The 50625-nt window shown below is 67.4% G+C and carries 56 protein-coding genes and 2 pseudogenes; 6 read left to right on the top strand and 52 right to left on the bottom strand.

Going from position 1 to position 50625, the window contains the following annotated elements:
* The first annotated feature begins 104 nt into the window (after nt 1-104).
* A complete protein-coding gene (locus HDC93_RS35770; protein ID WP_185014998.1) occupies nt 105-1037 on the top strand; it encodes a DUF389 domain-containing protein in 933 nt (310 codons plus the stop codon).
* 209 nt (nt 1038-1246) lie between these two features.
* On the opposite strand, the gene glmM is transcribed toward HDC93_RS35770, so the two are convergent.
* The 4 genes from glmM to HDC93_RS35790 form a co-directional block, all read right to left on the bottom strand.
* Nucleotides 1247-2605, bottom strand: coding sequence for a phosphoglucosamine mutase (glmM, locus tag HDC93_RS35775; protein ID WP_185014982.1), 1359 nt, complete (start codon nt 2603-2605; stop codon nt 1247-1249).
* Between the two features lie 166 nt (nt 2606-2771).
* On the bottom strand, nt 2772-3284 hold the full coding sequence (rpsI, locus tag HDC93_RS35780; protein ID WP_030854572.1) for a 30S ribosomal protein S9: 513 nt from the start codon (nt 3282-3284) through the stop codon (nt 2772-2774).
* 42 nt (nt 3285-3326) lie between these two features.
* Nucleotides 3327-3770, bottom strand: a complete 444-nt coding sequence (rplM, locus tag HDC93_RS35785; RefSeq protein ID WP_010036634.1) for a 50S ribosomal protein L13 — start codon at nt 3768-3770, stop codon at nt 3327-3329.
* Nucleotides 3771-3987: 217 nt separating this feature from the next.
* Nucleotides 3988-4299: a hypothetical protein gene (locus HDC93_RS35790; protein WP_185014983.1), complete on the bottom strand. Its 312-nt coding sequence runs from the start codon at nt 4297-4299 to the stop codon at nt 3988-3990.
* A gap of 74 nt (nt 4300-4373) precedes the next feature.
* Between HDC93_RS35790 and HDC93_RS35795 the strand changes: the two genes are divergently transcribed.
* Complete coding sequence (locus tag HDC93_RS35795) at nt 4374-5243, top strand: hypothetical protein (RefSeq protein ID WP_185014984.1); 870 nt, start codon at nt 4374-4376, stop codon at nt 5241-5243.
* Nucleotides 5244-5250: 7 nt separating this feature from the next.
* Here the strand turns inward: HDC93_RS35795 and truA are convergent, their stop codons facing one another.
* From truA to HDC93_RS39075, 36 genes are all read right to left on the bottom strand, one after another.
* Nucleotides 5251-6105: a tRNA pseudouridine(38-40) synthase TruA gene (truA, locus tag HDC93_RS35800; RefSeq protein WP_185014985.1), complete on the bottom strand. Its 855-nt coding sequence runs from the start codon at nt 6103-6105 to the stop codon at nt 5251-5253.
* Between the two features lie 145 nt (nt 6106-6250).
* Entirely contained in the window at nt 6251-6736 is a 486-nt protein-coding gene (gene rplQ / locus HDC93_RS35805; RefSeq protein WP_185014986.1) for a 50S ribosomal protein L17, read from the bottom strand.
* Nucleotides 6737-6936: 200 nt separating this feature from the next.
* Nucleotides 6937-7959, bottom strand: a complete 1023-nt coding sequence (locus HDC93_RS35810; RefSeq protein ID WP_003966937.1) for a DNA-directed RNA polymerase subunit alpha — start codon at nt 7957-7959, stop codon at nt 6937-6939.
* A gap of 165 nt (nt 7960-8124) precedes the next feature.
* Entirely contained in the window at nt 8125-8529 is a 405-nt protein-coding gene (gene rpsK, locus HDC93_RS35815; protein ID WP_003956432.1) for a 30S ribosomal protein S11, read from the bottom strand.
* A 64-nt stretch (nt 8530-8593) separates the two neighbouring features.
* The gene (gene rpsM, locus HDC93_RS35820; protein WP_003974244.1) at nt 8594-8974 is read right to left on the bottom strand and encodes a 30S ribosomal protein S13; all 381 of its coding nucleotides are present in this window, start codon (nt 8972-8974) and stop codon (nt 8594-8596) included.
* Nucleotides 8975-9161: 187 nt separating this feature from the next.
* Nucleotides 9162-9275 (bottom strand): 50S ribosomal protein L36, encoded by a 114-nt coding sequence (gene rpmJ, locus HDC93_RS35825; protein ID WP_003974245.1) that lies wholly within the window; start codon nt 9273-9275, stop codon nt 9162-9164.
* Nucleotides 9276-9331: 56 nt separating this feature from the next.
* Nucleotides 9332-9553, bottom strand: a complete 222-nt coding sequence (infA, locus tag HDC93_RS35830) for a translation initiation factor IF-1 (RefSeq protein WP_003948620.1) — start codon at nt 9551-9553, stop codon at nt 9332-9334.
* A gap of 258 nt (nt 9554-9811) precedes the next feature.
* A complete protein-coding gene (gene map, locus HDC93_RS35835; protein WP_031105228.1) occupies nt 9812-10648 on the bottom strand; it encodes a type I methionyl aminopeptidase in 837 nt (278 codons plus the stop codon).
* 132 nt (nt 10649-10780) lie between these two features.
* Entirely contained in the window at nt 10781-11443 is a 663-nt protein-coding gene (locus HDC93_RS35840) for an adenylate kinase (protein WP_185014987.1), read from the bottom strand.
* Nucleotides 11443-12756, bottom strand: coding sequence for a preprotein translocase subunit SecY (secY, locus tag HDC93_RS35845; RefSeq protein WP_185014988.1), 1314 nt, complete (start codon nt 12754-12756; stop codon nt 11443-11445). The genes HDC93_RS35840 and secY overlap by 1 nt, the downstream gene beginning before the upstream one ends.
* Before the next feature lie 235 nt (nt 12757-12991).
* Nucleotides 12992-13447, bottom strand: coding sequence for a 50S ribosomal protein L15 (gene rplO, locus HDC93_RS35850; RefSeq protein ID WP_030839644.1), 456 nt, complete (start codon nt 13445-13447; stop codon nt 12992-12994).
* Nucleotides 13448-13449: 2 nt separating this feature from the next.
* Nucleotides 13450-13632: a 50S ribosomal protein L30 gene (gene rpmD, locus HDC93_RS35855; protein WP_003974250.1), complete on the bottom strand. Its 183-nt coding sequence runs from the start codon at nt 13630-13632 to the stop codon at nt 13450-13452.
* Nucleotides 13633-13634: 2 nt separating this feature from the next.
* Nucleotides 13635-14240 carry a 30S ribosomal protein S5 gene (gene rpsE, locus HDC93_RS35860; protein ID WP_009190144.1) on the bottom strand — a complete coding sequence of 202 codons (606 nt, stop codon included), beginning with the start codon at nt 14238-14240 and terminating at the stop codon, nt 13635-13637.
* Nucleotides 14241-14281: 41 nt separating this feature from the next.
* Entirely contained in the window at nt 14282-14665 is a 384-nt protein-coding gene (gene rplR, locus HDC93_RS35865) for a 50S ribosomal protein L18 (RefSeq protein WP_007494754.1), read from the bottom strand.
* 3 nt (nt 14666-14668) lie between these two features.
* Entirely contained in the window at nt 14669-15208 is a 540-nt protein-coding gene (rplF, locus tag HDC93_RS35870) for a 50S ribosomal protein L6 (protein WP_030839651.1), read from the bottom strand.
* A 24-nt stretch (nt 15209-15232) separates the two neighbouring features.
* Nucleotides 15233-15631, bottom strand: coding sequence for a 30S ribosomal protein S8 (gene rpsH, locus HDC93_RS35875; protein ID WP_030839654.1), 399 nt, complete (start codon nt 15629-15631; stop codon nt 15233-15235).
* Between the two features lie 213 nt (nt 15632-15844).
* Nucleotides 15845-16030 carry a type Z 30S ribosomal protein S14 gene (locus HDC93_RS35880; RefSeq protein ID WP_003948630.1) on the bottom strand — a complete coding sequence of 62 codons (186 nt, stop codon included), beginning with the start codon at nt 16028-16030 and terminating at the stop codon, nt 15845-15847.
* A gap of 5 nt (nt 16031-16035) precedes the next feature.
* Nucleotides 16036-16593: a 50S ribosomal protein L5 gene (rplE, locus tag HDC93_RS35885; protein ID WP_030839657.1), complete on the bottom strand. Its 558-nt coding sequence runs from the start codon at nt 16591-16593 to the stop codon at nt 16036-16038.
* A complete protein-coding gene (rplX, locus tag HDC93_RS35890; RefSeq protein ID WP_003992365.1) occupies nt 16593-16916 on the bottom strand; it encodes a 50S ribosomal protein L24 in 324 nt (107 codons plus the stop codon). The genes rplE and rplX overlap by 1 nt, the downstream gene beginning before the upstream one ends.
* A 2-nt stretch (nt 16917-16918) precedes the next feature.
* Complete coding sequence (gene rplN / locus HDC93_RS35895; RefSeq protein WP_003992364.1) at nt 16919-17287, bottom strand: 50S ribosomal protein L14; 369 nt, start codon at nt 17285-17287, stop codon at nt 16919-16921.
* A gap of 102 nt (nt 17288-17389) precedes the next feature.
* Complete coding sequence (rpsQ, locus tag HDC93_RS35900) at nt 17390-17677, bottom strand: 30S ribosomal protein S17 (RefSeq protein ID WP_030839660.1); 288 nt, start codon at nt 17675-17677, stop codon at nt 17390-17392.
* The gene (gene rpmC / locus HDC93_RS35905; protein WP_003974259.1) at nt 17677-17901 is read right to left on the bottom strand and encodes a 50S ribosomal protein L29; all 225 of its coding nucleotides are present in this window, start codon (nt 17899-17901) and stop codon (nt 17677-17679) included. The genes rpsQ and rpmC overlap by 1 nt, the downstream gene beginning before the upstream one ends.
* Complete coding sequence (gene rplP / locus HDC93_RS35910) at nt 17901-18320, bottom strand: 50S ribosomal protein L16 (protein WP_003992362.1); 420 nt, start codon at nt 18318-18320, stop codon at nt 17901-17903. Before rplP ends, rpmC begins: the two co-directional genes overlap by 1 nt.
* Before the next feature lie 5 nt (nt 18321-18325).
* Nucleotides 18326-19153 (bottom strand): 30S ribosomal protein S3, encoded by an 828-nt coding sequence (gene rpsC, locus HDC93_RS35915; protein WP_030839666.1) that lies wholly within the window; start codon nt 19151-19153, stop codon nt 18326-18328.
* A complete protein-coding gene (gene rplV, locus HDC93_RS35920) occupies nt 19153-19500 on the bottom strand; it encodes a 50S ribosomal protein L22 (RefSeq protein WP_030839668.1) in 348 nt (115 codons plus the stop codon). The genes rpsC and rplV overlap by 1 nt, the downstream gene beginning before the upstream one ends.
* Before the next feature lie 42 nt (nt 19501-19542).
* Nucleotides 19543-19824 carry a 30S ribosomal protein S19 gene (gene rpsS, locus HDC93_RS35925; protein ID WP_003992359.1) on the bottom strand — a complete coding sequence of 94 codons (282 nt, stop codon included), beginning with the start codon at nt 19822-19824 and terminating at the stop codon, nt 19543-19545.
* A gap of 12 nt (nt 19825-19836) precedes the next feature.
* Nucleotides 19837-20673, bottom strand: a complete 837-nt coding sequence (gene rplB / locus HDC93_RS35930) for a 50S ribosomal protein L2 (protein ID WP_030839671.1) — start codon at nt 20671-20673, stop codon at nt 19837-19839.
* A 40-nt stretch (nt 20674-20713) separates the two neighbouring features.
* A complete protein-coding gene (gene rplW / locus HDC93_RS35935) occupies nt 20714-21133 on the bottom strand; it encodes a 50S ribosomal protein L23 (RefSeq protein ID WP_031105224.1) in 420 nt (139 codons plus the stop codon).
* On the bottom strand, nt 21133-21789 hold the full coding sequence (gene rplD / locus HDC93_RS35940) for a 50S ribosomal protein L4 (RefSeq protein ID WP_184849007.1): 657 nt from the start codon (nt 21787-21789) through the stop codon (nt 21133-21135). The genes rplW and rplD overlap by 1 nt, the downstream gene beginning before the upstream one ends.
* A 7-nt stretch (nt 21790-21796) precedes the next feature.
* Nucleotides 21797-22441 (bottom strand): 50S ribosomal protein L3, encoded by a 645-nt coding sequence (gene rplC, locus HDC93_RS35945; protein ID WP_030839681.1) that lies wholly within the window; start codon nt 22439-22441, stop codon nt 21797-21799.
* Between the two features lie 17 nt (nt 22442-22458).
* Nucleotides 22459-22767: a 30S ribosomal protein S10 gene (gene rpsJ, locus HDC93_RS35950; RefSeq protein ID WP_003948644.1), complete on the bottom strand. Its 309-nt coding sequence runs from the start codon at nt 22765-22767 to the stop codon at nt 22459-22461.
* Between the two features lie 617 nt (nt 22768-23384).
* Nucleotides 23385-23930, bottom strand: a complete 546-nt coding sequence (locus HDC93_RS35955; RefSeq protein WP_185014989.1) for a hypothetical protein — start codon at nt 23928-23930, stop codon at nt 23385-23387.
* 5 nt (nt 23931-23935) lie between these two features.
* Entirely contained in the window at nt 23936-28399 is a 4464-nt protein-coding gene (locus HDC93_RS35960) for a DUF6531 domain-containing protein (RefSeq protein ID WP_260419967.1), read from the bottom strand.
* A 157-nt stretch (nt 28400-28556) separates the two neighbouring features.
* Nucleotides 28557-28880: a hypothetical protein gene (locus HDC93_RS35965; RefSeq protein ID WP_260419968.1), complete on the bottom strand. Its 324-nt coding sequence runs from the start codon at nt 28878-28880 to the stop codon at nt 28557-28559.
* Nucleotides 28881-29030: 150 nt separating this feature from the next.
* Nucleotides 29031-29678: a hypothetical protein gene (locus HDC93_RS35970; protein ID WP_185014991.1), complete on the bottom strand. Its 648-nt coding sequence runs from the start codon at nt 29676-29678 to the stop codon at nt 29031-29033.
* A 131-nt stretch (nt 29679-29809) separates the two neighbouring features.
* Nucleotides 29810-30400 carry a hypothetical protein gene (locus HDC93_RS39075; protein ID WP_260419969.1) on the bottom strand — a complete coding sequence of 197 codons (591 nt, stop codon included), beginning with the start codon at nt 30398-30400 and terminating at the stop codon, nt 29810-29812.
* A 139-nt stretch (nt 30401-30539) separates the two neighbouring features.
* Here HDC93_RS39075 and HDC93_RS35980 point away from each other — a divergent pair, with 139 nt between their 5' ends.
* Nucleotides 30540-31934, top strand: coding sequence for a S41 family peptidase (locus tag HDC93_RS35980; RefSeq protein ID WP_185014992.1), 1395 nt, complete (start codon nt 30540-30542; stop codon nt 31932-31934).
* Here the strand turns inward: HDC93_RS35980 and HDC93_RS35985 are convergent.
* A complete protein-coding gene (locus HDC93_RS35985; protein WP_185014993.1) occupies nt 31931-32134 on the bottom strand; it encodes a DUF397 domain-containing protein in 204 nt (67 codons plus the stop codon). The two genes, HDC93_RS35980 and HDC93_RS35985, sit on opposite strands and share 4 nt — an antisense overlap.
* Nucleotides 32131-33006 carry a helix-turn-helix transcriptional regulator gene (locus tag HDC93_RS35990; protein ID WP_185014994.1) on the bottom strand — a complete coding sequence of 292 codons (876 nt, stop codon included), beginning with the start codon at nt 33004-33006 and terminating at the stop codon, nt 32131-32133. Before HDC93_RS35990 ends, HDC93_RS35985 begins: the two co-directional genes overlap by 4 nt.
* Before the next feature lie 155 nt (nt 33007-33161).
* On the opposite strand from HDC93_RS35990, the gene HDC93_RS35995 reads away from it, so the two are divergent.
* From HDC93_RS35995 to HDC93_RS36005, 3 genes and pseudogenes are all read left to right on the top strand, one after another.
* Nucleotides 33162-33614 carry an ATP-binding protein gene (locus tag HDC93_RS35995; RefSeq protein ID WP_185014995.1) on the top strand — a complete coding sequence of 151 codons (453 nt, stop codon included), beginning with the start codon at nt 33162-33164 and terminating at the stop codon, nt 33612-33614.
* Between the two features lie 202 nt (nt 33615-33816).
* A complete protein-coding gene (locus HDC93_RS36000; protein WP_185015000.1) occupies nt 33817-34683 on the top strand; it encodes a helix-turn-helix domain-containing protein in 867 nt (288 codons plus the stop codon).
* A gap of 86 nt (nt 34684-34769) precedes the next feature.
* Nucleotides 34770-35115 (top strand): annotated as a pseudogene (locus tag HDC93_RS36005) (hypothetical protein).
* 379 nt (nt 35116-35494) lie between these two features.
* Here the strand turns inward: HDC93_RS36005 and tuf are convergent.
* From tuf to HDC93_RS36055, 10 genes and pseudogenes are all read right to left on the bottom strand, one after another.
* Nucleotides 35495-36688 (bottom strand): elongation factor Tu, encoded by a 1194-nt coding sequence (gene tuf / locus HDC93_RS36010; RefSeq protein ID WP_030839706.1) that lies wholly within the window; start codon nt 36686-36688, stop codon nt 35495-35497.
* A 156-nt stretch (nt 36689-36844) separates the two neighbouring features.
* Nucleotides 36845-38971, bottom strand: a complete 2127-nt coding sequence (gene fusA / locus HDC93_RS36015) for an elongation factor G (protein ID WP_030839709.1) — start codon at nt 38969-38971, stop codon at nt 36845-36847.
* A 39-nt stretch (nt 38972-39010) separates the two neighbouring features.
* Nucleotides 39011-39481 carry a 30S ribosomal protein S7 gene (gene rpsG, locus HDC93_RS36020; RefSeq protein WP_003992340.1) on the bottom strand — a complete coding sequence of 157 codons (471 nt, stop codon included), beginning with the start codon at nt 39479-39481 and terminating at the stop codon, nt 39011-39013.
* Between the two features lie 2 nt (nt 39482-39483).
* Nucleotides 39484-39855, bottom strand: coding sequence for a 30S ribosomal protein S12 (gene rpsL / locus HDC93_RS36025; RefSeq protein ID WP_003948652.1), 372 nt, complete (start codon nt 39853-39855; stop codon nt 39484-39486).
* A gap of 319 nt (nt 39856-40174) precedes the next feature.
* On the bottom strand, nt 40175-40729 hold the full coding sequence (locus tag HDC93_RS36030; RefSeq protein ID WP_185014996.1) for a DUF1707 and DUF4190 domain-containing protein: 555 nt from the start codon (nt 40727-40729) through the stop codon (nt 40175-40177).
* Nucleotides 40730-40968: 239 nt separating this feature from the next.
* Nucleotides 40969-44892: a DNA-directed RNA polymerase subunit beta' gene (locus HDC93_RS36035; protein ID WP_185014997.1), complete on the bottom strand. Its 3924-nt coding sequence runs from the start codon at nt 44890-44892 to the stop codon at nt 40969-40971.
* A 94-nt stretch (nt 44893-44986) separates the two neighbouring features.
* Nucleotides 44987-48472, bottom strand: a complete 3486-nt coding sequence (rpoB, locus tag HDC93_RS36040) for a DNA-directed RNA polymerase subunit beta (RefSeq protein ID WP_030839719.1) — start codon at nt 48470-48472, stop codon at nt 44987-44989.
* A 571-nt stretch (nt 48473-49043) separates the two neighbouring features.
* Nucleotides 49044-49427, bottom strand: coding sequence for a 50S ribosomal protein L7/L12 (rplL, locus tag HDC93_RS36045; protein WP_031141278.1), 384 nt, complete (start codon nt 49425-49427; stop codon nt 49044-49046).
* A gap of 114 nt (nt 49428-49541) precedes the next feature.
* Nucleotides 49542-50072: a 50S ribosomal protein L10 gene (rplJ, locus tag HDC93_RS36050; protein WP_030839726.1), complete on the bottom strand. Its 531-nt coding sequence runs from the start codon at nt 50070-50072 to the stop codon at nt 49542-49544.
* A 310-nt stretch (nt 50073-50382) separates the two neighbouring features.
* A pseudogene (locus tag HDC93_RS36055) lies at nt 50383-50499 on the bottom strand (DUF1396 domain-containing protein); the annotation flags it as partial.
* Between the last annotated feature and the right edge of the window lie 126 nt (nt 50500-50625).

The raw sequence follows: 50625 nt of genomic DNA on the forward strand, positions 1-50625 counted from the left end.
AGACGCCACCAGGCAACAGCCCGACGCAGCCACTACCAACGACGGTCCACCGACGAACCCGCTGGATAGATCACGAAACCGCACTGGAGTATTAGATGGGCGCCATGCTCCATCTGCGTCTCCTCACACCGTCCGACCGGACCGACGAAGTGGTCCTGCTGATCGAGAAGACGGTCGGCACGACCCACCTCGTCGTGCTCCCGGGCGCCGCCCGCGACCCCGCCGGGGACGTGGTGATGTGCGACGTGGCGCGGGAGGCGGGCGACGAACTCCTCGCCGGTCTGCGGGAGCTGGGCATCGACACCACCGGCTCCATCGCCGTCGAGTCCATCGACCTGTCCCTGTCGGAGCGGGCGGACAAGGCCGAGGCGGACGCGCCCGGCGAAGGTTCCGACGCGGTCCTGTGGGAGCACCTGTCCGACGCGACGCACGAGGAATCCACCCTCTCCGTCACGTACCTGGCCTTCATCACGCTCGCCACGATGATCGCGGCCTGCGGCGTGGTCCTGGACAACTCGATTCTGATCGTCGGAGCCATGGCGGTGGGCCCGGAGTTCGGCCCCCTCGCGGGAATCAGCACCGCCGTGGTCCGCGGCCAGCCGCGCCTCGCCGCACGCTCGCTCATCGCCCTGCTGGTGGGCTTCGCGGCGGCGATGGCGGTAACGGTCGCCTTCAGTCTCTTCATGGACGCCAGCGGCCTCTTCACCGAGGCCCAGCTGGAAGCCGACCGCCCCAACACCGGCTTCATCTACGCCCCCGACCGGCTCTCCTTCGTCGTGGCTGTCCTGGCCGGCATCGCCGGCACCCTCTCCCTGACCTCGGCCAAGTCGGGCGCCCTGGTGGGCGTGGCCATCTCGGTGACCACGATCCCGGCAGCGGCGAACGCGGCCGTGGCCCTGAGCTACGGCGACACGAAGCAGACCTGGGGCTCCACGGAGCAACTCCTGCTGAACCTGCTGGGCATCATCCTCGCGGGCACCCTGACGCTGGCGGCCCAGAAGTGGCTCTGGTCCAGGCAGCCCAAGAACACGCCCTAGACCCGATGAAGATCTTGCTCCGGCCGCCAGGATCGCCCCGGATTGCCGGGCAATGTCAATCGCCACGAACCGGTGAAAGCCGGGCACAATTCCAAGATCTTCAGGACACTCCTGGGGACAGCACCCTCAGGGGCGCGGGGAACTGCGCGACAAGCCATGACGGACGGTCAGCCCGCAGACCACCGCAGCCCCCACCCCCTGCCCGTTCATCAACCCAGCGCGGACTTCACCGCATCAGCCAGCCGCCCCGCGACAGACCGAGCCTGCTCGATATCGGCCGCCTCGACCATCACCCGGACCAACGGCTCGGTCCCGGAGGGCCGCAGCAGCACCCGCCCGGTCTCCCCGAGCTCCCGCTCCGCGTCCGAGACCGCCGCCGACAGCTCTGCGGACGTCCCCACCCGCGTCCTGTCGACATCCGGCACATTGATCAGTACCTGCGGCAGCCGCTCCATGACCCCGGCGAGATCCGCGAGCGTACGCCCGCTCTGCGCCACCCGCGCCGCCAGCAGCAGCCCGGTCAGCGTCCCGTCGCCGGTCGTCGCGTGGTCGAGGATGATGACGTGCCCGGACTGCTCGCCTCCGAGGGCGAACCCGTGCTGCTTCATCTCCTCGAGCACGTACCGGTCACCGACGGCGGTCTGCACCAGTCGGATGCCCTCCCGCTCCATGGCGAGCTTGAACCCGAGGTTGGACATCACCGTGGCCACGACCGTGTCGGCCCGCAGCACGGACCGCTCCCGCATCGCCAGCGCGAGCACGGCGAGGATCTGGTCCCCGTCCACCTCCGCGCCCGTGTGGTCGACGGCGAGGCACCGGTCGGCGTCACCGTCGTGCGCGATGCCGAGATCGGCGCCGTGCTCGACGACGGCGGCCTTGATCTTGTCCAGGTGCGTCGAACCGCACCCGTCGTTGATGTTGAGCCCGTCCGGCTCGGCCCCGATCGTGACGACCTCGGCACCGGCCCGCTGGAACGCCTCCGGCGACACCCGGGCGGCGGCGCCGTGCGCTTCGTCGAGGACGACCTTCAGCCCGTCGAGCCGGTTGGGCAGGACACCCAGCAGATGCGCGACGTACCGGTCGGAGCCCTCTTCGTAGTCGCGTACGCGGCCCACCCCGGACCCGGTCGGCCGGTCCCACGGGGCGCCGGTGCGGTGCTCCTCGTAGAGGGACTCGATCCGGTCCTCCAGTTCGTCGGCGAGCTTGTGCCCACCGCGGGCGAAGAACTTGATGCCGTTGTCGGGCATGGCGTTGTGGCTCGCGGAGAGCATCACACCGAGGTCGGCGCCGAGCTCCCCGGTCAGGAACGCCACGGCGGGCGTCGGCAGCACGCCGACCCGCAGGACGTCCACGCCGGCGCTGGCGAGGCCCGCGACCACGGCGGCTTCCAGGAACTCCCCGGACGCACGGGGGTCACGCCCGACCACGGCCCTCGGCCGGTGTCCTTCGAACGTGCCCGCCTCGGCCAGTACGTGTGCCGCGGCCACGGAGAGGCCCAGGGCCATCTCCGCCGTCAGATCCGCGTTGGCGACACCGCGCACGCCGTCCGTGCCGAAGAGTCGTCCCACAGTGGTGTCCTCCGAATTGCTGAAGAGAATGCGGCTCACATCCCCGAGTACACCCCCTGAGACTGTCCGGGGGCTGTAGGGGTTGTGTAAACGAAACCGCCCCGGCAGCACAACCGTGCCGCCGGGGCGATCGTTGCGAAGCCAGTCGCCAGGACGGGCGTCGCGTTTAGCGCTTGCTGTACTGCGGAGCCTTGCGGGCCTTCTTCAGACCGGCCTTCTTGCGCTCGACCGCACGGTCGTCGCGCTTGAGGAAGCCGGCCTTCTTCAGCGGGCCGCGGTTGTTGTCGACGTCCGCCTCGTTCAGCGCACGGGCGACACCGAGACGGAGCGCACCGGCCTGACCGGAGACACCGCCGCCGGAGATGCGGGCGACGACGTCGTAGCGGTCGTCGAGCTCGAGCACCTTGAAGGGCTCGTTGACTTCCTGCTGGTGCACCTTGTTCGGGAAGTAGTCCTCGAGGGTGCGACCGTTGATCTTCCACTTGCCGGTGCCCGGGACGATCCGGACGCGGGCGATGGCGTTCTTACGACGGCCCAGGCCGGCGGCCGGCTGGGGCTCACCGAAGCGGGAGGCCATGGACTCCGAGGTGTACTCACCCTCGACGGGGACCTCGGACTCGGTGGTGTAGCTGTCGATGTCAAGCTCTTCGAGCGGCTGCTCGGCAGTGGTCTCGGCCACGATTCTCCTCAGAATTCTGTTCAGTCTTGGGGGTGGCCGGACTTACTGCGCGACCTGGGTGATCTCGTACGGCTGCGGCTGCTGCGCGCCGTGCGGGTGCTGGTCACCCTTGTAGACCTTCAGCTTCGAGAGCATCTGACGGCCCAGCGTGTTCTTGGGGAGCATGCCCTTGACGGCCTTCTCGATGGCCTTCTCGGGGTTCTTGTCGAGGAGCTCGTCGTAACGGACGGAGCGCAGACCACCCGGGTAGCCGGAGTGGCGGTACGCCATCTTCTGGGTCCGCTTGTTGCCGGACAGGTGCACCTTGTCCGCGTTGATGATGATGACGAAGTCACCAGCGTCCACGTGGGGGGCGTAGATCGGCTTGTGCTTGCCCCGGAGGAGCGTCGCGGCAGTGGTGGCGAGACGACCCAGGACAACGTCCTGGGCGTCGATGACGTGCCACTGGCGCGTCACATCGCCGGGCTTGGGGCTGTACGTACGCACGGTTCGTAGCCTTCGCTTCGAGTGAATGGTCCATAACTGGTCACCGAAACGATCACGACAGCCTGGACCGCACTGCGGCGACGCATACCGCGTACGTGGGGTCGCTGGTCATCGGCCCGGTGGACCGGTGTAAGGGCCCGTCCCGTGAGAATGAGCAAGCCAATACACAACGAACAAGCAGAATACCGGGGTACACCACAAGGGTCAAAACGCGGTATCACCGCAGCCGCCCGGTCACCGAGGCGTACAGGACGGCACAGAGCGTGACGATCCTGCGCAGCGTCCGGCGCCGCACCGGCCGCGCGAACGGAAACACCGACGAGAGTGCCACGTCGACGGCGACCGCGGCGCACCAGCGCAGCACGGATCCGCCACCGCGCGGCCGACGGCACGCCCCCAGCGCCCCCACCACGACGGACGGCCACACCCCGGCCGTGAGGACCGGCCACGACAGCAGGAACCCCAGCAACAGCACGGCCGGCAGCAGTCGCCCCAACCACCCGGAGATGTCGCCTTTGCCCGTGCGCATGGGAGGAACGCTAGGGGCTCCAGGGCCGATTCGGGCGGACCAGCACACCCCTTGCCCCGTCTAAGATGCGGCCCATGAGCTATGGGCAGCAGGGGGGACCTCAGTCCCAGTGGGATCCCTGGAAACCGCAGTCGCAGCAGCCCTGGAGCAGCGGGGGCGCCCAGTCGCCGGACTGGGCGGCGCTCGCTGAAGCCTCCGAGGCCCGCAACAAGCGCCGCCGGGTGCTGATGATCGGCGGTGGCGCGCTGGCCACGGTCGCGATCGGCACCGCCGTCGCCGTGGCCGTCGTCTCGGCGGGCGGCGACAGCAAGGGGAACCCGACCTCCCTGCCGTCGGCCGACATCCCGAGCCAGACCGCCTCGGCCCCGTCGTTCGCCCCGACCAGCGCCCCTCCCCCGCTGGACCCGAAGGACTTCATCGCCAGCGCGAAGAAGGACAAGGCCCCGCTCAGCCCGGCCACCCTCTTCCCGGGCACCCAGCTCACCATGGGCGAGACGGTCTACCAGAAGGGCCCCACGGCGGACACGAGGAACTGCGCCTCGGCGGCCGGCGGCACCCTCCCCAAGATCCTCACCGGGAACGACTGCACCCGCCTGATACGCGTGACCTACCTCAAGGACCAGATGGCGGTGACGGTCGGCGTGGCCGTCTTCGACACCGAGGCCCAGGCCGCCAAGGCCAAGGGGCAGAGCACCAAGAAGAGTTTCATCAAGTCGCTCTCCGGCGGCGGCGTGAAGCCGTTCTGCGAGTCCGGCTTCTGCCGCACGACCAGCAACTCCTACGGCCGCTACGCCTACTTCACCAACGCCGGCTTCACCGACGGCAAGGACGTGACGCCCAAGGACACCGCGGTCTACAAGACCGGGGACGACCTGGGCCAGTTCACGTTCAACCAGATCCGCCGCCGCGGCGAAGCCCAGGCCTCGGCCGCGGCCGACGAGTGACCGGACGTCAGCAGCAGCCGGCCGACGGCAACGACCGCTTGTTCCGCGCCTCCTTGCTGCGCGCGGCGAGCAGTTCGTCGGCCGGGTAGCCGACCTCCTCCAGCGTCAGCCCGTGCGGCCGTACGACGTGCACGGCCGAGTCCCGCACACCGGCCGCCAGCACCTTCCCGGGCCAGTCGGCGGGCCGGTGCCCGTCCCCGACGAACAGCAGCGCCCCGATGAGCGAGCGCACCATGTTGTGGCAGAAGGCGTCGGCCCGCACGGTGGCGGTGATGATCCCGTCGTCGCCCCGCACCAGGCTGAGCTCCTGGAGCGTGCGGATGGTGGTCGCGCCCTCCCGCTTCTTGCAGTAGGCGGCGAAGTCGTGCTCGCCCAGCAGCCCCCGGGCGGCCTCGTTCATGGCGTCGACGTCGAGGGGCCAGTCGTGCCACAGCACATGACCGCGCAGCAGCGGGTCCACGCCCCCGGGGTTGTCGGTCACCCGGTACGCGTAGCGCCTCCACACCGCCGAGAAGCGGGCGTTGAATCCGCTGGGAGCCTCCCTGAGGGCCCAGACCCGCACGTCCCGGGGCAGCCGTCCGGCGAGCCGCTTGAGCAGCTTCTGGTGGTGCTCGGCCCACACCTCACGCGGCAGATCCACGTGCGCGACCTGCCCGCGCGCGTGCACGCCGGCATCGGTACGCCCCGCGACGGTCAGCTCGTACGTCTCCCGCGACCGCGTCACGGTCCGCAGGGCGTCCTCGATCTCCCCCTGCACCGTCCGCCGCCCCCCGGCCTGCTTGGCCCACCCGGAGAACTTGCTCCCGTCGTACGACAGATCGAGCCGGACCCGGACGTGCCCGGCCTCTGCTTCGTCACTCACCCCAGGATCCTCTCACCACACGAAGGCGGGCCCGCCCCTCCTAGAGGGAACGGACCCGCCAACAACGCCCTTCAGGGGCGCGGGGAACTGCTCGAACAGCCACGACGCATCGCAAGCCGCCTGCGGACAGTCCCCCGGCAGACGCTTACGCGTCCTTGGACTCCTCGGCGTTCTCGGCCTTGGTCGTGTCGACCTGAGCCTCGGCAGCCTCGTTGTCCTTCGCGGCGCGCTTGGTCGCGGCCTCGGCCTCGCCCGTGGCCTCCTGCGCGACCGTCAGCGCCTCGACCAGCTCGATGACAGCCATGGGCGCGTTGTCGCCACGGCGGTTACCGATCTTGGTGATGCGGGTGTAGCCACCCGGACGGTTCTCGTAGCGCGGGCCGATCTCGGTGAAGAGCGTGTGCACGATGCTCTTGTCCGTGATGACCTGGAGCACCTGACGGCGGTTGTGAAGGTCGCCCTTCTTCGCCTTGGTGACCAGACGCTCGGCGTACGGACGCAGCTTGCGCGCCTTCGCCTCGGTGGTGGTGATGCGGCCGTGCTCGAAGAGCGCCTTCGCGAGGTTCGCGAGGAGCAGCTTCTCGTGCGCGGCGCTGCCGCCCATACGGGCACCCTTGGTGGGCTTCGGCATGGTGTTTCTCCTAGGTGTCTGCCCCGGCCGTATCAGGTACCGGGGTCAGTATCCGAGCGAGCGGGTTTGCCCGTCGGAGATCCGGGCCCCCCGCAGGGGGCCTGGAAGGGGCGCGGGGCGGTGTCGATCGCGACTCCGTCGCGTGGGCGCGACCAGCCACAACCGGCCCGCAGACGCAGTACGGCCTCCCCGCGGAGGACTCAGTACTGCTCGGTCTCCACGAAACCGGCGTCCGCGTCGTCGTCCGCACCGAAGGCGTCGGCGGCAGCGGTCGGGTCGAACCCGGGAGGCGAGTCCTTGAGCGCGAGGCCCATACCCGCCAGCTTCGCCTTGACCTCGTCGATCGACTTCGCACCGAAGTTGCGGATGTCGAGCAGGTCGGCCTCGGAACGCGCCACGAGCTCACCCACGGAGTGGATGCCCTCACGCTTGAGGCAGTTGTAGGAGCGGACCGTGAGCTCCAGCTCCTCGATCGGCAGCGCCAGATCGGCGGCCAGGGCGGCGTCCGTGGGGGACGGGCCCATGTCGATGCCCTCGGCGTCGATGTTCAGCTCGCGGGCGAGACCGAACAGCTCGACCAGGGTCTTACCGGCGGACGCCATGGCGTCACGCGGGCGCATGGCCTGCTTGGTCTCGACGTCGACGATCAGCTTGTCGAAGTCGGTCCGCTGCTCGACACGCGTGGCCTCGACCTTGTAGGTGACCTTGAGAACCGGCGAGTAGATCGAGTCGACCGGGATGCGCCCGATCTCCTGACCGACCTGCTTGTTCTGCACGGCGGAGACGTAACCGCGGCCACGCTCGACCGTGAGCTCCATCTCCAGCTTGCCCTTGCCGTTGAGCGTGGCGAGGACGAGGTCGGGGTTGTGCACCTCGACACCGGCCGGGGGCGCGATGTCGGCGGCGGTGACCAGACCCGGGCCCTGCTTGCGCAGGTACATCACGACCGGCTCGTCGTGCTCCGAGGAGACGACCAGCTGCTTGATGTTGAGGATCAGGTCGGTGACGTCCTCCTTGACGCCCGGCACGGTGGTGAACTCGTGCAGCACGCCGTCGATGCGGATGGACGTGACCGCCGCACCCGGGATCGAGGACAGGAGGGTCCGGCGCAGGGAGTTGCCGAGGGTGTAACCGAAGCCCGGCTCCAGCGGCTCGATCACGAACCGGGAGCGGAATTCGTCGACGACCTCTTCGGTCAACGAGGGACGCTGAGCGATCAGCATGTGGTGAGTCCTTCAGTCAGGGGCACCCACTATTTGATGCCCTTGCCATCGGGCGGCAGCCCGATCTGTGTTGCAGTTACAAGGGTACGGGCGATATGGCCCCGAAGAGCCATACCGCCCGAAAACCCTCAGACCGACAAGCGGCCGTACACCCGCCCCGAAGGGTCAGACGCGGCGGCGCTTCGGCGGACGGCAGCCGTTGTGCGGGGTCGGCGTGACGTCCTGGATCGAACCGACCTCGAGGCCGGTGGCCTGGAGGGAGCGGATCGCGGTCTCACGGCCGGAGCCGGGACCCTTGACGAACACGTCCACCTTGCGCATGCCGTGCTCCTGCGCGCGACGGGCGGCCGACTCGGCGGCCATCTGCGCGGCGAAGGGGGTCGACTTGCGCGAGCCCTTGAAGCCGACGTGGCCGGCGGAGGCCCAGGAGATCACGTTGCCCGAGGGGTCCGTGATCGAGACGATCGTGTTGTTGAACGTGCTCTTGATGTGCGCGTGGCCGTGAGCGACGTTCTTCTTTTCCTTGCGGCGCACCTTCTTGGCAGCGCCCTGACGACCCTTGGGGGGCATCTATAACTCCTACGGGAGGTGGTCGGTCCTACAGCGAAGACCGCTGATAAGCGTCCGCTGAGGACTACTTCTTGCCCGGCTTCTTCTTACCGGCGATGGCGCGACGCGGGCCCTTGCGGGTACGAGCGTTCGTGCTGGTGCGCTGACCGCGGACGGGCAGGCCGCGACGGTGACGCAGACCCTGGTAGGTACCGATCTCGACCTTGCGGCGGATGTCGGCCTGAACCTCGCGACGGAGGTCACCCTCGGTCTTGATGTTGTTGTCGACGTACTCGCGGATCGCGACGAGCTGCTCCTCGGAGAGGTCGCGAACGCGGGTGTTCGGGTCGACGCCGGTGGCGGCCAGCGTCTGCTGCGAGAGGGTCCGGCCGATGCCGAACACGTAGGTGAGGGCGATCTCCACGCGCTTTTCGCGCGGGATGTCAACACCGGAAACGCGTGCCATTCAATGGCTCCAGTTACTTGACGGAGGTCTTCCACAGAACCGAATCCCAGTCGCCGTACCAGGTACGAACTGGGTCCCCGGCCTCCGACCGGGGGTGTCAGACCCGGGGGTCTGGGTCCTGCGTATGAACATATTCAGCTTGCGTCGCGCGAATCCCTGCGAGGAATGCAGAGGGATCGGTCGTGCGTCAGCCCTGGCGCTGCTTGTGGCGCGGGTTGTCGCAGATGACCATGACCCGGCCGTGACGGCGGATCACCCTGCACTTGTCGCAGATCTTCTTGACGCTCGGCTTGACCTTCATGGGTGAGGTTCTCCGGGTCAGTGCCACCACCCCGGAAACCGGGGCGCAGGCAAGATCTACTTGTAGCGGTAGACGATCCGGCCACGCGTCAGGTCGTACGGAGACAGCTCCACCACGACCCGGTCGTCAGGGAGGATGCGGATGTAGTGCATACGCATCTTGCCGCTGATGTGTGCCAGGACCTGGTGGCCGTTCTGGAGCTCGACCTTGAACATGGCGTTCGGAAGAGACTCGACGACAGTGCCCTCGATCTCGATGGCACCTTGCTTCTTGGCCACGCTTCGCCCTTCGAATCGACTACCTTGATCGACTCTGTGCGGGGCGCATGCAGGCATGCGGGTACACAAGAGCCGACGAGTCAGTCTACGTCAGGGCCCTCGGAAACACGAATCGGGGAAGTCTGCCCCGCCGGAGACAGCTTTAAGCGCCCCGAAAGGGGCGCGGGGCTGTGTCGAGATGCGGCTCCGCCGCGTGGGCGCGACAAGCCTCGACGCGCCCGCAGCCGCCGACGTGCCCGGCACCCCACCCCGGCAGACTCAGCCCAGCGGATCCGGCGCAGCCACGATCCCCAGCTCGGCGAGCTTCGCCTTGCCTCCGTCCGGAGCCGTCAGCACCAGCGGCCCCTCCTCCGTCAGAGCGACAGAGTGCTCCCAGTGAGACGACCACGTACCGTCCGTCGTGATGACGGTCCAGTCGTCCTGGAGGACCTCCGTCTTCGGCGTCCCCAGGGACACCATCGGCTCGATCGCGAGGCAGAACCCGGGCACCAGCTTCGGCCCCTTGCCACGCCGCCGGTCGACGTAGTTCAGCAGGTGCGGGTCCATGTGCATCTCGGTGCCGATGCCGTGGCCGCCGTAGTCCTCGATGATCCCGTACTTGCCGCCGCCGGGCTTGGGCTGGCGGCGGATGTAGGTCTCGATGGCCCGGGAGACGTCGACCAGGCGGTTTCCCTGCTTCATCGCGGCGATGCCGGCCCACATCGACTCCTCGGTCACCCGGGAGAGCTCGACGAGCTCCGGAGCGTGACCGGAGCCCACGAAGGCCGTGAAGGCCGCGTCGCCGTGCCAGCCGTCGATGATCGCGCCGCAGTCGATGGAGATGACGTCCCCGTCCTTGAGGACGACGTCGTCGGACGGGATGCCGTGGACGACGACCTCGTTCACGGACGTGCAGATGGTCGCCGGGAAGCCGCCGTAGCCGAGGAAGTTCGGCTTGGCGTTGTGTTCGGCGAGGACCTTGCGGGCGACCTGGTCCAGATCCCTCGTCGTCGCCCCGGGCACCGCGGCCTCACCGGTCGCCGCGTGGATGGCCGCGACGACCAGCCCCGCCTCACGCATCTTGGCGATCTGCTCGGGGCTCTTGATCTGCACCATGGGAGCTACGGCCTTTCTGGACCTTCGGGGACGGCGAACGCCTTCAACGATACGGGGCCGCGCGCCGGACCCCGCCCACACAGCAGCCGCGGCCCCCCGAGGGGAACCGCGGCCGTAGCGGTGCACGGACGACTACTTGCCGTCCCCGCCACGCTTCAGCGCCTCCATGGCGCGCGTCGTGACGTCCTCCACCTTGCCGAGCGCGGAGATCGTGACCACCAGGCCCTGGGCCTTGTAGTAGTCGATGATCGGCTCGGTCTGGGTGTGGTAGACCTCCAGCCGCGTACGGACCGTCTCCTCGGAGTCGTCGTCCCGCTGGTACAGCTCGCCGCCGCAGACGTCGCAGACGCCGTCCTTGGCCGGCTGCTTGTACGTCACGTGGAAGACGTGCGAGGAGTCGTTGCGGCAGATGCGGCGGCCGGCGATGCGCTTGACCACCTCGTCCTCGGGGACCTCCAGGTCCAGCACCGCGTCGAGCTGCATGTTCTCGGCCTCGAGCAGCTCGTCGAGCGCCTCGGCCTGCGACACGTTGCGGGGGAAGCCGTCCAGCAGGAAACCGTTCTCGGCGTCCGGCTGCTCCATGCGGTCCTTCGCCATGGCGATGGTGACCTCGTCGGGCACGAGGTTGCCCGCGTCCATGTAGGACTTCGCCAGTTTGCCGAGTTCCGTCTGCCGGCTGATGTTGGCCCGGAACAGGTCGCCCGTGGAGATGTGCGGGATCGACAGGTTTCTGGCCAGGAACGCGGCCTGCGTTCCCTTACCGGCGCCCGGCGGCCCGACGAGGACGATACGCATCAGCGGAGGAACCCTTCGTAATTGCGCTGCTGGAGCTGGCTCTCAATCTGCTTCACGGTCTCGAGACCGACACCCACGATGATCAGGATGCTGGTCCCGCCGAACGGGAAGTTCTGGTTTGCCCCGAAACCAGCCAACGCCATCGTCGGCACGAGAGCGATCAGCCCCAAGTACAGCGAACCCGGCCAGGTGATCCGGTTGAGTACGTAGCTCAGGTACTCAGCGGTCGGTCGGCCAGCCCGGATGCCCGGGATGAAGCCACCATACTTCTTCATGTTGTCCGCGACTTCCTCGGGGTTGAACGAGATGGCCACGTAGAAGAACGCGAAGAAAACGATCAGCAGGAAGTACGTAATGATGTAGTACGGGTGGTCGCCCTTGACGAAGTGTTGCTCGATCCAGGTCTTCCACTCCGACTTGCCTCCGGCGAACTGAGCGATCAGCGCCGGGATGTAGAGCAGCGACGAGGCGAAGATGACGGGGATCACACCCGCCTGGTTCACCTTGAGCGGGATGTAGGTGGACGTACCGCCGTAGGAGCGGCGGCCGATCATGCGCTTGGCGTACTGCACCGGGATACGGCGCTGGGCCTGCTCGACGAAGACCACCAGGCCGACCATGGCGAAGCCGACCAGGATGACCGTGCCGAACTCGATCCAGCCGCCGGCCAGGGAGCCCTCCTGCTTGATGGCCCACAGCGCGGACGGGAAGGTGGCGGCGATCGAGATGAACATCAGGATCGACATGCCGTTGCCGATGCCGCGGTCGGTGATGAGCTCACCGAGCCACATCACGGCCGCCGTACCGGCGGTCATCGTGATGACCATGGTGATGGTGACGAAGATCGACTGGTCGGGGACGATCTGGCTGGCCACCGGGCAGCCGGTGAACAGAGCGCCGCTGCGGGCAGTGGCGACGAGGCCGGTGCCCTGGAGAATCGCGAGGGCGATCGTCAGGTAACGGGTGTACTGCGTGATCTTCGCCGTACCGGCCTGGCCCTCCTTCTTCAGGGCTTCCAGGCGCGGGATCACCACGGTCAGCAGCTGCAGAATGATGCTCGCCGTGATGTACGGCATGATGCCCAGCGCGAAGATCGTGATCTGCAGCAGCGCGCCGCCGCTGAACATGTTCACCAGGCCGAAGAGACCCTGGTTGGCCTGGGCGTTGTCGATACAGGTCTGGACGTTCCGGTAGTCGACGCCTGGGATCGGGATGTGCGTACCGACCCGGTAGACCACGATGATGCCGAGCGTGAAGAGCAGCTTCTTGCGCAGGTCGGGCGTCTTGAACGCCCGGGCGAACGCGGTGAGCACGGTGCCTCCTGCGACCCCCGCGCAACTGCGTCAAGGGTGACGGTCTTGAGGTTCGACGAATAGGTAACGGTCAACTGCCGCTCAGAGTGCCCGAAGTGAAGCACCCTGTGAAAAGAGGGCAGTGCAAGCCACCTTACCGGCGAGACTGCCGCCCTAGGAACGACCAACCGGGGATACCCCATTTGTGGGGTATCCCCGGTCGGGATCGCTCAGGTCATCGAGACGCCTGTGGTGTTCAGACGAGCTCGGTGACGGAACCGCCGGCGGCGGTGATCTTCTCCTTGGCGGAGCCGGAGACGGCGTCGACCGTCACCTGCAGCGCCACGGAGATCTCGCCCTGGCCGAGGACCTTGACGAGGCTGTTCTTGCGAACGGCCCCCTTGGCCACCAGACCCTCGACGGTGACCTCGCCACCCTCGGGGTAGAGCGCGGCCAGCTTGTCGAGGTTCACGACCTGGAACTCGGTCTTGAACGGGTTCTTGAAGCCCTTCAGCTTCGGGAGACGCATGTGGAGCGGCATCTGGCCACCCTCGAAGCGCTCCGGAACCTGGTAACGGGCCTTCGTGCCCTTGGTACCACGACCGGCCGTCTTACCCTTCGACGCCTCACCACGACCGACACGGGTCTTGGCAGTCTTGGCGCCCGGGGCGGGACGGAGGTTGTGGATCTTGAGCGGGTTCTGCTCCGCCATGATCAGTCGACCTCCTCGACCGTCACGAGGTGGCGGACGGTGTGCACCATGCCGCGGAACTCGGGACGATCCTCCTTGACGACCTGCGTGTTGATGCCCTTGAGACCAAGGGAACGCAGGGTGTCACGGTGGTTCTGCTTGCTGCCGATGTAGGACTTGACCTGCGTAATCTTGAGCTGCGCCATGATTACGCACCCGCCCCGGCACGCGCACGGAGAAGAGCCGCGGGGGCGACGTCCTCGAGCGGCAGACCACGGCGGGCCGCGATCTCCTCGGGACGCTGCAGACCCTTCAGGGCCTCCACGGTCGCGTGCACGATGTTGATCGCGTTGTCGGAGCCGAGCGACTTCGACAGCACGTCGTGGATACCGGCGCACTCGAGCACGGCACGCACCGGACCACCGGCGATAACACCGGTACCGGGCGACGCGGGCTTCAGGAGCACGACGCCGGCAGCCTTCTCACCCTGGATGGGGTGCGGGATGGTGCCCTGGATGCGGGGGACCTTGAAGAAGTGCTTCTTGGCCTCCTCAACACCCTTGGCGATGGCGGCCGGCACCTCCTTGGCCTTGCCGTATCCGACACCCACGGTGCCGTCACCGTCGCCCACCACGACCAGCGCGGTGAAGCTGAAGCGACGACCACCCTTCACAACCTTGGCGACGCGGTTGATCGCGACGACGCGCTCAACGTACGCGGTCTTCTCGGCGGCAGCAGCGCCGCCGTCACGGCCCTTCCGGTCCCGCCGCTCGCCGCCACCGGCACCGCCACCGCGGCGCTGGGGTCCAGCCATTGGAATTACCTCTCTCTGTTTCCGCTAGCTACGGAACCGACTCAGAACTTGAGTCCGGCCTCGCGGGCGGCGTCCGCCAGGGCGGCGATGCGCCCCGCGTACTGGTTACCACCACGGTCGAACACGACGGCCTCGACACCGGCGGCCTTGGCGCGCTCGGCGACCAGGGCGCCGACCTGCTTGGCCTGCGCGGACTTGTCGCCCTCGCCACCGCGGATCGACGTGTCCAGGGTGGACGCCGACGCCAGGGTGTGACCCTTGATGTCGTCGATCACCTGGGCCACGATGTGGCGGTTCGAGCGGGTAACGACCAGACGCGGACGCTCCGCCGTACCGTTGATGTGCTTACGGATCCGGATGTGGCGGCGCTTGATCGCGGCGCGCTTGTAGGCGTCGCCCTTAAGGATCTTCTGTCCGTATGCCATGGCTTACTTACCCGCCTTTCCGACCTTGCGGCGGATGACTTCGCCCTCGTACTTGACGCCCTTGGCCTTGTACGGGTCGGGCTTGCGCAGCTTGCGGATGTTGGCCGCAACCTCGCCGACCTTCTGCTTGTCGATGCCCTCGACCGAGAAACGGGTCGGGGACTCCACCTTGAAGGTGATGCCCTCGGGGGCCTCGACCAGGATCGGGTGGCTGTAGCCCAGGGAGAACTCCAGGTTGGAGCCCTTGGCCACGACACGGTAACCGACACCGCTGATTTCGAGCTTCTTGACGTATCCCGTGGTCACACCGGTGATCATGTTCGCCACCAGCGTGCGGGACAGGCCGTGCAGGGCCTTGCTCTGCCGCTCGTCGTTGGGCCGCAGCACCTGAAGGGTGCCGTCCTCGGCCTTAGCGATGTCGATCGGCGCGATGACGGTGTGGGTCAGTTCGCCCTTGGGGCCCTTGACCGCGACCGTACGGCCGTCGATGGTGACGTCCACGCCGGCGGGAACCGGGATGGGGAGCTTGCCGATACGCGACATTGCTGTCTCTCCTCCGTTCCCGAATTACCAGACGTAGGCGAGGACTTCCCCACCCACGCCCTTCTTCTGCGCCTGCTTGTCGGTCAGGAGCCCGTGCGACGTGGAGATGATGGCCACGCCCAGGCCGCCCAGAACCTTCGGCAGGTTGGTGGACTTCGCGTACACCCGGAGACCGGGCTTGGAGATCCGCTTGATGCCCGCGATGGAGCGCTCACGGTTGGGGCCGAACTTCAGCTCCAGGACGAGGTTCTTGCCGACCTCGGCGTCCTCGACCTTCCAGCCCGTGATGAAGCCCTCCTGCTGGAGGATCTCCGCGATGTGCGACTTGATCTTGGACGCCGGCATCGTCACGGAGTCGTGGTACGCCGAGTTCGCGTTCCGCAGACGCGTCAGCATGTCTGCGATCGGATCAGTCATGGTCATGAATTGGCCTGTGGCCTCTCTCGCCGGGGTTTCCTGGTGCGCCATCCCTCTCCCCGATCCGAGACGGGACGGGTGCGGCGCGGTGGACCTACGGCGTAGTAAGTCGTAAGGGCGGCGGCAGACGCCCAACCCCACAAGCCTAAGGCATGTGGGCTGGGCGTCCTGCCGCCCCAGATGCTTACCGAGAGCCCTGCGAATCCCCTATTCGGGGGATTACCAGGAGCTCTTGGTCACGCCCGGCAGCTCGCCACGGTGAGCCATCTCACGAAGGCACACGCGGCAGAGGCCGAACTTGCGGTACACGGAGTGCGGGCGGCCGCAGCGCTGGCAGCGGGTGTAGCCACGCACACCGAACTTGGGCTTGCGAGCAGCCTTAGCGATCAGAGCCTTCTTCGCCATCTCGCTCACGCCTCCTTGAAGGGGAAGCCGAGGTGACGAAGGAGCGCGCGGCCCTCAGCGTCGTTGGTCGCCGTGGTCACCACGGTGATGTCCATACCCCGGGTGCGGTCGATCTTGTCCTGGTCGATCTCGTGGAACATGACCTGCTCCGTGAGACCGAAGGTGTAGTTGCCACGGCCGTCGAACTGCTTGGGGGACAGGCCGCGGAAGTCGCGGATGCGCGGCAGCGCGAGCGACAGGGTGCGGTCCAGGAACTCCCACATGCGGTCGCCACGGAGCGTGACGTGGGCACCGATCGGCTGGCCCTCACGCAGCTTGAACTGCGCGATGGACTTGCGGGCCTTGGTGACGGCCGGCTTCTGACCGGTGATCGTGGTGAGGTCGCGGATGGCGCCCTCGATCAGCTTGGAGTCGCGGGCGGCGTCGCCCACACCCATGTTGACCACGATCTTGACGAGACCGGGGATCTGCATGACGTTCTCGTACTTGAACTCGTCACGCAGCTTGCCCGTGATCTCCTCACGGTACTTCTGCTTCAGACGCGGGCTGGTGGTGGTCGTCATCAGATGTCCTCACCCGTCCGCTTGGCAACGCGGATCTTGTTGCCTTCGTCGTCGAAGCGGTAACCGACGCGGGTCACGACCTTGTTGCCGTCCTTCTCCACGACCAGCTGGACGTTGGAGACGTGGATCGGCGCCTCGGTGGTGACGATGCCGCCGGCCTGCGAACCGCGAGCCGTCGGACCGGCCTTGGTGTGCTTCTTGACCCGGTTGACACCCTCGACCAGGACGCGGTCCTCGCGGGGGAAGGCCGCGATGACCTTGCCCTGCTTGCCCTTGTCCTTACCGGTGATGACCTGAACCAGGTCGCCCTTCTTGATCTTCATGCTCACAGCACCTCCGGCGCGAGGGAGATGATCTTCATGAACTTCTTCTCGCGCAGCTCCCGGCCGACCGGGCCGAAGATACGGGTGCCACGAGGGTCGCCGTCGTTCTTGAGAATGACGGCGGCGTTCTCGTCGAAGCGGATGTACGAGCCGTCCGGACGGCGGCGCTCCTTGACGGTGCGAACGATGACCGCCTTGATGACGTCACCCTTCTTCACGTTGCCGCCGGGGATCGCGTCCTTGACGGTGGCGACGATGACGTCACCGATACCCGCGTAGCGGCGACCGGAGCCGCCGAGCACACGGATGCAAAGGATCTCCTTCGCACCAGTGTTGTCGGCGACACGCAGTCGCGACTCCTGCTGGATCACGTCTATCTCCTGATTGTCTGCCGGTTCCCGGGGCGGGTGCGCACGTTGCACACCCACCCCGAGCCTGGCGGAACGATGCCTAGGGGGTCCCCCTAGGAGGGATTACTTGGCCTTCTCGAGGATCTCGACGACGCGCCAGCGCTTGGTCGCGGACAGCGGCCGGGTCTCCATGAGGAGGACACGGTCGCCGACACCCGCGGCGTTCTGCTCGTCGTGGGCCTTGAGCTTGCTCGTACGACGGATGACCTTGCCGTACAGCGCGTGCTTGACGCGGTCCTCGACGGCGACGACGACGGTCTTGTCCATCTTGTCGCTGACGACCAGGCCCTCGCGGGTCTTGCGGAAACCGCGGTCCGTCTTGGTCTCTTCAGTCACGTTGCTCTCGCTCATCAGGCGCTCTCCACCGTCTCGATGCCCAGCTCGCGCTCACGCATCAGGGTGTAGATCCGCGCGATGTCCTTGCGGACGGCCTTGAGCCGACCGTGGTTCTCGAGCTGACCCGTCGCCGCCTGGAAGCGGAGGTTGAACAGCTCTTCCTTGGCCTCGCGAAGCTTCGCGAGAAGCTCCTCGTTGCCCAGCTCGCGCAGCTCAGACGCCTTGGTACCGGCCGACATCACGCTTCACCTGCCTCGCGCTTGACGATCTTGCACTTCATCGGCAGCTTGTGAGCCGCACGGGTCAGGGCCTCGCGCGCGATCTTCTCGTTGGGGTACGACAGCTCGAACATCACACGTCCGGGCTTGACGTTGGCGATCCACCACTCAGGAGAACCCTTACCCGAACCCATGCGGGTCTCGGCGGGCTTCTTGGTGAGGGGGCGGTCCGGGTAGATGTTGATCCAGACCTTGCCGCCACGCTTGATGTGGCGGGTCATCGCGATACGAGCCGCCTCGATCTGGCGGTTCGTCACGTAGGCCGGGGTCAGCGCCTGGATGCCGTACTCGCCGAACGCAACCTGCGTGCCACCCTTGGACATGCCGTTGCGCTTGGGGTGGTGCTGCTTGCGGTGCTTGACCCTACGGGGGATCAGCATGACGGTCAGGCCTCCGTTCCGGTGCTCTCAGCCGGAGCGGCGGCGGGAGCCTCAGCCTTGGGGGCCTCGGCGCCGGCAGCCTGCTGCGGCTTACGACCGCGCCCGCCACGCTCGCCACCGCGGCCACCACGGGCCGGGCGGTCGGCGCCACCACGGGCCGGGCGGTTACCCGCACGGGCCGCAGCGTTCTCGGCGCGGACCTCGGCGATGTTCTTGACGTCGCCCTTGTAGATCCAGACCTTCACGCCGATGCGGCCGAAGGTCGTCTTGGCCTCGAAGAAGCCGTAGTCCACGTTCGCGCGGAGCGTGTGCAGGGGCACGCGGCCCTCGCGGTAGAACTCCGAGCGGGACATCTCGGCGCCACCGAGGCGGCCACCGCACTGGATCTTGATGCCCTTGGCGCCGGCCTTCATCGCCGACTGCATGCTCTTACGCATGGCGCGGCGGAAGGAGACGCGGGAGGAGAGCTGCTCGGCGACGGCCTGGGCAACCAGCTGAGCGTCGGTCTCGGGGTTCTTGACCTCGAGGATGTTCAGCTGGACCTGCTTGCCGGTGAGCTTCTCGAGGTCACCGCGGATGCGGTCGGCCTCGGCGCCGCGGCGGCCGATGACGATGCCCGGACGAGCGGTGTGGATGTCCACACGCACGCGGTCACGGGTGCGCTCGATCTCGACCTTGGAGATGCCGGCGCGCTCCATGCCGGACGTCATCATCCGACGGATGGCGACGTCTTCCTTGACGTAGTCCTTGTACAGCTTGTCGGCGTACCAACGCGACTTGAAGTCGGTCGTGACACCGAGCCGGAACCCGTGCGGGTTTACCTTCTGGCCCATTACCGGGTTCCTTCCTTGCTGCTGACGACCACGGTGATGTGGCTGGTCCGCTTGCGGATCCGGTAGGCACGGCCCTGGGCGCGCGGCCGGAACCGCTTCAGGGTCGGACCCTCGTCGACGTAGGCCTCGGAGACGAAGAGGCTGTCGACATCGGTGTGGTCGTAGTTGTGCGCGGCGTTGGCGATGGCGCTGTCAAGCACCTTGCCGACCGGCTGGCTCGCGGCCTGCGGGGCGAAACGCAGGACCGCCTGAGCCTCCGTGGCGTTCAGGCCACGGATGAGGTCCACCACGCGGCGGGCCTTCATGGGCGTGACGCGGATGTACCGCGCCTGGGCCCTGGCTTCCATGGTTGTCCTTCCAGTGTCTGTCATGGTCATTCCACCCCGCGCTTAGCGGCGCTTCGACTTCCGGTCGTCCTTGACGTGACCCCGGAAGGTGCGCGTCGGCGAGAACTCGCCGAGCTTGTGGCCGACCATCGACTCGGTGACGAACACCGGAATGTGGGTCTTGCCGTTGTGCACCGCGAGCGTGTGGCCGAGCATGGCCGGCACGATCATGGAGCGACGGGACCAGGTCTTGATGACGTTCTTGGTGCCGGCTTCGTTCTGGGCGTCCACCTTCTTGATCAGGTGGTCGTCGACGAAGGGCCCCTTCTTCAAGCTACGAGGCATCTCAACCCGTCCTTAGCGCTTCTTGTTCGTCTTGCGGCGGCGGACGATGTACTTGTTCGACGCCTTCTTGGGCGAACGAGTACGGCCTTCCTTCTTGCCCCAGGGGGACACCGGGTGACGACCACCCGAGGTACGGCCTTCGCCACCACCGTGCGGGTGGTCCACCGGGTTCATGACCACACCACGCACGGTCGGGCGAACGCCCAGCCAGCGCTTACGGCCCGCCTTACCCCAGTTGATGTTGCTCTGCTCGGCGTTGCCCACCTCGCCGACCGTGGCGCGGCAGCGCTGGTCGACCAGGCGGATCTCACCGGACGGCATGCGGAGGTGGGCCATCGAGCCCTCCTTCGCGAGCAGCTGCACCGAGGCGCCGGCGGAGCGGGCGAACTTCGCACCGCCGCCCGGACGCAGCTCGATGGCGTGCAGCGTGGTACCGACCGGGATGTTGCGCAGGGCAAGGTTGTTGCCCGGCTTGATGTCGGCCCCGGGACCGTTCTCGACGCGGTCACCCTGCTGCAGGTTGCGCGGGGCGAGGATGTAGCGCTTCTCGCCGTCGGCGTAGTGCAGCAGCGCGATGCGCGCGGTGCGGTTGGGGTCGTACTCGATGTGCGCGACCTTCGCCGGCACGCCGTCCTTGTCGTGACGACGGAAGTCGATCACGCGGTAGGCGCGCTTGTGGCCACCGCCCTGGTGGCGGACGGTCACACGACCGGAGTTGTTACGGCCACCCTTGCTGTGCAGGGGGCGGACCAACGACTTCTCCGGCGTGGACCGCGTGACCTCGACGAAGTCGGCGACGCTGGAGCCGCGACGGCCCGGCGTAGTCGGCTTGTACTTGCGGATTCCCATTTCTCAGTCCTCGTCCGATATCGGACGATCCGGACCGCCCTCAGGCGGTCGGACCGCCGAAGATGTCGATACGGTCGCCCTCAGCGAGGGTCACGATCGCGCGCTTGGTGGACGCGCGCTGGCCGAAGCCGGTGCGGGTCCGCTTGCGCTTGCCCTGGCGGTTGATCGTGTTGACCCCGGTGACCTTGACCGAGAAGACCGCCTGGACGGCCTGCTTGATCTGGGTCTTGTTGGCGCTCGGGTCCACGACGAACGTGTACTTGCCCTCGTCGAGAAGCGCGTAGCTCTTCTCGGAGACGACCGGCTTGAGCAGCACGTCACGGGGGTCCGTGAAGGACTTGCTCAGCGGGGTCTCGACGGTGTTCTTGCCCTCGGCGGCGTGGCGGCGCGCCTTGGCGACGCGCGCGGCCTTGGCCTTCTTCGCCGCCTTGGAGGCGATAGCGGGGTGACGGATAGCCATCAGACCTCGCTCCCTTCGGTGTCATTGGCCTTCGGGCCGGACACGAAGGACTCGAAGGCGGCCTTGGTGAAGACCACGTCGTCCGAGACGAGAACGTCGTACGTGTTCAGCTGGCCCGGCTCCAGGATGTGGATCTGGGGCAGGTTGCGGGCGGACAGCCACGCGGCCTCGTCGGCGCGGTCGACGACCAGGAGCAGGTTCTTGCGCTCCGAGATCTTGCCGAACAGCGACTTGGCGGCCTTGGTGGAGGGGGTCTCGCCCTCGACCACGCCGGAGACGACGTGGATGCGGTTGTGGCGGGCCCGGTCGGTGAGGGCGTGGCGCAGGGCCGCGGCCTTCATCTTCTTCGGGGTCCGCTGCGAGTAGTCACGCGGCTGCGGGCCGTGGACGACGCCACCGCCGGCGAACTGCGGCGCACGGGTCGAACCCTGGCGGGCGCGGCCGGTGCCCTTCTGGCGGTACGGCTTCTTGCCGCCACCGCGAACCTCGCCGCGGGTCTTGGTCTTGTGCGTGCCCTGACGGGCAGCGGCGTTCTGCGCGACGACGACCTGGTGGATCAGCGGGATGCTGATCTTCTCCACGCCGAAGATCTCCGCGGGGAGCTCGACGCTACCGGTCTTCTCGCCGGCAGGCGAAAGGATGTCAACAGTGCTCATCGGTACCTCAGGCCCCCTTGGCCGCGGTGCGGACCAGGACGAGGCCGCCGTTCGGACCGGGAACCGCGCCCTTGATGAGCAGCAGACCCTTCTCCGCGTCAACGGCGTGGACGGTCAGGTTCTGGGTGGTGACACGCTCGTTGCCCATGCGACCCGCCATGCGGAGGCCCTTGAACACGCGGCCCGGGGTGGCGCAGCCACCGATGGAACCGGGCGAGCGGTGCTTGCGCTGGGTGCCGTGTCCGGCGCCGAGGCCCTTGAAGTTGTGACGCTTCATGACACCGGCGAAGCCCTTGCCCTTGCTCTTGCCGGTCACGTCGACCTTGAGGCCGGCCTCGAACACCTCAGCGGTGATCTCCTGGCCGAGGGTGTACTCGCTGGCGTCAGCGGTACGGATCTCGACGAGGTGGCGGCGGGGAGTGACGTCGGCCTTGGCGAAGTGGCCCTTGAGGGGCTTGTTCACCTTGCGCGGGTCGATCTCGCCGAACGCGATCTGGACGGACTCGTAGCCGTCGACGTCGTTCGTGCGGACCTGGGTGACGACGTTGGGGCCGGCCTTGACGACGGTGACCGGAACAACACGGTTGTTCGCGTCCCACACCTGCGTCATGCCGAGCTTCTCGCCCAGGATGCCCTTGATCTGCTTAGCCATTCTCAGATCACCGGCCTTCAGAGCTTGATCTCGATGTCGACACCGGCCGGGAGGTCGAGTCGCATCAGAGAGTCAACGGTCTTGGGGGTCGGGTCGAGGATGTCGATCAGGCGCTTGTGCGTGCGCATCTCGAAGTGCTCGCGCGAGTCCTTGTACTTGTGCGGCGACTTGATGACGCAGTACACGTTCTTCTCAGTGGGCAGCGGCACCGGGCCTGCGACCGACGCACCAGTGCGCGTCACCGTCTCGACGATCTTCTTCGCCGAAGAGTCGATGACCTCGTGGTCATAGGCCTTGAGCCGGATGCGGATCTTCTGTCCCGCCATGGCTACTCAGTAGTCCTGTCTCTTCTCACGCTCTGGAACCCGGTGGATTCCCTTTGCTGCCTTCGTTCCTCCGACCCACGCGGTCGGGCGTGTCGCTCTTCCGCTGACACGGATGTCCCTTGTTCGAACACCCCTGCTGGGAATGCGCACGGCCCTTCCGGAACCGCAGGCCGGGGGCGAAGGCCCACCGGGTGCCTGGTCGGTGCCGCGCTGACACTTCCCGGAAGATTCCCGTACGTCCGCCCCAGCGCTGCCGTGATGGCAGTTAGGGCGACGAGTACTGCGGGACTCGCTTCCGGTCCCCCCGGCGGGAGGCGCGCAGCATCAACACTCGACCGAGCAACTCGGACAGTCTGCCATATGGGGCAGGGCCGACGCCAATCGAGCCGAGGAGAATACCCCGGGGGGGACTTGGGTCAAACCCAAGGCCGGACCGGTCCGGGCCTCTCCCCTTCCAGGAGCCGCTCCAGTTCTGCGTCGTGGCCCGACAGCCGGCCTTCACCCAGCCGGGTGCGTCGGACTCCGGCCGGATCTCCACCGCTCCCCCGAGCGGCCCGAAGGCGGTCCGGGCCGGCCGCCCTTCTTTCGGGACGCGCGTCTTCTCCTGATTGAACAGATCACTCGGCCCAGGGAACGCGCACCGGCTTGCGCTTCCACCACTCGCCGAGTTCCTCTTCCGGCCTCGCGTTCGTCGGGCGCACCCAGGGGCGAAGTGAACGCTCCGGGTCCGGGACGGTGGCGGCGCGGAAGCGGGCGTCCAGCCGCGCGAGCAGCTGCCCGAGCGCACCCTCGCGCGCCTCCGTCGGCAGCGCACGTATCACCTCGTCCAGGGCGTCCCGGGAGTCGAGGTCGTTGTCGTAGGCGCTGATGGGGTAGAACTCGTCGCTCCACCAGCCGGGCTCCATCCGGCGCACCAGGCGTTCCCAGGAGGCGAAGCGGTCGGCGACCGAGTACGCGGGGCTCGTGATCTTTTCCCGTAGGTGGGGTGCGACGCGCGACCGCTCCACCTCCAGCCGCTCCGCATCACACCGGGCGATCGCCTCCAGGACGGGCGGGGAGAGCTCGCCCCACGCGTCCCGGCTGTCGGGGGCGGCCCAGAAGACGTCGCGGGGTGGCCGCGGCTTGCCCCGTCGAGACCGACCGTGCCCGGCTGCGCTTGCCAAACCGCTCACTCCTTCAGCTGTTTCAAGAAGTACTCGTAGCCACCGTCGGGCTGCATGAAGGTCCCATTGTCACCCTCGCGGATCAGCATCGTCCCGGTCGCGTCGTCCCACCATGCGAAGCGGGGGATACCGGACGGAGTGCTGCGCATGCGCAGTCCCTGCGAGCCGGTCAGCATGTCTTCCAGGTACTCCGGCACGTCCAGGTCGTCGACCCCCGGAATGCCACGTTTCTTGATGTCGCCGTGTGCGGCGATCTTGTCCGCGATCATGGGCAGATTACCCGCCTGGCTCGCGGCGTCCGGCTTTCCGATCTCGTAGAGCCCGTACAGATCCGCCGAGAGCTGGGGATCGAGGAAGTAGAGGAAGGGGTTGGGGGAGGGGCCCAGTCCGAGCGGGTCGGCAGTGATGTAGCGGGCCGTCTCGGGGTCGTAGTAGCGGTGGAAGTTGTAGTGCAGGCCGCTCTCGGGGTCGTAGCACTGGCCGGGCAAGCGCAGCGGTGTATACGCGCTGCTCCCGCCCGTCCAGGCGGTGACACCCCACAGCGTGCTCCTCGCCTGCCAGGCCACGTTGCCGTCCTCGCCGACCAGTTCGGTGGGAGCTCCCGCGAGGTCGGTGACGATGGCGAAGAACCGTGTATCGATCTCTTCCCGGGAAGCGGTGAGGAGACGCTCTGTCTGGGTGAGGGGGCGTGCTCCGTCGTAGTCCCAGGTCAGCGCCACGTCGTGCGGTTGGCCGGGGCTGGTCGTGACCTGTTCGACAAGCATGGCGCCGTCCCAGGTGAAGTCCGTCTGCTCTACCACGGTGGCACCGTCCGCGCCCAGCCGCTGCTTGGCGATGCGGCGGCCCATCGGGTCGTACCGGTAACGCCACGGCGTGCCGTCCGGTGTGCGGACGCCGACCAGGCGGTCCTCCGCGTCCCACGTGTACGCCCATGTCTCCGGCTTGCGTGACAGGCGGGCGCGCCATCGCCCCACCACCCGCCCCTGTGGGTCGTACTGGTAGCGAGTGTCGCCGGCCCGGACCAGCCGGGTTCCCACGCTCTCTCGTCGGCCGACGGCTTCCTGACCGGGGTGCTGGCTCGGCCATGCTGCCTGTGTCTGCGCCCCGTCATCGCCGTACGCGTACGACTCCGTCCAGCGTTCGGCCCGGACGACAGTGGTGCGCCCGGCCCGGTCCAGCTCGAAGGTCCTGTGCTCACCGGCGGGGCCGTCGACCCCGACGAGGTGTCCGTCGGCGCGGTAGTGGTAGGCGCGGTCGAGTATCGTGCCGCCTGCAGTGCTACGGACGACCTGCGCGCTGACTCGCCCTCCGTCGTCGTACGCGTGCGTCAGCGACAGGGCGTCGTTCACGCTGATGGACAGCAGTTGCCCCGCCGCGTCGCGGTCGCAGGCGAGGGTGCGGCCTGCGGTGCGGCACCAGGAACGGTCACCACGGTCGTCGTAGGCCCATGCGCTGGTTGCCCCGGTGGGGGTGGTGCGGCTGAGGGGCCGCCCCGCGGCGTCGTAGGTGAAGGTGCTGGTCCTGCCGTTGACCGTCTCCGCAATCGTGCGCCCTTCGAGGTCTCGCAGCAACGTCACGGTCGCATCCTGGCCCTCAGCTCCGACCAGCCGGTCGTTGAGGTCATAGGTATACGTGCTGACTGCGCCGTCCGCGTCCTTGCCGATCATCCGCCCGAACACGTCCCGGGTCATGCGGACGGTCTGGCCGAGCGCATTGACGCGCTCGATGACCTGGCCCCTCGCGTCGTGTCGGTACATCTGGGTCCGGCCGTCGAAATCGGTCTCCGCGACCAGCCGTCCCGCGATGTCGTAACGGTATTCCCAGTGCCGTTCGTCCGGGCGGCTTACACGGACCAGTCGCAACGAGGGGTCGTAAGCGAATTCGTGGCGGACGCCGTCGGGCGAGGTGCGTGACGCGAGCAGATTGAAGTAGGTGTACTCGAAGCGGGTGACCGCGCCCACGGCATCGGTGTGGCTGGTCCGGTTGCCCTCACCGTCGTAGGTCCACCCTTCGGCCGCCCCGTCCGGGACGGTCCGACGCAGCAGTTCACCGTCCACGCCCCAGATCATCAGGGTTGTACGACCCAGCGGGTCGGTCACCCTCGTGACGCGGCCGAAGGCGTCGTGGTCGTAGCGGGTGACACCGCCCGAGGGGTCACAGACGCGTTCTGCCAGTCCGGCGGCATCGCACCTCACACGGGTTATCTGTCCCAAGGGGTTGGTGACAGAATCAAGGTGCCCGGCCTCGTCGTAGGTGTAACGGGTTGTGGAGCCCCCCGGTTTGACGATCATCACGCAGTTGCCCCGGGCGTCGTACTCGCGGCGCAGCACGTGTCCGTCCGGCCGGGTCACGGCGATGGGGTCGCCCTGGGCGTTGTACTCGACACCGACCGTCGTGCCGTCGGGACGCACGACGGTCAGGAGACGGCCGAAGCTGTCGTAGCTCCGGTGGGTGGTGTTGCCCAGTTCATCCGTCCAGGCCGTCAGGTGGTGGTGCTCGTCCCAGGCACTGCGGGTTGTGCCGCCGAGCGGATCGATCTCGGCGACAATCTGGCAACTGCCGTTGACGACATACCTGGTGGCAGCGCCGTCGGAGGTGGTGACAGCGGTGATCCTGTTGCCTGGCCAGGCGGGGTCCGTTCCATCGAAGTCCAGCGTGAGGCTGAGGTGCCCTGCCTCACCACCTTCAGCCACGCAGCGGTCCTGGGCGTCGTATGTGTAGGAGTAGCTGCGGCCGTTGCGGTCGGTCCAGGACGTGATGCGGTACCTGGCGTCGTACGTCATCCTCATCGCATGGCCGGCCGCGTTGACGACAGCGGTGAGGCAACCGTCCAAGTATTCGTATCGGCGCAACGCGACGTCCGAGCCGTCCTCGCCCGCTCCGGCCAGGCGAAGGGCCGTGACGCGCCCCTCGTCGACGGTTATCCGGAGGTGATATCCGCCGGAGTGCCGGATGGCGAGGGGGGTCCCGTCGCCCGCGTACTCGAAGTCGATCGCGTCGCCGTTCCGGTCGGAAATCCGCTGCAGGAGTGCGATGCCGTCCCGAGGCGCACCGAAGCGCCGAATCACACCCGCAAGAGGGTCTTCGATTTGATACGAGCCGTCAGCGAGGCCGATGAGAGGGAAACGAGGACCCGTCTCGGGCAGCACGGGGTGCCGAGGGCCGGTCGGATGCGCATACGCGAGGAGCATCCCGTCTTCGGTGACGAACACGACCCCGTTGTCGTCGACTTCCAGACGTTGGTCGATGGTGGAGGCCCAGGAGGGGCCGAACCACCAGCCGCAGCGGTAGTCCGAAGCAGCCCGGCGGGTGAGGGCCAGCGGCAGGCTGCCGGGCAAGGTGATGTCGCTGTCCGGGAAGAACATCGTTCCGGTAGCCATGTCGATGGGGTCGCTGCCCTTGGAACGAACGACGTTCTTGAGCCGGTCGTAGGCACCCTTCGCACCGTCCGCGAGCATGCCTCGGGCGTTCTTGCCCAGCCCACGAAGAGCGAGCCCCATGCCCTTCAGGCCGCCCCTGAGCCCCTTCAGCGCCCCAAGTCCGCCCTTCAGCCCCTTGGCCAGGCCGCCGAGCGTGGTCAGCCCCTTCATGCCCGGTATGCAGTCCAGCGCAGCCAACCCCACATCCCACAGGGACGCTTGGCCTTTGGAATATTTGTAGAGCGTGTCAGCGAGGACCACTGCGGCGGCGATCAGCACGATCGCGCCCAGGATCGGCCCACCGATGATCATCGCGACGATCCCGACCACCGCGACGACGACCTTGCAGACCGCGACGATGGTGTCCCAGTTGTCGGTGAACCAGTCGCCGACCTCCTCCCACCACGACCGGTTCTGAATACCGGCGTCGGAGGCTTCGTCGATCTTCGACTTGGCCTCGCGGGACGCCTCGTCGCGCATCTTGCGCGCGTCCTCGGCCATCTTCTTCGCGGCGGCGAGGGCGTCCTGGGCGTCGGAGACGTCCGACTGGGCCTTTGTCTGCGCCGACTTGGCGTGCTGGACGTCCCGGGTGGCGGCGCGGACCTTCGCTTCGTCAGGCTTGTCCGCGTCCGACTTGCTGCCGGTGGGATCGTCCTTGTACTTGTCCGCCTCCTTGCCGGCCCGCGTCACCCACGAGTCCGCCGAGGCGAGACGGGACTGGGCGGAGGACAGGGTGTCGCGCGCCTCACGGCCCTTGCGCAACGCCTTGTCCGCCAGCGACTGCGCACGCTCCAGCTTCGGCCAGAAGTCCGACAGCGCGTCCCCGCACATCTCGTAGGACTTCTTCAGCTTCTTGAGGTTCTTCGGGACATCCGCGAAGTCCTCCTTGAAGACGTCAGCCGACTTGCCCGCCCACTCCAGGAGCGTGCCCTCCCCCGCCATGCCCTTGACCAGACGCAGCGCGTCGGACACGTCGTCGGCGAAATCGTGCAGAGTCTTCGCGAGCGTGCGCACCCGCTGCGGATCACCCGGCGTCGGATCCTTGTCCAAGTCCAGGACATGCCAGTCCGAAGGCCTGTGCCCCGCCATACCGCAACCCCCGTCACGCGCACATCTGCAGCAACAACCGTATGCACACGTGAACTTACAAGGCACAGTCGTTCGAGGGAAAGGCGGGGCTCATGGTGTGGACTACCCGAAATCCGCCTCAGGGGCGACGTCCTCGCACGGCCCGCCGGGTGTCCTCGATGGCGTACAGACACCGCAGCCACCAGGCTTCCAGTTTGTTCCGCACCGCCTCATACGCCCACCGCCACTTGAACCACGCCGGAAGCTTCCGGAACGGCACGAAAGAAAGCGTGTCCCCGATGGCGTTCTCGGCGAAACCGCCGGGGCCTTCGGCTCGCAGGGCCGCGTACAGTTCCGGGGTCAGCTCCCCGTTGAGCCGGGCCGCGTGTCCCGCCGCTGTGAAGGCGAACCCGCGCTGACTGGCGTCCGGCAGCCGCATCGCCCTCACGATCCGCGGAGACACCTCCGCCAGCGTGCAGTAGAACGCAGTCCGATCACCGCCGTCCCCAGACGCTCTTCACCGCGCTCGAAGGCCGCGTCCCACTCCCCCGGGTCGTCCAGCCTCAGCAGGCCCTCGCCGCTCTCCCAGTCCCACCCGCGAGACACCGACACATCAGCCCGTGAACCGGAACGTAGACGTGATCGCGTCGAAGATGTCGAAGAAGGAGTCCGCGAGGTCGAGGACCTGGCTGCTGCCGGCGACCAGGGCCACCTTGCCCTCCTGCCCCGGCACGGGGATGTACGTCTGCATCAGCACGGCCCGGATCGTGCGGTTGAGCGCGTCACCCGGTACGGCGATGTCCTCGATGCCCTGTGTGCGCGCGGCCGGACCGACACCGGGGATGTCGACCGTCGTGACCTTCCGCCAGGAGTCGCCCTCCCGCTTGGCCTCCTTGACCGCGAGCTGGCCCGCGATGACGGCGGGGTCGTTCGACAGCGGTTCGCCCCGCTCGTTACGGCCGCCCACCAGCGAGACGGTCACCGAACCTGTGATCGGCGTGTCCCCGCCGAAGTTCTCCGCCATGCAGCCGCAGTACATCGCGCCCGACTTCCAGGCGTCCGCGGCGGCCTTCTGGAGGAAGTCGACGTAGGTGCCGCGGTGCTGCTCCAACTCCGGCCGCTGCCGCACCCGTTCGCTCACCATCCGACGGATCGAGTCGTCCCGCGAGTCCGGCCGTACGTCGAACTCCCACCACGACTCCGGCACCTTGATCCGGAAACCGCCGCGCTCGACGGTCAGGGTCTCCATGTAGCGGGCCATGACGCCGGCCTCCCGTTCACTCGATCACAAGTCCGGTCATCGTCCCATCGTGCGAGGGCCGGGCGCGACCACGGCCAACGGCGGGAGACAGACGAGACACGCGACAGCCATGGGAGTGGCCGGTGCGGAGCTCATGGGCTCTCGGCCGGCTCACCGAGCACCTTGCGCTCCTGCTCCTGCACCGTCCAGAAGGGCGAGTCCCTCGGCGGTGCCGGGCGTACAGGGAGCGTGGCGAAGTCGATGTCCGCGTCCGCGACCGGGTCCCCGACCGGGCTGCGGCCCCGGGCGTCCAGGCCGTAGTACAGACCGTAGGCCCAGTACTCGGGCAGCTCGTGCCCCATGAGCTGGAGGTCCAGGGCGACCCACTGCCGCGTCCCGTACGCCGCGTTGACCCTGGCGACCGCCTCCGCACGAGGGACACCGAGGCGCTCCACCAGCACGTCCACCATCTCGCGGAAGTAGCCGAGCATCTCCTCGTCGAGGGGGAGCACGAACTCCGTCCCCGTGGTGCCCGCCGTTGGACACGCCCCGTACTCGACGAGCCACCGCAGGCGCCTGACCTCCGCCACGAGTCGTGGCACCGTCTCCCTCGCCCTGGCGGCCAGTACGGCGTCCGGGATCGAGCCCGAGCACAGGTCCTCGATCGCGTCCAGGTCGGGGTGGTCACCGATCGTGTCGGCGCCGGGATCGATGTGCTCGTCGCGCGCCGGTTCCGAAGTCATGCTCCAGTGTTACGACCTGGCAGGGCGGCACAAATCGGGGGGGTAGCCCCCATCCCCGTCCACCAGCCCGCCGGATGGCCGGCCCTCCCCTCCCCCAGCCACCGTGGTGGCACACGACCACACCACGGGGGAACCCACCATGCGCACCATCACAGCCACCGCCATCACCCTGGCCCTCGCCGCGGCAGCGGCAACTGCAACCGCAGCACCGGCCACCGCGGTCACCCCCGGCAAACCGAGCACCGACGGTCTCTGGCGCATGGACGGCTACGGCACCGTCCTCTCCCTCGACGGCGACACCCTCCAGGAGTTCCAGACGACATCCGTCAGCTGCATCAAGGGTGACAGTGCCCGGCGGACCGGCCCCGGCACGTACGCGACCGCCGACGGCACCACATTGACCGTCCGGCCCGGGCCCGGCAGGGACCGCGCCACCCTCGGCTACGAGACCTCGGTCGGACAGCGCTCGCTACGGCGCATCCAGGAACTGCCGGCCGAATGCACCCGCCCCACCCCGCAGGACCCCCGCACCGCCTTCGACGTCTTCTGGCACTCCTTCGCCGAGAACTACCCCTTCTTCGCCGCGAAGGGCGTCGACTGGCAGGACATGAGGGACCGGTACCGGCCGAAGGTGCACCAGGACACCACCCGCAAGGAACTCTTCGGCATCTTCGGCGACATGGTGCGGCCCCTCTACGACGCTCATGTCGCCGTCCGGGACGGGGATGAGGTCTTCGCCCAGGTCCGGCCGGGCACCCAGCCGCCCAGCGAGGAACTGGACACCAAGGTCAAGAAGTTCATCACCGAACGCGACCTCAGGAACGCCCCGTACCGCCAGGACTTCGCCAACGGCCGCATCACCTACGCCGACCTGGCCGGCCGCGCCGCCGGCCAGGGCTACCTCCGCATCTCCGGCTTCGCCGGTTACGCCCCTGACGGCGCCCCCTACCCCGTCCACCTCGCCGAACTCGACAAGGCCCTGGACACGACCCTCACCACCGAGCGCACCCGGCGGCTCAAGGGCCTGATCATCGACCTGCGCATCAACGGCGGCGGCTCCGACGCCCTCGGCATCCACATCGCCGAGCGGCTCACGGACACGCCCTACGTCGCCTACGCCAAGCGCGCCCGGAACCACCCGACCGACCAGGGCCGGCACACCCGCCCCGAGCCCATCCGGGTCGTACCGGCCGACGGGCCCCGCTACACCGGCCCCATCGCCGTACTGACCTCGGGCACGACCGTCAGCGCCGGTGAGACCTTCACACAGGCCCTGATCGACCGTCCGGGCGGCACGGTCCGTGTCGGGCAGCCGACCCAGGGGGTGTTCTCCGACGTCATGATGCGCAACCTGCCCAACGGGATGACGGCGATCCTCCCGAACGAGGAGTTCCTCAACCGGTCGGGCCGTACCTACGACGGCACCGGCATCCCGCCCCACCTGACCGAACCGGTCTTCACGAAGGAGGAGTTCGCCAAGAAGCGCGACTCGGCCTTCGACCGCGCGGTGAGCGTCCTGAGGAACGACGTCTAGAAGGAGGCCAGGAACTCCGACCAGGCCTCCGGCGTCAGCGCGAGCCGGGGGCCCTGGGTGGCGTGCTTGGAGTCGCGGACGTGGATGGTGTGGGGTGCTATCGCGATCTCGACGCAGGAGTTGCCGTCAGGGCCGTCGCTGTGACTGCTTTTGAACCAGACCAGTTCAGAGACGTCCTCGGCAGAAGCCTTGCGGATCATGTTTCTCCCAGCACTTGCTCGATGAAGGCCAGCGACTCCCCCGGCGTAAGAGCCTGCGCCCGGATGGTGCCATACCGCAGCTCAAGGATCCGCAGGTGCTTCGGATCGGATGTTGGCCGACCACTGAACGCGCCGTCGGAGCGACCGACCACAGCGCCGTCGGCGAACTTCAACACCTCGATCCTGCCGTCCAGCCCAGGATGGGCTCCCGAGCTCATCCGCATCACCTGAAGCGTGACGTTACGCAAGCGGGCCACCCCCAGCAGGTGTTCGAGCTGCTGACGCCACACCATTGTGCCTCCAACCCGTCGGCGCAGCGTCGCCTCTTCCAGGACGAAGCTGAGCGCCGGAGCAGGAGAACGCTCGAAGATGACCTTCCTGGCCATGCGCGCGGCGACGAGGTGCTCCACCTCTTCCTCCGAGTACGGCGGCTGCCACGCCTCGAACAAGGCTCGGGCGTGCTCCGGCGTCTGCAACAGCCCGTGGATGCTCAGCCCGACGTACACCCCCAGCTCAACCGCTCTGGCCTCCAACTGTGCGAGCGCCCGCACGCTCTTGGGATACCGAACCCTCTTCACGTCCTCCCAAGCCGCCGCAATCAGCCCACCCGCCCCCAGCACCTCATCCGCCCTGACCAGATAGTCCTGCCGGGGAATCCGCTTCCCGCCCTCGATCTTGTAGACCATGTCCTCGCCGTAGCCGACCGCCGTCCCGAACTCGGCGGCTCGCATCCCCACCGCCTCACGCCGCAGCTTCAGCTGCCGCCCGACCGTGGCGATGACCGCGACGCCCCACTCGTCGTCCGGGTCCACCTCCCAACCCGGCTCGTCCGCCTCGCCCTTGAGCCGTCCCGAGTCCGCCTCGACCGTCATCCCGCACCCTTCCGCCGCCGTACGACCGTGCCCAGCGCCCTACCCGTACGCCCGGCCCCGACAGCCCGGACAACGCCGGACAAGCTCCGGACAGTCACCGTACGCACTCGCCGAGTCACTGTTCACGGTAAGCGCGGACAGCCACGCTGAGTGACGTGAAGCAGAACTCCACCGAACTCCGCACCCCCGTCCGCAACTTCAGCCTCCAGCTCTCCGCCACCCCGCGCGGCGCCCGCCTGGCCCGTCTCCTGGCCACCGAACAACTGCGCTCCTGGGGACTGCCACTGGACCCGGCGCGGCAGGTCGTCGCGGAGCTCTCGGTCAACGCGGCGACACACGGCCGCACCCCTGGTCGTGACTTCCGCCTGCTCCTCTACGTCGTCGCCGACACTCTCCGCATCGAGGTGACGGACACCCGCGCCGACCGCCTGCCGACAGCCCGCCCCGGCTTGGGCCTGCTCCTGGTCGACGCACTTGCCGACCGCTGGGGCGTCACCCGGGGCCTGCTGCCCCGCAAGACGGTCTGGGCGGAACTCGACCTCGCGCCGGAACCCGACAATCAGTGCTCCGGCGGCACAGGCACCCTCCCCCAAGGATCACAAGGGTGAAAGAACCCGACCAAACCCCACCCCTCCTCCCAGCCGCAGGGCTGCCTCACCCTCGCGAGTGAACATCGCCAACTCAGCTGGATCCGGGGGCCCTTGTCTGCCCTACGCTCAGCGCAACACAACCGCAGACATGCGACGGCCCTCGCCGGGACGGCAATCCCAGTGCGAGGGCCTGACCACCGAGGAAGGCTCCAACTTCCTGATGGATACGCAGAACCCTAACGTGCCCTCGCACGCCCACACCCGGGTTGCCGGAAAGAAGCACCCGAACCGGCGGAACCCCCACGGCGGCCTGGTTCACGACAACACCCGCCACACCACCCGCTTCACGGTGATCGGCAACCACCTGGCCCAGCACCCGGAGCTGTCCCTGCTCGCGATCGGGCTCTCGGTACACATCCAGTCGCTCCCGGCGGGCTCCCGCATCGACATCAAGTCCCTGGCGGCCCGTTTCCCGGAGGGCACGACCCGCATCGCCGCCGCCCTGCGCGAGCTGGAAGCCCACGGCTACCTGCGCCGCACGCGCGAACGCGTCCCGGACGGCCGGATCGTCACCCGCACGACCTCCTGCAACCAGCCGGGCCACAGCCGTACGGACACCCCGTGCCCGGCGCCGGGGAAGCGCACGAGGCAGCCCGGCGGCAAACCCCTCCCCGCGGTACCGCGCCCGGCCTGCCCCGCCCCCGCCCTCCTTCGACAGGCCACGGACCTCCTCAGCCGGCTCCGCCGCGAAGACCCCCGTCTCCTCCTGTCCACGAGCGACACCGCCCACCTCGCCCCGGGGGTGGCCGCCTGGCTCGAACGAGACGTCACTCCGGCCGCCGTACGGCACGCCCTGACGACGGACCTCCCACCGGAGCCCCTGCACCGCCCGGCCGCCCTCCTCGCCCACCGCCTCACAGCCCAGCTGCCGCCACCGCCGCCCTTCGGGGCGCCACAGGCGCCCCCGCCACCCACCCGGCACCCCCTTCAGACCTGCGACGGCTGCGACCGCGCCTTCCGCGCCCCGAAACCCGGCCACTGCCGCGACTGCCGCGCCAGTCGAGCCGAACTCCTGGAAGCCGCATGAGGAGAGCAACTGCCGCCCACGTTGCCGCGCTCCCCTGCCACCCGGGCGGGATGGCCCGGCCGGGGCACTCCCTGGAGGTGGACACGATGAGCACCCGGGCCGACCACGGACATGAGCTGGTCCCCGCCCCCAGCACACTCCTGACGCCTTGCGCGCCGCCCTCGCCGCTGTCGATCCGGCTCGCCTGGAAGAGATGCAGGCCACGAAGGACGACGCCTTCGCCAAGGCGGTGGAGTGGCAGTCCCTCAGTCCGGTGCAGAGCTGGGTGCTGGCTTGGGCCCGCGACATCGAGATCGCCCGGCGTCCCGACCTGTCCGCCCGCTACGCCCGCGCGAAGAGCAACCTGGAGCACGAGATTCCGCCATCGCCCAAGAGGCCCTGCGTGAACTGAGCGCTGTCCTGGACGAAGCCATGAACGCGGTCCGCGAGTGAGCTGGAAATGGGAGTACGCCTTCGGCGCGGAGTAAGTGGCCCGAACCGCTCCCCACGGCTTCCTCGTGGAGGTGGAACGCACGGCGGATGAGCTGGTCAGGGCCGCCGAAGCCCTGCACATTCACGGACTGGCACATGACGGCGTCGACCCGAAGGGCGGCGACGTCATCGTCCCGGCGGCATGTTCACGTATCAGGTCGTCGTCCGCAGCGAGCGGATCTACGTCCTCCAGATCACGTACCTGGGCTTCTGACTCGCCACACGAAACGCAGCTCGCCGGCGCCCGTTGCAGGACAACGCAAAAGGGCCCGCACGACCGAAGTCGTACGGGCCCCTTCGAGCCACTCAGGTCAGTAGACCCTCAAGCCAGTCCGAGGACTCACTTGTTGATCTTGGTGACCTGGCCGGCGCCCACGGTCCGACCACCCTCACGGATGGCGAACTTCAGGCCCTCCTCCATGGCGACGGGCTGGATGAGCTCCACCTTCATCTCGGTGTTGTCACCCGGCATGACCATCTCGGTGCCCTCGGGGAGGGTCACCACGCCGGTCACGTCCGTCGTACGGAAGTAGAACTGCGGGCGGTAGTTGTTGAAGAACGGCGTGTGGCGGCCACCCTCGTCCTTGGACAGGATGTAGGCCTGCGCCTCGAACTCGGTGTGCGGGGTGACCGAGCCCGGCTTGATGATGACCTGGCCGCGCTCGACGTCCTCGCGCTTGATGCCACGGAGGAGCAGACCGACGTTCTCACCGGCCTGACCCTCGTCGAGCAGCTTGCGGAACATCTCGATGCCGGTGACCGTGGTGGTGGTCTTCTCCTGCTTGATGCCCACGATGTCGACGGTCTCGTTGACCTTGAGGACACCACGCTCGATACGACCGGTGACGACGGTGCCACGACCGGTGATCGTGAAGACGTCCTCGATCGGCATCAGGAACGGCTTGTCGACGTCACGCTCGGGCTGCGGGATGTTCTCGTCGACGGCCTTCATCAGCTCGAGGACGGAGTTGCCCCACTCCTTGTCGCCCTCGAGGGCCTTGAGCGCCGAGACCTTGACGACCGGCAGGTCGTCGCCCGGGAACTCGTACTCGGAGAGGAGCTCACGAACCTCGAGCTCGACGAGCTCCAGGATCTCCTCGTCGTCCACCATGTCGGCCTTGTTCAGGGCGACGACGATGTACGGAACGCCGACCTGGCGGGCCAGGAGCACGTGCTCCTTGGTCTGCGGCATCGGGCCGTCGGTGGCGGCGACCACGAGGATGGCGCCGTCCATCTGCGCCGCACCCGTGATCATGTTCTTGATGTAGTCCGCGTGACCGGGGCAGTCGACGTGGGCGTAGTGACGCGTCTCGGTCTGGTACTCGACGTGCGCGATGGAGATGGTGATACCGCGCTGGCGCTCCTCAGGAGCCTTGTCGATCTGGTCGAAGGCCGAGGCCTCGTTCAGGTCCGGGTACGCGTCGTGCAGCACCTTGGTAATGGCGGCCGTGAGGGTCGTCTTACCGTGGTCGATGTGACCGATGGTGCCGATGTTGACGTGCGGCTTAGTCCGCTCGAACTTCGCCTTCGCCACTGGGGTCCTCCTGAGAGTGGTTCTGGTACGCCTTACTCATCGGCGCCAGGTGATCTTTGCTGGATGGCCCGGATCCCCGGGGCATTCCCTCCGCTGTTGCGGCGGAATGCCCCACGAGGCTCCGGAGTCAAGCCTACGGCGTATGAACGCGGTGCGTTACTCGCCCTTGGCCTTCGCGATGATCTCCTCGGCGACGTTCCGGGGAACCTCGGCGTAGGAGTCGAACTGCATCGAGTAGCTTGCGCGACCCGACGTCTTGCTGCGGAGGTCTCCGACGTAGCCGAACATCTCCGAGAGGGGCACGAGGCCCTTCACGACGCGGGCACCGGCCCGCTCCTCCATGGCCTGGATCTGACCACGGCGGGAGTTGATGTCGCCGATGACCTCACCCATGTAGTCCTCGGGCGTGGTGACCTCGACGGCCATCATCGGCTCGAGCAGCACGGGGCTGGCCTTGCGCGCGGCCTCCTTGAAGGCCTGCGAACCGGCGATCTTGAACGCCAGCTCGGAGGAGTCGACCTCGTGGTAGCCACCGTCGATCAGGGTGACGCGCACGCCGGTCATCTCGTAGCCGGCGAGGATGCCGAACTGCATGGCCTCCTGCGCACCGGCGTCAACCGAAGGGATGTACTCCTTCGGGATACGACCACCGGTCACCTTGTTCACGAACTCGTACGAGGCGTCGCCGCCTTCGATCGGCTCGATCGCGATCTGCACCTTGGCGAACTGACCGGTACCACCGGTCTGCTTCTTGTGGGTGTAGTCCACGCGCTCGACGGCCTTGCGGATCGTCTCACGGTAGGCGACCTGCGGCTTGCCGACGTTGGCCTCGACCTTGAACTCACGACGCATGCGGTCGACCAGCACCTCGAGGTGCAGCTCGCCCATTCCGCCGATGATGGTCTGGCCCGTCTCCTCGTCCGAGTGGACCTGGAACGACGGGTCCTCCTCGGCGAGGCGCTGGATCGCGACGCCCAGCTTCTCCTGGTCGCCCTTCGACTTGGGCTCGATGGCGACCTGGATGACCGGCGCCGGGAAGTCCATGGACTCCAGGATGACCGGGTTCTTGTCGTCGGACAGCGTCTCACCCGTGGTGGTCTGCTTGAGACCCATCACGGCGACGATGTCGCCGGCGCCCACCGACTCGATCTCCTCACGCTTGTTCGCGTGCATGCGGTAGATCTTGCCGATGCGCTCCTTCTTGCCCTTCACCGAGTTGAGCACGGCGGTGCCGGACAGGAGGCGGCCGGAGTACACGCGGACGAAGGTGAGCTTGCCGAGGTGCGGGTCGCTCATGATCTTGAACGCCAGCGCGGCGAGGGGCTCGTCCTCCGACGGCTTGCGCGCGATGACCTGCTCCGGGTCCTTGACGTCGTGGCCCTCGATGGCCTCGACGTCGAGCGGGGTGGGCAGGTAGCGCACGACGGCGTCGAGCAGGGGCTGAACGCCCTTGTTCTTGAACGCGGTGCCGCAGAACACGGGCGTGACGGTGGTGCCGCCGCTCTTGCCGGACGCGATGGTGATACGACGGATCGCGGCGTAGAGCTGCTCCACGGTGGGCTCGGTGCCCTCCAGGTACAGCTCCATCAGCTCTTCGTCGTTCTCGGCGACGGCCTCGAGCAGCTTGCCGCGGTACTCCTCGGCAGCCTCGGCGTGGGTGTCCGGGATGTCGACGGTGTCGTACATCTCGCCCTTGGTCGCCTCGGCCGACCAGACCAGGGCCTTCATCGTCACGAGGTCGATGACGCCCTTGAAGTCCGCCTCGGCACCGATCGGCAGCTGCATGACCAGCGGCTGGGCGCCCAGGCGGTCCGAGATCATGTCCACGCAGCGGTGGAACTCGGCGCCGGTACGGTCCAGCTTGTTCACGAAGCAGATGCGGGGCACGCCGTAACGGTCGGCCTGACGCCACACGGTCTCGGACTGCGGCTCGACACCGGCGACACCGTCGAACACCGTCACGGCACCGTCGAGCACACGCAGGGAGCGCTCCACCTCGACGGTGAAGTCGACGTGCCCCGGGGTGTCGATGATGTTGATGGTGTAGTCGTTGTCCTCGAGCGGCCAGTGACAGGTGGTCGCAGCAGACGTGATCGTGATGCCACGCTCCTGCTCCTGCTCCATCCAGTCCATGGTGGCAGCGCCGTCGTGGACCTCACCGATCTTGTAAGACACACCGGTGTAGAACAGGATCCGCTCGGTGGTGGTCGTCTTGCCCGCGTCGATGTGGGCCATGATCCCGATGTTGCGGACCTTGGCCAGGTCAAGTGAAGTGGTAGCCATAAGGCTTCAGTCTTCTCTCGGTCTCGATGTGGGTAGCGACTACCAGCGGTAGTGCGCGAAGGCCTTGTTGGACTCGGCCATCTTGTGGGTGTCCTCGCGCTTCTTCACAGCGGCACCGAGGCCGTTGGACGCGTCGAGAAGCTCGTTGAGCAGACGCTCGGTCATCGTCTTCTCGCGACGGGCGCGGGAGTAACCGACCAGCCAGCGCAGCGCGAGCGTGTTGGCACGACCGGGCTTGACCTCGATCGGAACCTGGTACGTCGCACCACCGACACGGCGGGACTTGACCTCGAGGGTCGGCTTGATGTTCTCCAGCGCGCGCTTCAGCGTGATGATCGGGTCGTTGCCCGTCTTCTCACGCAGACCCTCCATGGCGCCGTAGACGATGCGCTCGGCGGTGGAGCGCTTGCCGTTCAGCAGCACCTTGTTGATGAGCGACGTGACCAGAGGAGAACCGTAGACCGGGTCGATGATGACCGGGCGCTTCGGGGCGGGGCCCTTACGAGGCATTCTTACTTCTCCTTCTTGGCGCCGTAGCGGGAACGGGCCTGCTTGCGGTTCTTGACACCCTGGGTGTCGAGGGAGCCACGGATGATCTTGTAGCGAACACCCGGCAGGTCCTTCACACGGCCGCCGCGCACGAGCACGATGGAGTGCTCCTGCAGGTTGTGTCCCTCACCCGGAATGTAAGCGGTGACCTCGATCCCGCTGGTCAGACGCACACGCGCGACCTTACGCAGGGCCGAGTTCGGCTTCTTCGGGGTGGTCGTGAACACACGCGTGCAGACGCCCCGGCGCTGAGGGGAACCCTCGAGTGCGGGCGTCTTGTTCTTCTCGACCTTGTCCTGCCGGCCCTTCCGGACCAGCTGCTGGATCGTAGGCACTACTTCTCCGGTTTCTGTGTGCCGAATGGTGAAGCTAACCTGGAACGTCGCCGACCCACGCGGTCGGGTGTGTCGAACCCGCGGACTCCCGCCGCGAGGCAGAAACTGCGCAGATTACGGTGGCCGGTGTCGGCTCGCCGTGCGGTTCATGGCACACACGCGAGCCAGGGCACACCCCAGGCACAAGGTCTGAGCGTACCTACCGCATTCGCTGCGGTCAAAACAAATGGGCACCGCCCGCATCGCCAGGCGGGACATGTCAAGCCCGCGAGCCGTTGTCGATCTTGAATTCGGCGGCCCGTGTCCGAAATGCACACCTTCACGATGCTACGACGGACACCACCGTGAGGAACACCAGAACGAGTGCCCAGCCCGCCGTGGACAACCACCCGAGCACCAGACCGGTCAGCGCGAGCCCGTCCCCCAGCTCTCCCCGGCTGCGGATCTCGGCCCGGGCCACATGCCCCAGCACGACCGCCGGGATCCCGGTGAGCCCCATCGTCGGCACGCACAGCAGCCCGCACACCCCGGCCGCGACGGCCTTCCCGTTGGTCCGTGCCCGCGGCACGGACATGAACGTCGCCGGCACGGGCACGACCGAGGCCGGATGCGGCAACGGCCCCTGCGGCAGATCCGCGACGAGCAGCGCCAGCTCCCCCACGGTCCGCGCCGCGTACGCCCGCCCGACCCGCTTCTCGAACTCGCCCTGCTCCATCCGCCCCTCGCCGTACCCGGCTCTGAGCACGTCCACGGCCCGCTCCCGATCGGCATGCGACGCCAGCATCGAGGGAGCACCAGGACCCTGCCAGGGCTGCCACGGCGGATAGTGCGACTGCGACACGGAGCACCTCCCCGGGTGCCGGAGTCCTTCCATGATGCGCCGATGCGGGGGTTCCGGCACCGGTGCGTCGACGGAAGGGCGTCGTATGTCGGCCAGACAGGCGGCAGACGCGCTCCGGGGCGGGCACGCTCCCGGGACTCACCTCCGGACACCGGGAGGCGCTGAAGGCCCGCAGGAACGGCGTGCGGGCCGGACCCGCGGGACCCGGGCCCCACGAGCGCCGAAGGGCGGCCACCCCGCAGGATGACCGCCCTTCGGCTCAAGCGACTCGCTTACTGGTTGTACGGACCGTAGTCGTAGTCCTCCAGCGGAACGGCCTGGCCGGAGCCCGTGCCGAACGGCGAGTAGTCGATGTCGTCGTAGCCGACGGCCGAGTACATCGCGGCCTTGGCCTCCTCGGTCGGCTCGACCCGGATGTTGCGATAGCGGGACAGACCCGTACCGGCCGGGATGAGCTTACCGATGATGACGTTCTCCTTGAGGCCGATGAGGCTGTCGGACTTGGCGTTGATCGCCGCGTCCGTCAGGACTCGGGTCGTCTCCTGGAAGGAGGCGGCCGACAGCCAGGATTCCGTCGCCAGCGAGGCCTTGGTGATACCCATCAGCTGCGGACGGCCGGAGGCCGGGTGACCGCCCTCCTGGACCACACGACGGTTCTCGGTCTCGAACTTCGAGCGCTCGACCAGCTCACCGGGCAGCAGCTCGGCGTCGCCGGACTCGATGATCGTCACGCGGCGCAGCATCTGCCGGATGATGATCTCGATGTGCTTGTCGTGGATCGACACACCCTGCGAGTTGTAGACCTTCTGGACCTCGCCGACCAGGTGGACCTGGACGGCACGCTGGCCCAGGATGCGCAGCACGTCGTGCGGGTTGGTGGCACCCACGGTGAGCTTCTGGCCCACCTCGACGTGCTCGCCCTCGCTGACCAGGAGACGGGCACGCTTCGAGATCGGGAACGCCGTCTCGTCGCTGCCGTCGTCCGGGGTGACGACGATCTTCTTGGTCTTCTCGGTCTCCTCGATCCGCACGCGGCCCTGGGCCTCGGAGATCGGGGCGACACCCTTCGGGGTACGGGCCTCGAAGAGCTCGACGACACGCGGCAGACCCTGGGTGATGTCGTCACCGGCCACACCACCGGTGTGGAAGGTACGCATCGTCAGCTGGGTACCGGGCTCACCGATGGACTGGGCGGCGATGATGCCGACCGCCTCACCGATGTCGACCAGCTTGCCGGTGGCCAGCGAACGGCCGTAGCACATCGCGCAGGTGCCGACGGCGGACTCGCAGGTCAGGACCGAGCGGGTCTTGACCTCCTCGACGCCGCGCCGCACGAGCTCCTCGATGAGGACGTCGCCCAGGTCGGTGCCGGCCGGGGCCAGCACCTGTCCCTCGACCACGATGTCCTCGGCGAGGCAGCGCGCGTACACGGAGGTCTCGACGTCCTCCGTCTTGATCAGCGCGCCCTCGGCGTTCCGGTCGGCGATCTTCAGACGCAGACCGCGCTCGGTGCCGCAGTCCTCCTCGCGAATGATGACGTCCTGGGAGACGTCGACCAGACGACGCGTGAGGTAGCCCGAGTCGGCGGTACGCAGAGCGGTGTCCGCCAGACCCTTACGGGCACCGTGCGTGGAGATGAAGTACTCCAGCACGGACAGGCCCTCACGGAAGGAGGCCTTGATGGGACGCGGGATCGTCTCGTTCTTCGCGTTCGACACCAGACCACGCATACCGGCGATCTGACGCATCTGCATCATGTTGCCTCGTGCACCCGAGTTCACCATCATGAAGATCGGGTTGGTCTTCGGGAAGTTGTCGTTCATCGCCTCGGCGACCTCGTTGGTCGCCTTGGTCCAGATCGCGATGAGCTCCTGCGTGCGCTCGTCCTTGGTGATCAGACCGCGCTCGTACTGCTTCTGGACCTTCTCGTCCTGCGCCTCGTAACCCTTGACGATCTCCTTCTTCGCCTCGGGAACGACGACGTCGGAGATGGCCACGGTCACGCCGGAACGGGTGGCCCAGAAGAAGCCGGCCGCCTTCAGGTTGTCGAGCGTCGCCGCCACGATGACCTTGGGGTAGCGCTCGGCGAGGTCGTTGACGATCTCGGAGAGCTGCTTCTTGCCGACCTCGTAGTCGACGAACGGGTAGTCCTCGGGCAGCAGCTCGTTGAAGAGCGCACGGCCCAGGGTGGTGTTCAGCCGGAAGGGGTCACCCTGCTGCCACTCGCCCGCGGCGGAGCCGCCATCGGATGCAGCGCCCTCCTCACGCGCCGGCGGGGTCCAGCCGCGCGGCGGGATGGTGCCGACCGGGAAGCGGACGTCGATCTTCGACTGGAGCGACAGCTCGCCCGCGTCGAAGGCCATGATCGCCTCGGCGACCGAGGCGAAGGAACGGCCCTCGCCCTTGAGGTCGCGCATCTCGCCGTCGGTGGTGAGGAAGAACAGACCGAGGACCATGTCCTGGGTCGGCATCGTCACCGGGCGGCCGTCGGCCGGCTTGAGGATGTTGTTCGAGGACAGCATCAGGATGCGGGCCTCGGCCTGCGCCTCCGCGGACAGCGGCAGGTGCACGGCCATCTGGTCACCGTCGAAGTCCGCGTTGAACGCGGTGCAGACGAGCGGGTGGATCTGGATGGCCTTGCCCTCGACCAGCTGCGGCTCGAAGGCCTGGATGCCGAGGCGGTGCAGCGTGGGCGCACGGTTCAGCAGAACCGGGTGCTCCGCGATGACCTCTTCCAGCACGTCGTACACGACCGTGCGGCCGCGCTCGACCATGCGCTTGGCGCTCTTGATGTTCTGCGCGTGGTTCAGGTCGACCAGGCGCTTCATCACGAACGGCTTGAAGAGCTCCAGCGCCATCGCCTTCGGCAGACCGCACTGGTGCAGCTTCAGCTGCGGACCGACGACGATCACGGAACGCGCGGAGTAGTCCACACGCTTACCGAGCAGGTTCTGACGGAAGCGACCCTGCTTACCCTTCAGCATGTCGCTGAGGGACTTCAGCGGGCGGTTACCGGGACCGGTGACCGGACGACCACGACGGCCGTTGTCGAACAGCGCGTCGACGGCCTCCTGGAGCATGCGCTTCTCGTTGTTCACGATGATCTCGGGCGCACCGAGGTCGAGAAGGCGCTTCAGGCGGTTGTTCCGGTTGATCACACGGCGGTACAGGTCGTTCAGGTCGGAGGTCGCGAAGCGGCCACCGTCCAGCTGCACCATCGGACGCAGGTCCGGCGGGATGACCGGCACGCAGTCGAGCACCATGCCCTTGGGGCTGTTGCTGGTCTGCAGGAACGCGGAGACGACCTTCAGGCGCTTGAGCGCACGGGTCTTCTTCTGGCCCTTGCCGGTACGGATGATCTCGCGGAGACGCTCGGCCTCCTCGTCGAGGTCGAAGGACTCCAGGCGCTTCTGCAGCGCCGCGGCACCCATCGAGCCGTCGAAGTACGTGCCGAAGCGGTCACGCAGCTCGCGGTAGAGCAGCTCGTCGCCCTCGAGGTCCTGGACCTTGAGGTTCTTGAAGCGGTTCCACACCTCGTCGAGGCGGTCGATCTCGCGCTGCGCACGGTCGCGCAGCTGCTTCATCTCGCGCTCGGCACCCTCGCGCACCTTGCGGCGCACGTCGGCCTTGGCGCCCTCGGCCTCCAGCTCGGCCAGGTCGGTCTCGAGCTTCTTGGCGCGGGCCTCCAGGTCGGCGTCGCGGCGCTGCTCGACCTGCTGGCGCTCGACGGAGACGTGGGCCTCCAGCGAGGGCAGGTCACGCGTACGGCGCTCCTCGTCGACGTACGTGATCATGTACGCCGCGAAGTAGATGACCTTCTCGAGGTCCTTGGGCGCCAGGTCGAGCAGGTAGCCCAGACGCGACGGGACACCCTTGAAGTACCAGATGTGCGTGACCGGCGCGGCCAGCTCGATGTGGCCCATCCGCTCACGGCGCACCTTGGCGCGGGTGACCTCGACGCCACACCGCTCACAGATGATGCCCTTGAAGCGGACACGCTTGTACTTGCCGCAGTAGCACTCCCAGTCCCGGGTCGGACCGAAGATCTTCTCGCAGAAGAGTCCGTCCTTTTCGGGCTTGAGCGTGCGGTAGTTGATCGTCTCGGGCTTCTTGACCTCGCCGTGGCTCCACTGACGGATGTCGTCAGCGGTGGCCAGACCGATCCGGAGCTCGTCGAAGAAGTTGACGTCGAGCACTATGCGTCAATCCCTCTCAGGGTTGTAAGTCATGGGGTCTGATACGGGGGTCCTGGGGCCGGAGGCCTTCATCGCGAAGGCCTCCGGACTCCCGTCAGACCTCTTCGACGCTGCTCGGCTCGCGCCGGGACAGGTCGATGCCAAGCTCCTCCGCAGCGCGGAAGACGTCCTCGTCGGTGTCGCGCATCTCGATGGACATGCCGTCCGAGGACAGCACCTCCACGTTGAGGCACAGGGACTGCATCTCCTTGATGAGTACCTTGAAGGACTCGGGGATGCCGGGCTCGGGGATGTTCTCGCCCTTGACGATGGCCTCGTAGACCTTCACGCGGCCGGTCACGTCGTCGGACTTGATGGTCAGCAGCTCCTGGAGGGCGTACGCGGCGCCGTAAGCCTCCAGCGCCCACACCTCCATCTCACCGAAGCGCTGGCCACCGAACTGGGCCTTACCACCCAGCGGCTGCTGGGTGATCATCGAGTACGGACCGGTCGACCGGGCGTGCAGCTTGTCGTCGACCAGGTGGTGCAGCTTGAGGATGTACATGTAGCCGACCGAGATCGGCTCCGGGAACGGCTCGCCGGAACGGCCGTCGAACAGCGGCGCCTTACCGGTCGGGAGCACCATGCGCTCGCCGTCGCGGTTCGGGATGGTGTGGTTCAGCAGACCGGCCAGCTCGTCCTCACGCGCACCGTCGAAGACGGGGGTGGCGACGTTGGTGCCCGGCGCGACCTGGTCGGCCTCGATGGCCTGCAGGCGCTGCGCCCAGTCGTCCGCGAGACCGGAGACGTCCCAGCCGCGGCTGGCGAGCCAGCCGAGGTGGATCTCCAGGACCTGACCCGGGTTCATTCGGGACGGCACACCGAGCGGGTTGAGGATGATGTCGACCGGGGTGCCGTCCTCCAGGAACGGCATGTCCTCGATCGGCAGGATCTTCGAGATGACGCCCTTGTTGCCGTGGCGGCCGGCGAGCTTGTCACCGTCGGTGATCTTGCGCTTCTGCGCGACGTAGACGCGCACCAGCTGGTTCACACCGGGGGGAAGCTCGTCGCCCTCCTCGCGGTCGAAGACGCGGACGCCGATGACCTTGCCGATCTCGCCGTGCGGGACCTTCAGCGAGGTGTCACGGACCTCACGGGCCTTCTCACCGAAGATGGCGCGCAGCAGGCGCTCCTCGGGCGTCAGCTCGGTCTCACCCTTGGGCGTGACCTTGCCGACGAGGATGTCACCGGCGACGACCTCGGCACCGATACGGATGATGCCGCGCTCGTCGAGGTCGGCGAGGACCTCCTCGGAGACGTTCGGGATGTCCCGGGTGATCTCCTCGGGGCCGAGCTTGGTGTCACGGGCGTCGACCTCGTGCTCCTCGATGTGGATCGAGGACAGGACGTCGTCCTGCACGAGGCGCTGCGACAGGATGATCGCGTCCTCGTAGTTGTGACCCTCCCACGGCATGAACGCCACGAGCAGGTTCTTGCCGAGCGCCATCTCGCCGTTCTGGGTGGCCGGACCGTCGGCCAGGACCTGGCCCTCGATGATCCGGTCGCCCTCGTTGACGATGACCTTCTGGTTGACCGAGGTGCCCTGGTTGGAGCGGGCGAACTTGGCCAGGCGGTACGTGATGTACGTGCCGTCGTCGTTGGCGGTGGTGATGTAGTCCGCGGAGACCTCCTGGACCACACCGGGCTTCTCGGCCTTGACCACGTCGCCGGCGTCGACCGCGGAGCGGTACTCCATGCCGGTGCCGACGAGCGGGGACTCGGACTTGATCAGCGGTACGGCCTGACGCATCATGTTCGCGCCCATGAGGGCACGGTTGGCGTCGTCGTGCTCGAGGAACGGGATCATGGCGGTCGCGACCGACACCATCTGGCGCGGCGAGACGTCCATGTAGTCGACGTCCTCGCCGGTGACGTAGTCGACCTCGCCGCCCTTACGGCGGACCAGCACCCGGGCCTCGGCGAAGCGGAGGTCGTCCGTCAGCTGCGCGTTGGCCTGCGCGATGACGAAGCGGTCCTCCTCGTCGGCGGTCAGGTAGTCGACCTCGTCGGTGACCTGGCCCTCGAACACCTTGCGGTACGGGGTCTCCACGAAACCGAACGCGTTGACCCGGCCGTAGGAGGCGAGCGAGCCGATCAGACCGATGTTCGGGCCTTCGGGCGTCTCGATCGGGCACATGCGGCCGTAGTGCGAGGGGTGCACGTCACGGACCTCGAAGCCAGCCCGCTCACGGGACAGACCACCCGGGCCAAGAGCCGACAGACGGCGCTTGTGGGTGAGACCCGACAGCGGGTTGTTCTGGTCCATGAACTGCGACAGCTGGCTGGTGCCGAAGAACTCCTTGATGGAGGCGACGACCGGCCGGATGTTGATCAGGGTCTGCGGCGTGATCGCCTCGACGTCCTGGGTCGTCATCCGCTCGCGGACGACACGCTCCATACGCGCCAGACCCGTACGGACCTGGTTCTGGATGAGCTCGCCGACGCTGCGCAGGCGGCGGTTGCCGAAGTGGTCGATGTCGTCGGTCTCGACGACGATGTTCGTCCCGCTGTCGCCGACCGTCTCGGTCTCGCCCGCGTGCAGCTTCACCAGGTACTTGATCGTCGAGATGATGTCCTCGACGGTCAGGATGCCCGCGTCCAGCGGAGCGTCCGCACCCAGCTTCTTGTTGACCTTGTAGCGGCCGACCTTGGCCAGGTCGTAGCGCTTGGGGTTGAAGTAGAGGTTCTCGAGCAGCGTCTGCGCGGCCTCACGCGTGGGGGGCTCGCCCGGACGCAGCTTGCGGTAGATGTCGAGCAGCGCGTCGTCCTGGCCCTGGGTGTGGTCCTTCTCCAGGGTGGCGCGCATCGACTCGTACTCGCCGAACTCCTCGAGGATCTGCTCGGTGGTCCAGCCGAGCGCCTTGAGCAGGACGGTGACGGACTGCTTGCGCTTGCGGTCGATGCGCACACCGACCATGTCGCGCTTGTCGATCTCCATCTCCAGCCAGGCACCCCGGGACGGGATGATCTTGGCGGAGAAGATGTCCTTGTCGGACGTCTTGTCGATGGAGGAGTCGAAGTAGACACCGGGCGAACGGACGAGCTGCGACACCACGACACGCTCGGTGCCGTTGATGACGAAGGTGCCCTTGTTCGTCATGAGCGGGAAGTCGCCCATGAAGACCGTCTGGGACTTGATCTCGCCGGTCTCGTTGTTCGTGAACTCAGCGGTGACGAAGAGCGGGGCCGCGTACGTGAAGTCGCGGTCCTTGCACTCGTCGATGGAGTTCTTCGGCGGCTCGAAGCGGTGGTCGCGGAAGGTCAGCGACATCGACCCGCTGAAGTCCTCGATCGGGGAGATCTCCTCGAAGATCTCCTCGAGCCCGGACTTGGTGGGGACGTCCTGACCGTTCTCGAGAGCCTCCTCGACCCGACTCTGCCAGGCGGTGTTGCCGAGCAGCCAGTCGAAGCTCTCGGTCTGCAGCGCGAGCAGGTTCGGAACCTCGAGAGGCTCCTTGATCTTTGCAAAAGAGATGCGCAGCGGGGCAGTGCTGGCGGCGTTGTTCGTATTCGCGGTCGAGGCGTTGCGCGAGGCGGCCAAGAGGGGGTCCTTCCGAGGGCTCGGACTCACTACGCGCGTACCGGCCCCTCTCCCGTACACGGAGACAAGCTGCGTCGGTCCGGCGATGAGGCCAGGTCAACGGATCTTGTCGTCGATGCTCGGGCGAGGGCAGACCCCTGGTGACGGGCAGGGGACAGCTAACAGGCAGCGCAAAGGGTCAGTGTAGCCACTTGGCACACTGATGTCCAGTGCGGGTCCTGGAACCCGTGTTCACCCTCGTTGTTCCACTCCTGCGACACGGCGCTGCCCTCAACGCACGTTAGTACTGCCCTCTTCGTCGCCGATCCATGCCTCGGATTCGGATCCTGTGACGACGCGTCCTGAGAATTGCGCGCTGCGTGCGGTTCGTCAAGGCCCCTTTGCCCGATCCGGGGCCGCCCGGAGACACGACGAAGATCACCATACCCCCCGTCACCGGGGCTTCAAGGCAACCGTGGCCCGCCCCCCGAGAACGCCGAAGAGCGACCACCCGGATGGATGATCGCTCTTCCGCGCTTACGCGTTACACGTCCAGTGGGACGTGTGGTGGATCCTGACGGATCCGAGGGTGTTACTTGACCTCGACGGAGGCGCCGGCGCCCTTGAGGGACTCGGCGGCCTTCTCGGCGGCGTCCTTGGCGACCTTCTCGAGAACGGGCTTCGGGGCGCCGTCCACGAGGTCCTTGGCCTCCTTCAGACCCAGGGAGGTCAGCTCACGCACGACCTTGATGACCTGGATCTTCTTGTCGCCGGCACCCGTGAGGATGACGTCGAACTCGTCCTGCTCCTCAGCGGCCTCGGCCGGGGCGGCCGGGCCGGCCGGGCCGGCGACGGCGACGGCCGCGGCGGCGGTGACGTCGAACTTCTCCTCGAACGCCTTCACGAACTCGGAGAGCTCGATGAGGGTCATCTCCTCGAACTGCGCGAGCAGGTCTTCCTGGCTGAGCTTCGCCATGATGGCGGTCCTTCCACTAATTCGGCAGGTGCCGGATGTACATGTGAGGCGGGCGTACGTCTGGCCCGCGACGGTCGCCGCGTTCAGGCAGCGGCGGCCGGGATGCGAGCCGAGTTACTCGGCACCGCCCTGCTCGTCCTGCTTGGCACGGAGCGCGTCCACGGTGCGGACGAGCTTCGAGGGAAGCGCCTGGAAGAGCTGAGCAGCCTGGGACTGCTTGCCCTTGAAGGCACCCGCCAGCTTGGAGAGCAGAACCTCGCGGGACTCGAGGTCCGCAAGCTTCTTGATCTCATCGGCGGACATCGCCTTGCCGTCAAGGACGCCGCCCTTGATGACGAGGTTGGGGTTGTCCTTGGCGAAGTCACGGAGACCCTTCGCCGCCTCGACCGGGTCACCGGTCACGAAGGCGACGGCCGACGAACCCGCGAAGAGGTCGTCCAGCGTCGTGATCCCGGCCTCGTTGGCCGCAATCTTGGTCAGCGTGTTCTTCGCCACACGGTACTGAGCGTTCTCACCGAGTGAACGACGCAGCTGCTGGAGCTGCGCGACGGTGAGACCGGTGTACGCGGTAACGACGGCAGCGTTGGAGTTGCGGAACTTCTCCCGCATCTCCTCGACGGCATCGACCTTGTCAGGCCTCGCCATGAGCCTCGGCCTCCTTCCGGGTGTGTCGGACCGCGCGGACCCGAAGGAGGACTGGGGAAAACGAAACGCCCCGGCGCAAGCGCACGGGGCGTAGCTCGACCGGTTTCACGCACGCACGAGGCGGCGGGCTCCGGGAGCTTCTCCAGTGTCACCTGCGCGGGTCGTCCGCCGTTCAGCGGATCCTTCGGCCACCGCGCCCTCTGATGAGCGCGCGGTAACGACCAGCGGTCTTTGGCTTCTGTAGGAGAGTACGGGAACGGATCGCCGTCAAGCAAATCCGCCCGTACGGCTGATCAGCGCGGGGCGGTTCAGCCTTGGCGACGGCCGCCGCGGGCGTCATCTCCGGCGACTCCTGGGGGCCGCAGCCGACCGCACCCGCGGCGAGGAGCGGGGCACACAGCCCGGCAGAAGGTATGGATGTCCTCATTGATTCGCCAAGGAATACACGCTTGACGGGACCTCAGAGGGCGTTTATGCAGGTCAAGGCCCGTACATGCCTTATGCGAGTGTCCCATTTCGTCGAGGATGCCCCGATGAGTGAAGAACATCGCCC

Origin of the sequence: Streptomyces sp. AK010 (assembly GCF_014207295.1) — a bacterium.
Lineage (GTDB): Bacteria > Actinomycetota > Actinomycetes > Streptomycetales > Streptomycetaceae > Streptomyces > Streptomyces massasporeus.

Excerpts from the sequence above, each read along its gene's own strand:
- rpsE (WP_009190144.1), bottom strand. The coding sequence starts at position 14,240 with ATGGCTGGACCCCAGCGCCGCGGTGGCGGTGCCGGTGGCGGCGAGCGG.
- rplX (WP_003992365.1), bottom strand. The coding sequence starts at position 16,916 with ATGAAGATCAAGAAGGGCGACCTGGTTCAGGTCATCACCGGTAAGGAC.
- fusA (WP_030839709.1), bottom strand. The coding sequence starts at position 38,971 with ATGGCTACCACTTCACTTGACCTGGCCAAGGTCCGCAACATCGGGATC.
- HDC93_RS36000 (WP_185015000.1), top strand. The coding sequence starts at position 33,817 with ATGGATACGCAGAACCCTAACGTGCCCTCGCACGCCCACACCCGGGTT.
- rpmC (WP_003974259.1), bottom strand. The coding sequence starts at position 17,901 with ATGTCGGCCGGTACCAAGGCGTCTGAGCTGCGCGAGCTGGGCAACGAG.
- HDC93_RS36030 (WP_185014996.1), bottom strand. The coding sequence starts at position 40,729 with ATGGAAGGACTCCGGCACCCGGGGAGGTGCTCCGTGTCGCAGTCGCAC.
- HDC93_RS35990 (WP_185014994.1), bottom strand. The coding sequence starts at position 33,006 with ATGACGGTCGAGGCGGACTCGGGACGGCTCAAGGGCGAGGCGGACGAG.
- rplO (WP_030839644.1), bottom strand. The coding sequence starts at position 13,447 with ATGGCGGAGCAGAACCCGCTCAAGATCCACAACCTCCGTCCCGCCCCG.
- HDC93_RS35790 (WP_185014983.1), bottom strand. The coding sequence starts at position 4,299 with ATGCGCACGGGCAAAGGCGACATCTCCGGGTGGTTGGGGCGACTGCTG.
- HDC93_RS35970 (WP_185014991.1), bottom strand. The coding sequence starts at position 29,678 with ATGGCCCGCTACATGGAGACCCTGACCGTCGAGCGCGGCGGTTTCCGG.
- rpsS (WP_003992359.1), bottom strand. The coding sequence starts at position 19,824 with ATGCCTCGTAGCTTGAAGAAGGGGCCCTTCGTCGACGACCACCTGATC.
- rplP (WP_003992362.1), bottom strand. The coding sequence starts at position 18,320 with ATGCTGATCCCCCGTAGGGTCAAGCACCGCAAGCAGCACCACCCCAAG.
- map (WP_031105228.1), bottom strand. The coding sequence starts at position 10,648 with ATGGTGCAGATCAAGAGCCCCGAGCAGATCGCCAAGATGCGTGAGGCG.
- rplQ (WP_185014986.1), bottom strand. The coding sequence starts at position 6,736 with ATGCCGAAGCCCACCAAGGGTGCCCGTATGGGCGGCAGCGCCGCGCAC.
- rplW (WP_031105224.1), bottom strand. The coding sequence starts at position 21,133 with ATGGCTATCCGTCACCCCGCTATCGCCTCCAAGGCGGCGAAGAAGGCC.
- rpsH (WP_030839654.1), bottom strand. The coding sequence starts at position 15,631 with ATGACCATGACTGATCCGATCGCAGACATGCTGACGCGTCTGCGGAAC.
- HDC93_RS35880 (WP_003948630.1), bottom strand. The coding sequence starts at position 16,030 with ATGGCGAAGAAGGCTCTGATCGCTAAGGCTGCTCGCAAGCCCAAGTTC.
- rplV (WP_030839668.1), bottom strand. The coding sequence starts at position 19,500 with ATGGAAGCCAGGGCCCAGGCGCGGTACATCCGCGTCACGCCCATGAAG.
- HDC93_RS35980 (WP_185014992.1), top strand. The coding sequence starts at position 30,540 with ATGCGCACCATCACAGCCACCGCCATCACCCTGGCCCTCGCCGCGGCA.
- rpmD (WP_003974250.1), bottom strand. The coding sequence starts at position 13,632 with ATGGCGCAGCTCAAGATTACGCAGGTCAAGTCCTACATCGGCAGCAAG.
- rplD (WP_184849007.1), bottom strand. The coding sequence starts at position 21,789 with ATGAGCACTGTTGACATCCTTTCGCCTGCCGGCGAGAAGACCGGTAGC.
- rplR (WP_007494754.1), bottom strand. The coding sequence starts at position 14,665 with ATGGCATACGGACAGAAGATCCTTAAGGGCGACGCCTACAAGCGCGCC.
- HDC93_RS35795 (WP_185014984.1), top strand. The coding sequence starts at position 4,374 with ATGAGCTATGGGCAGCAGGGGGGACCTCAGTCCCAGTGGGATCCCTGG.
- rpsM (WP_003974244.1), bottom strand. The coding sequence starts at position 8,974 with ATGGCACGCGTTTCCGGTGTTGACATCCCGCGCGAAAAGCGCGTGGAG.
- rpsQ (WP_030839660.1), bottom strand. The coding sequence starts at position 17,677 with ATGAGCGAGAGCAACGTGACTGAAGAGACCAAGACGGACCGCGGTTTC.
- rpsK (WP_003956432.1), bottom strand. The coding sequence starts at position 8,529 with ATGCCCCCCAAGGGTCGTCAGGGCGCTGCCAAGAAGGTGCGCCGCAAG.
- rpsG (WP_003992340.1), bottom strand. The coding sequence starts at position 39,481 with ATGCCTCGTAAGGGCCCCGCCCCGAAGCGCCCGGTCATCATCGACCCG.
- HDC93_RS35985 (WP_185014993.1), bottom strand. The coding sequence starts at position 32,134 with ATGATCCGCAAGGCTTCTGCCGAGGACGTCTCTGAACTGGTCTGGTTC.
- rpmJ (WP_003974245.1), bottom strand. The coding sequence starts at position 9,275 with ATGAAGGTCAAGCCGAGCGTCAAGAAGATCTGCGACAAGTGCAGGGTG.
- rplL (WP_031141278.1), bottom strand. The coding sequence starts at position 49,427 with ATGGCGAAGCTCAGCCAGGAAGACCTGCTCGCGCAGTTCGAGGAGATG.
- HDC93_RS35810 (WP_003966937.1), bottom strand. The coding sequence starts at position 7,959 with ATGCTGATCGCTCAGCGTCCCTCGTTGACCGAAGAGGTCGTCGACGAA.
- rplC (WP_030839681.1), bottom strand. The coding sequence starts at position 22,441 with ATGGCTAAGCAGATCAAGGGCATCCTGGGCGAGAAGCTCGGCATGACG.
- rpsJ (WP_003948644.1), bottom strand. The coding sequence starts at position 22,767 with ATGGCGGGACAGAAGATCCGCATCCGGCTCAAGGCCTATGACCACGAG.
- HDC93_RS35840 (WP_185014987.1), bottom strand. The coding sequence starts at position 11,443 with ATGCGTATCGTCCTCGTCGGGCCGCCGGGCGCCGGTAAGGGAACGCAG.
- rplB (WP_030839671.1), bottom strand. The coding sequence starts at position 20,673 with ATGGGAATCCGCAAGTACAAGCCGACTACGCCGGGCCGTCGCGGCTCC.
- rpsC (WP_030839666.1), bottom strand. The coding sequence starts at position 19,153 with ATGGGCCAGAAGGTAAACCCGCACGGGTTCCGGCTCGGTGTCACGACC.
- HDC93_RS35770 (WP_185014998.1), top strand. The coding sequence starts at position 105 with ATGCTCCATCTGCGTCTCCTCACACCGTCCGACCGGACCGACGAAGTG.
- rplF (WP_030839651.1), bottom strand. The coding sequence starts at position 15,208 with ATGTCGCGTATCGGCAAGCTCCCCATCCCGGTTCCCGCCGGCGTGGAC.
- HDC93_RS39075 (WP_260419969.1), bottom strand. The coding sequence starts at position 30,400 with ATGACTTCGGAACCGGCGCGCGACGAGCACATCGATCCCGGCGCCGAC.
- rplJ (WP_030839726.1), bottom strand. The coding sequence starts at position 50,072 with ATGGCGAGGCCTGACAAGGTCGATGCCGTCGAGGAGATGCGGGAGAAG.
- rplE (WP_030839657.1), bottom strand. The coding sequence starts at position 16,593 with ATGACGACCACCACCAGCCCGCGTCTGAAGCAGAAGTACCGTGAGGAG.